General features: G+C 47.4%; 57 protein-coding genes (2 of these 57 cut by a window edge). 13 read left to right on the top strand and 44 right to left on the bottom strand.

What is annotated here, in order from left to right; all coding sequences use genetic code 11:
* The 24 genes from HMPREF3179_RS10665 to bioD form a co-directional block, all read right to left on the bottom strand.
* Positions 1–23, bottom strand: the 5' portion of a protein-coding gene (locus HMPREF3179_RS10665; protein WP_070471155.1) for a tripartite tricarboxylate transporter TctB family protein. It extends 454 nt beyond the left edge of the window; only the first 23 of its 477 coding nucleotides appear in the window; the start codon lies at positions 21–23; its stop codon lies off the left edge, out of view.
* 108 nt (positions 24–131) lie between these two features.
* Positions 132–1,364 carry a Wadjet anti-phage system protein JetD domain-containing protein gene (locus tag HMPREF3179_RS10660; protein WP_070471154.1) on the bottom strand — a complete coding sequence of 411 codons (1,233 nt, stop codon included), beginning with the start codon at positions 1,362–1,364 and terminating at the stop codon, positions 132–134.
* Complete coding sequence (locus tag HMPREF3179_RS10655) at positions 1,354–4,746, bottom strand: ATP-binding protein (protein WP_070471152.1); 3,393 nt, start codon at positions 4,744–4,746, stop codon at positions 1,354–1,356. Before HMPREF3179_RS10655 ends, HMPREF3179_RS10660 begins: the two co-directional genes overlap by 11 nt.
* Entirely contained in the window at positions 4,739–5,386 is a 648-nt protein-coding gene (locus HMPREF3179_RS10650) for a DUF4194 domain-containing protein (protein WP_070471150.1), read from the bottom strand. Before HMPREF3179_RS10650 ends, HMPREF3179_RS10655 begins: the two co-directional genes overlap by 8 nt.
* 13 nt (positions 5,387–5,399) lie before the next feature.
* Positions 5,400–6,854 (bottom strand): DUF3375 domain-containing protein, encoded by a 1,455-nt coding sequence (locus HMPREF3179_RS10645; protein ID WP_070471148.1) that lies wholly within the window; start codon positions 6,852–6,854, stop codon positions 5,400–5,402.
* An 832-nt stretch (positions 6,855–7,686) separates the two neighbouring features.
* Positions 7,687–8,082 carry a 50S ribosomal protein L17 gene (gene rplQ, locus HMPREF3179_RS10640; protein ID WP_018025426.1) on the bottom strand — a complete coding sequence of 132 codons (396 nt, stop codon included), beginning with the start codon at positions 8,080–8,082 and terminating at the stop codon, positions 7,687–7,689.
* A 190-nt stretch (positions 8,083–8,272) separates the two neighbouring features.
* A complete protein-coding gene (rpoA, locus tag HMPREF3179_RS10635) occupies positions 8,273–9,256 on the bottom strand; it encodes a DNA-directed RNA polymerase subunit alpha (RefSeq protein WP_036557757.1) in 984 nt (327 codons plus the stop codon).
* Positions 9,257–9,434: 178 nt separating this feature from the next.
* Positions 9,435–10,058, bottom strand: coding sequence for a 30S ribosomal protein S4 (gene rpsD, locus HMPREF3179_RS10630; RefSeq protein WP_018025424.1), 624 nt, complete (start codon positions 10,056–10,058; stop codon positions 9,435–9,437).
* Positions 10,059–10,078: 20 nt separating this feature from the next.
* Positions 10,079–10,474 carry a 30S ribosomal protein S11 gene (rpsK, locus tag HMPREF3179_RS10625; RefSeq protein WP_018025423.1) on the bottom strand — a complete coding sequence of 132 codons (396 nt, stop codon included), beginning with the start codon at positions 10,472–10,474 and terminating at the stop codon, positions 10,079–10,081.
* 16 nt (positions 10,475–10,490) lie between these two features.
* On the bottom strand, positions 10,491–10,856 hold the full coding sequence (gene rpsM / locus HMPREF3179_RS10620; RefSeq protein WP_018025422.1) for a 30S ribosomal protein S13: 366 nt from the start codon (positions 10,854–10,856) through the stop codon (positions 10,491–10,493).
* 31 nt (positions 10,857–10,887) lie between these two features.
* On the bottom strand, positions 10,888–11,001 hold the full coding sequence (rpmJ, locus tag HMPREF3179_RS12035; protein ID WP_003805360.1) for a 50S ribosomal protein L36: 114 nt from the start codon (positions 10,999–11,001) through the stop codon (positions 10,888–10,890).
* Between the two features lie 23 nt (positions 11,002–11,024).
* On the bottom strand, positions 11,025–11,243 hold the full coding sequence (gene infA / locus HMPREF3179_RS10615; protein ID WP_018025421.1) for a translation initiation factor IF-1: 219 nt from the start codon (positions 11,241–11,243) through the stop codon (positions 11,025–11,027).
* A gap of 17 nt (positions 11,244–11,260) precedes the next feature.
* Positions 11,261–12,589, bottom strand: coding sequence for a preprotein translocase subunit SecY (gene secY, locus HMPREF3179_RS10610; protein WP_070471147.1), 1,329 nt, complete (start codon positions 12,587–12,589; stop codon positions 11,261–11,263).
* An 11-nt stretch (positions 12,590–12,600) separates the two neighbouring features.
* Entirely contained in the window at positions 12,601–13,044 is a 444-nt protein-coding gene (rplO, locus tag HMPREF3179_RS10605; protein ID WP_070471145.1) for a 50S ribosomal protein L15, read from the bottom strand.
* Between the two features lie 18 nt (positions 13,045–13,062).
* Positions 13,063–13,248 carry a 50S ribosomal protein L30 gene (gene rpmD / locus HMPREF3179_RS10600; protein ID WP_018025418.1) on the bottom strand — a complete coding sequence of 62 codons (186 nt, stop codon included), beginning with the start codon at positions 13,246–13,248 and terminating at the stop codon, positions 13,063–13,065.
* A 3-nt stretch (positions 13,249–13,251) separates the two neighbouring features.
* On the bottom strand, positions 13,252–13,770 hold the full coding sequence (gene rpsE / locus HMPREF3179_RS10595) for a 30S ribosomal protein S5 (protein ID WP_018025417.1): 519 nt from the start codon (positions 13,768–13,770) through the stop codon (positions 13,252–13,254).
* 12 nt (positions 13,771–13,782) lie between these two features.
* Positions 13,783–14,148: a 50S ribosomal protein L18 gene (rplR, locus tag HMPREF3179_RS10590; RefSeq protein ID WP_018025416.1), complete on the bottom strand. Its 366-nt coding sequence runs from the start codon at positions 14,146–14,148 to the stop codon at positions 13,783–13,785.
* Between the two features lie 21 nt (positions 14,149–14,169).
* Positions 14,170–14,703, bottom strand: coding sequence for a 50S ribosomal protein L6 (rplF, locus tag HMPREF3179_RS10585; protein ID WP_026156715.1), 534 nt, complete (start codon positions 14,701–14,703; stop codon positions 14,170–14,172).
* 17 nt (positions 14,704–14,720) lie between these two features.
* Entirely contained in the window at positions 14,721–15,116 is a 396-nt protein-coding gene (gene rpsH, locus HMPREF3179_RS10580) for a 30S ribosomal protein S8 (protein WP_018025414.1), read from the bottom strand.
* A gap of 11 nt (positions 15,117–15,127) precedes the next feature.
* Positions 15,128–15,433, bottom strand: a complete 306-nt coding sequence (rpsN, locus tag HMPREF3179_RS10575; protein ID WP_018025413.1) for a 30S ribosomal protein S14 — start codon at positions 15,431–15,433, stop codon at positions 15,128–15,130.
* A 14-nt stretch (positions 15,434–15,447) separates the two neighbouring features.
* The gene (gene rplE / locus HMPREF3179_RS10570; protein WP_018025412.1) at positions 15,448–15,987 is read right to left on the bottom strand and encodes a 50S ribosomal protein L5; all 540 of its coding nucleotides are present in this window, start codon (positions 15,985–15,987) and stop codon (positions 15,448–15,450) included.
* Positions 15,988–16,001: 14 nt separating this feature from the next.
* Positions 16,002–16,319 (bottom strand): 50S ribosomal protein L24, encoded by a 318-nt coding sequence (gene rplX / locus HMPREF3179_RS10565; RefSeq protein ID WP_018025411.1) that lies wholly within the window; start codon positions 16,317–16,319, stop codon positions 16,002–16,004.
* 10 nt (positions 16,320–16,329) lie between these two features.
* Positions 16,330–16,698: a 50S ribosomal protein L14 gene (rplN, locus tag HMPREF3179_RS10560; RefSeq protein ID WP_018025410.1), complete on the bottom strand. Its 369-nt coding sequence runs from the start codon at positions 16,696–16,698 to the stop codon at positions 16,330–16,332.
* Positions 16,699–17,000: 302 nt separating this feature from the next.
* Positions 17,001–17,663, bottom strand: coding sequence for a dethiobiotin synthase (gene bioD / locus HMPREF3179_RS10555; protein ID WP_018025409.1), 663 nt, complete (start codon positions 17,661–17,663; stop codon positions 17,001–17,003).
* A gap of 80 nt (positions 17,664–17,743) precedes the next feature.
* On the opposite strand from bioD, the gene dtd reads away from it, so the two are divergent.
* A complete protein-coding gene (gene dtd / locus HMPREF3179_RS10550) occupies positions 17,744–18,181 on the top strand; it encodes a D-aminoacyl-tRNA deacylase (protein ID WP_070471143.1) in 438 nt (145 codons plus the stop codon).
* 69 nt (positions 18,182–18,250) lie between these two features.
* Here dtd and HMPREF3179_RS10545 read toward each other — a convergent pair whose 3' ends face one another.
* The 6 genes from HMPREF3179_RS10545 to HMPREF3179_RS10520 form a co-directional block, all read right to left on the bottom strand.
* Positions 18,251–19,675: an aspartate ammonia-lyase gene (locus tag HMPREF3179_RS10545; protein WP_070471141.1), complete on the bottom strand. Its 1,425-nt coding sequence runs from the start codon at positions 19,673–19,675 to the stop codon at positions 18,251–18,253.
* A gap of 119 nt (positions 19,676–19,794) precedes the next feature.
* On the bottom strand, positions 19,795–20,961 hold the full coding sequence (locus HMPREF3179_RS10540) for an aminotransferase class I/II-fold pyridoxal phosphate-dependent enzyme (RefSeq protein WP_070471140.1): 1,167 nt from the start codon (positions 20,959–20,961) through the stop codon (positions 19,795–19,797).
* A gap of 3 nt (positions 20,962–20,964) precedes the next feature.
* Positions 20,965–22,245, bottom strand: coding sequence for an adenosylmethionine--8-amino-7-oxononanoate transaminase (bioA, locus tag HMPREF3179_RS10535; RefSeq protein ID WP_246824451.1), 1,281 nt, complete (start codon positions 22,243–22,245; stop codon positions 20,965–20,967).
* A gap of 126 nt (positions 22,246–22,371) precedes the next feature.
* Positions 22,372–22,875 carry a DUF1850 domain-containing protein gene (locus tag HMPREF3179_RS10530; protein ID WP_083290755.1) on the bottom strand — a complete coding sequence of 168 codons (504 nt, stop codon included), beginning with the start codon at positions 22,873–22,875 and terminating at the stop codon, positions 22,372–22,374.
* A 7-nt stretch (positions 22,876–22,882) separates the two neighbouring features.
* The gene (locus tag HMPREF3179_RS10525; RefSeq protein ID WP_070471136.1) at positions 22,883–24,988 is read right to left on the bottom strand and encodes a TRAP transporter permease; all 2,106 of its coding nucleotides are present in this window, start codon (positions 24,986–24,988) and stop codon (positions 22,883–22,885) included.
* 119 nt (positions 24,989–25,107) lie between these two features.
* Positions 25,108–26,067: a TAXI family TRAP transporter solute-binding subunit gene (locus HMPREF3179_RS10520; RefSeq protein WP_018025402.1), complete on the bottom strand. Its 960-nt coding sequence runs from the start codon at positions 26,065–26,067 to the stop codon at positions 25,108–25,110.
* A gap of 246 nt (positions 26,068–26,313) precedes the next feature.
* Here HMPREF3179_RS10520 and HMPREF3179_RS10515 point away from each other — a divergent pair, with 246 nt between their 5' ends.
* The 11 genes from HMPREF3179_RS10515 to HMPREF3179_RS10465 all read left to right on the top strand — a co-directional run bounded on the left by HMPREF3179_RS10515 (position 26,314) and on the right by HMPREF3179_RS10465 (position 38,821).
* The gene (locus HMPREF3179_RS10515) at positions 26,314–27,750 is read left to right on the top strand and encodes an NAD-dependent succinate-semialdehyde dehydrogenase (protein ID WP_070471134.1); all 1,437 of its coding nucleotides are present in this window, start codon (positions 26,314–26,316) and stop codon (positions 27,748–27,750) included.
* Positions 27,751–27,854: 104 nt separating this feature from the next.
* A complete protein-coding gene (locus HMPREF3179_RS10510) occupies positions 27,855–28,490 on the top strand; it encodes a DedA family protein (RefSeq protein ID WP_036557780.1) in 636 nt (211 codons plus the stop codon).
* 116 nt (positions 28,491–28,606) lie between these two features.
* Positions 28,607–29,884 carry an O-acetylhomoserine aminocarboxypropyltransferase/cysteine synthase family protein gene (locus HMPREF3179_RS10505; RefSeq protein ID WP_070471132.1) on the top strand — a complete coding sequence of 426 codons (1,278 nt, stop codon included), beginning with the start codon at positions 28,607–28,609 and terminating at the stop codon, positions 29,882–29,884.
* A 174-nt stretch (positions 29,885–30,058) separates the two neighbouring features.
* The gene (locus tag HMPREF3179_RS10500; protein ID WP_070471130.1) at positions 30,059–30,949 is read left to right on the top strand and encodes a DMT family transporter; all 891 of its coding nucleotides are present in this window, start codon (positions 30,059–30,061) and stop codon (positions 30,947–30,949) included.
* Positions 30,950–31,114: 165 nt separating this feature from the next.
* Positions 31,115–31,474 carry a hypothetical protein gene (locus HMPREF3179_RS10495; protein WP_070471128.1) on the top strand — a complete coding sequence of 120 codons (360 nt, stop codon included), beginning with the start codon at positions 31,115–31,117 and terminating at the stop codon, positions 31,472–31,474.
* A gap of 127 nt (positions 31,475–31,601) precedes the next feature.
* Positions 31,602–33,185, top strand: coding sequence for a cytochrome ubiquinol oxidase subunit I (locus HMPREF3179_RS10490; protein ID WP_018025396.1), 1,584 nt, complete (start codon positions 31,602–31,604; stop codon positions 33,183–33,185).
* A 14-nt stretch (positions 33,186–33,199) separates the two neighbouring features.
* Positions 33,200–34,354, top strand: a complete 1,155-nt coding sequence (gene cydB / locus HMPREF3179_RS10485; protein ID WP_070471127.1) for a cytochrome d ubiquinol oxidase subunit II — start codon at positions 33,200–33,202, stop codon at positions 34,352–34,354.
* A gap of 14 nt (positions 34,355–34,368) precedes the next feature.
* The gene (cydX, locus tag HMPREF3179_RS10480; protein WP_070471125.1) at positions 34,369–34,503 is read left to right on the top strand and encodes a cytochrome bd-I oxidase subunit CydX; all 135 of its coding nucleotides are present in this window, start codon (positions 34,369–34,371) and stop codon (positions 34,501–34,503) included.
* Positions 34,504–34,505: 2 nt separating this feature from the next.
* Positions 34,506–36,320 (top strand): thiol reductant ABC exporter subunit CydD, encoded by a 1,815-nt coding sequence (gene cydD / locus HMPREF3179_RS10475; protein ID WP_070471123.1) that lies wholly within the window; start codon positions 34,506–34,508, stop codon positions 36,318–36,320.
* Positions 36,317–37,999, top strand: a complete 1,683-nt coding sequence (gene cydC / locus HMPREF3179_RS10470; protein ID WP_070471122.1) for a thiol reductant ABC exporter subunit CydC — start codon at positions 36,317–36,319, stop codon at positions 37,997–37,999. Before cydD ends, cydC begins: the two co-directional genes overlap by 4 nt.
* Before the next feature lie 90 nt (positions 38,000–38,089).
* Entirely contained in the window at positions 38,090–38,821 is a 732-nt protein-coding gene (locus tag HMPREF3179_RS10465; protein ID WP_070471120.1) for a transporter substrate-binding domain-containing protein, read from the top strand.
* A 74-nt stretch (positions 38,822–38,895) separates the two neighbouring features.
* Here HMPREF3179_RS10465 and HMPREF3179_RS10460 read toward each other — a convergent pair whose 3' ends face one another.
* From HMPREF3179_RS10460 to tssJ, 14 genes are all read right to left on the bottom strand, one after another.
* Complete coding sequence (locus HMPREF3179_RS10460; RefSeq protein ID WP_083290754.1) at positions 38,896–39,531, bottom strand: T6SS amidase immunity protein Tai4 family protein; 636 nt, start codon at positions 39,529–39,531, stop codon at positions 38,896–38,898.
* A gap of 108 nt (positions 39,532–39,639) precedes the next feature.
* The gene (locus tag HMPREF3179_RS10455) at positions 39,640–40,623 is read right to left on the bottom strand and encodes a hypothetical protein (protein WP_070471117.1); all 984 of its coding nucleotides are present in this window, start codon (positions 40,621–40,623) and stop codon (positions 39,640–39,642) included.
* A gap of 43 nt (positions 40,624–40,666) precedes the next feature.
* Positions 40,667–41,221, bottom strand: a complete 555-nt coding sequence (locus HMPREF3179_RS10450; protein ID WP_246824450.1) for a thermonuclease family protein — start codon at positions 41,219–41,221, stop codon at positions 40,667–40,669.
* A 114-nt stretch (positions 41,222–41,335) separates the two neighbouring features.
* A complete protein-coding gene (tssF, locus tag HMPREF3179_RS10445) occupies positions 41,336–43,237 on the bottom strand; it encodes a type VI secretion system baseplate subunit TssF (protein WP_070471115.1) in 1,902 nt (633 codons plus the stop codon).
* A 13-nt stretch (positions 43,238–43,250) separates the two neighbouring features.
* Complete coding sequence (locus HMPREF3179_RS10440; protein WP_244912555.1) at positions 43,251–44,075, bottom strand: type VI secretion system accessory protein TagJ; 825 nt, start codon at positions 44,073–44,075, stop codon at positions 43,251–43,253.
* Positions 44,076–44,085: 10 nt separating this feature from the next.
* Positions 44,086–45,585: a type VI secretion system contractile sheath large subunit gene (gene tssC / locus HMPREF3179_RS10435; RefSeq protein WP_070471112.1), complete on the bottom strand. Its 1,500-nt coding sequence runs from the start codon at positions 45,583–45,585 to the stop codon at positions 44,086–44,088.
* Positions 45,586–45,596: 11 nt separating this feature from the next.
* The gene (gene tssB, locus HMPREF3179_RS10430; protein ID WP_070471110.1) at positions 45,597–46,133 is read right to left on the bottom strand and encodes a type VI secretion system contractile sheath small subunit; all 537 of its coding nucleotides are present in this window, start codon (positions 46,131–46,133) and stop codon (positions 45,597–45,599) included.
* Positions 46,134–46,217: 84 nt separating this feature from the next.
* On the bottom strand, positions 46,218–47,246 hold the full coding sequence (gene tssA / locus HMPREF3179_RS10425) for a type VI secretion system protein TssA (RefSeq protein ID WP_246824448.1): 1,029 nt from the start codon (positions 47,244–47,246) through the stop codon (positions 46,218–46,220).
* 68 nt (positions 47,247–47,314) lie between these two features.
* Entirely contained in the window at positions 47,315–49,555 is a 2,241-nt protein-coding gene (locus HMPREF3179_RS10420; RefSeq protein WP_070471108.1) for a hypothetical protein, read from the bottom strand.
* A 27-nt stretch (positions 49,556–49,582) separates the two neighbouring features.
* Positions 49,583–50,311, bottom strand: a complete 729-nt coding sequence (gene tagF, locus HMPREF3179_RS10415; protein WP_070471106.1) for a type VI secretion system-associated protein TagF — start codon at positions 50,309–50,311, stop codon at positions 49,583–49,585.
* A 2-nt stretch (positions 50,312–50,313) separates the two neighbouring features.
* Positions 50,314–53,943 carry a type VI secretion system membrane subunit TssM gene (gene tssM, locus HMPREF3179_RS10410; protein ID WP_070471104.1) on the bottom strand — a complete coding sequence of 1,210 codons (3,630 nt, stop codon included), beginning with the start codon at positions 53,941–53,943 and terminating at the stop codon, positions 50,314–50,316.
* The gene (locus tag HMPREF3179_RS10405; protein WP_070471102.1) at positions 53,940–55,235 is read right to left on the bottom strand and encodes a DotU family type VI secretion system protein; all 1,296 of its coding nucleotides are present in this window, start codon (positions 55,233–55,235) and stop codon (positions 53,940–53,942) included. The genes tssM and HMPREF3179_RS10405 overlap by 4 nt, the downstream gene beginning before the upstream one ends.
* Positions 55,236–55,240: 5 nt before the next feature.
* A complete protein-coding gene (tssK, locus tag HMPREF3179_RS10400) occupies positions 55,241–56,587 on the bottom strand; it encodes a type VI secretion system baseplate subunit TssK (RefSeq protein WP_070471100.1) in 1,347 nt (448 codons plus the stop codon).
* A gap of 33 nt (positions 56,588–56,620) precedes the next feature.
* Positions 56,621–57,145: a type VI secretion system lipoprotein TssJ gene (tssJ, locus tag HMPREF3179_RS10395; RefSeq protein WP_371441422.1), complete on the bottom strand. Its 525-nt coding sequence runs from the start codon at positions 57,143–57,145 to the stop codon at positions 56,621–56,623.
* A 169-nt stretch (positions 57,146–57,314) separates the two neighbouring features.
* Between tssJ and HMPREF3179_RS10390 the strand changes: the two genes are divergently transcribed.
* On the top strand, positions 57,315–57,671 hold the 5' portion of the coding sequence (locus HMPREF3179_RS10390; RefSeq protein WP_141742747.1) for a TssQ family T6SS-associated lipoprotein. 156 nt of this gene lie beyond the right edge of the window; 357 of the gene's 513 nt are visible here — the first part of the coding sequence; the start codon lies at positions 57,315–57,317; its stop codon lies beyond the right edge, outside the window.

Genomic DNA, 57,671 nt, shown 5'->3' with positions numbered 1-57,671 from the left:
TTACGATTCACCTTAAAGCGCATACAGTACATCCCTAAAATTAAATCAACGATACGACAATGACTTTTTTAACGTCATGCGATATTGTAAATGCTTAGATAGCTTTCAGTCTGCCAATACAGCTGAGAATACTATTCCTCCGCTACAGCCCATGCTAATACCTGCTGCTGTATATAATCTCTATCTAAGCGCTCTTGCTCTAGACGCCCTTGCTGATAAACACCACGACGTAGATTTTGAAATAAATGTTGCTCCGCCTCAAGCAAGCATTCCGGTGCTTTAAAGACCGAGTGAGGCTCCTCCACCATCCGCTCCGCAAAGCGCTCAACGGTAGCGGCATCCATCATCAACGCCTTCAGCTGGGGCACCTTAGTGCGCGCCTGACTGAGCATGGCAAAGCCTTCGGAGTCAATGTCACCCCAATAAGCCACTCGTTTATCGGCCAACCACTCCGCCCCTAACCAACTTAGGTTTTTACCGCCACCAGCAACAGCGATGGTCTCCGGAATATGGCTCAAAGCCAAACAGGACTGCTCATTTTCAATAATTAAAATATTGTGTGCTGGCAAAGGCATGTGCCATAGCGTCTCCGTTGAGAGGCGTAAAATCGACATCCCCGCCAACGCCGCCAAGGGCTTAGGGCATAGAGGTCGCACCAATAGCCAATCACGCGGCTTTTCCAGGCAAGCTAACCAAGATGATAAGCCACCGGCAGCGCTGATCGCCCCCTCATGCAACACATCTAAAATAGCTTCGAGCAAATAACCATGCTGCTCAATAAATTTGGTATCAACACCCACGACCGGCAGGGCTCTTAAGTATTCACCTCGCCCCATCTGCGCTTGTAACTGTGGCAAGACTCCTAACAATAAGCGCAGCTTGTCCTCGCTCATGGCTTCTAAGGTGGCTAAATGCTTAATCAAGGTCGTGCGTAGACTCACTGAGTCTGTCGCGCCAATCCCCGTTACCAAAGTATGCAATAAGCGCTCTGAGCTCTGCCATTGCTGATAAGCCGAGGCGCCAATAAAACGCATTAATCCGGCCGCATCGTGCACCACCCAACGCACCGGCAACCTCTGTTCGGCCACCGACTGAAAGCGCTTAAGCTCCCACACCACCTCACAGGCAGTATTCGCCAAGCTGCGCTCCAAGGCTTGCCATTGTTGATAAAAAGCTTGAAAGTGCGCCGTATGCGCAAGAATGTCCTTAGCGCTTTTGGGTGGTTTTAATGGTAGTGTCAGCGGAAACTCAACCTCGCCGGCTAATACACTGCGGTAGTTTTTAGCATTATCCAAAAAGCGACTACGCCAACGCTCGCGCGCTGTCGTCACTAACACACCCCAGTCCGGTGCCTTACTGCTCATACACTTGAACCCCTTGGCTCTGTGCATATTGCTTTAAGTCCCGCTGACGCTTAGCCTGCTGCTCGTCAATCAGCTCCCAACTAATTTCTCGTAATCGACTTTCATGAGTTTCAGCCTTACGCTCCGTCAAAATCAAACTGCGTGCCGCTTCACGCGCCACATTCAGATTTTTATAAGGCGTAATTAAGTTCACATGTAACTTTAATGCCTTAAACACCTTAATCACTCGTGCCGCCACACCCTCTGCTGCATTCGAAAAAGCCTCATCTAAAAACACCGTCGCATACACCGGATACTCCTCATCCTTAGGCGTCAATACATAGGCTAAGCTAGCTGCTACAATCGTACCGGCAAAGGCCTCCTTTTCACCACCTGATTTACCGCTAGAGGAATCCAATACATCCAACACTTGCTCTGTGCCCAACTGAATTTCTTCAGCATAAAAGGACATTTGTTTACGCGGATCCAATAAGCGCTCATCATCCACACGACTGGACTCCAAGGCATTCTTTAAAATACTGACCACATCATTTACCAAGCTAAAGCGCTTATCCTGATCGGCATCATTCATACTACTTAAGGCCAAATTCATTTTTTGCGTAAAATCTTGAATCGCAGGATAGCGCTCACGGCGTGGATTCAGTTTTAAATAACTATTGGGTCTGAATTCTGTTTTACTCAGCACCCGATTAATCCGGCTGATACGATCGCGAATATCAGCGAACTCCGCTTCAATATTGGTATACAGTAAAGCAATCGATTGCGTCATATTTTTATTTAAACGCTCCTGATATTGCTCAACTAAGACAGGCAAGCCTTCTTTTTCCAAATACTCAAGATAGGTTAAGGCGTCATACAGTGCTTCAAAACCACTCACCCAATCCACGGTATAAGGCTGCCATTTTTCTCGTCCTCTAAAGCCACCTAATAAACTCGCTACCGCTTCCTTATCCTTGATTTGGCGATTCTGTGCTTGAGCATACTCTCGCTCCAGGGCTTTACTAAGCGCATAATAAGCTGATTTATCACTCTCATCATATGCGTCTAATCGCAGTGCCAGACGAGCTTGCACCACCTCATCCAAGGTCTCTTGAGCCAAGGGTAATTTCTCTGCATGTTGAGTTTCGGCTGATTTTAATGCGTTTTCCAGAGCGCCGATTTTTTTGTTTTGCGCCTCTTTTTGCTTTTGAATCGTGACAACTGCTTTTTTGGCCTCCTCCCAACGGATTTTGGCCTGTTGTAAATCGCCTTGATCATCTTCCAAAGCTGCTAAGCGTTTACTTAACTCCTCACGCTCTTTTTCATAACGTGGCACATCAATACTATCCCAGTCAAAGGTCAACAATTGCTGACACCATTGACTTTGCTCACGATAGTCATCCCGCTGCTGTTGGCTTTTCTCTGCCTGCGCTTTGGCCGTGACTAACGAGGCTTGCGATGCTTGCTGCTGCGCCAATAACAAATTCAGTTTGGCTTTAGCGTCAAAACCCAATTGCCATTGACGTCGATCATCGACTTTGTGACGATCTTTTTTCTCAAAAGAACCCTGTTTCAGGTGGATTAAACCCTCTACCGTCATGGAGTAAGGCGTACGATTCAATTCCTCCACCGTGTCTACACACCACAGATCAAAGCGGCTTAAATGATTTTTAAGCCACTTTTGATATGCGTGCTCACGCCAAATCAATTTTTCTAAAAAGCCGCCCGCCTCAAAAAAGCTCACCGTTTGCGTCACTGCACCCACTAGCTCCACGCTTAGGTTTAAACCTAAATGACGTTGATTCAACCAGCGCGTAACACGCTTAGCATCCGCTTCCGGTACCAATAAATTCAATTTACGCTGACCCAAGGCACGCTCAATTGCCCCTTTCCAGGGCAACTCAAGTTCTGCCACATCGATCAATTCGCCAATAAAGACCAACTTTTCTTCGGCAATCCCCAGTTCTTCCACCATACGATCGCGCAGCTGTTGATATTTAATATCAATATTGGAGTTAGGACGCTGTTGCATCTCATGAATCAGCGAACTTAATTCCCGGTACTCAGCATCAAGCTCAATTAGCTTTTGTTTGTTGGCAAAAAAGGCTTCTTCAAGGCGCGGCAATTCAAACTCCGCTTGCCGCAGCTGCTCATTGGCCACACGCTGATTATCGCGATACACGCTGCCTACTAAGTCATGCCCTAACTGTAAATCACGACATAGCTTCTGATAGCGCTGACTGTCACGCACCATACGTCCCAGACGCTCCTGCAATGCACTCAGCTGTTGACGCAAAGGCTCAATTTGACTGCCGCCCAACTGCAGATAAGCGGCGTAGCATTGATCCGTATAAGCGTCTGCCCTTTGCTCTTCTGCACTTAATCGCTCCATCGCCTCTTTAAGCACCGCCATTTCTTCCTCTAAGCGATGAATGCGCTCAGCTAAAGCGATAACTTGTTGCTTTGCTTCAAAAATGGGTAGACCAGCCTTATCTTGCTCCAACTGCCCTAGCAGCTTTTCAACTTCCTGCAATGCTTGATGAAGGGGCAGTAATCGCTGCAAATGCTTAACTCGCTCGCGCGTATCCACCAAGCGCTCATGCGTGGCTAAAAGATCGGCAAACTCGTGCACAATATCACGTGCTAATTCCCGGATATTACCGGGCTCCAACACCAATTCCCGAATCAGTTTGGTTAAGTCATCAATCTTTTTTAAACCCAAGGCACGAGCCAATAAGGCAGGGGCGTTTTCATTCCCCATGGTGAGTTTTTGTCGATAAACCGTCTGATATTCGCTGAAACGATCGTCAAAACAACGTAAATTGACCTGTTGCTCAACCCAACGCTTAAACTCGCGCATGCTTGACTTAGAAAAAGCGTCCAACAGCGTTTTAAGACTAATATCCTCATCGGCAATAAAATACAGTTTATTAACATCACTGTAGCTGTTACTGGCATCTTTGATAAAAAATATCGCCATCAAGCTCACGACACTGCCACCGTCGAACTGATACTGCGCCCGCAAACCAGTCACCACCGCCTTAGGACGTTTATTTAAGACACGGGTACCGGCGCCGTCATGCGAGGTGCCGTAGCTACCCCGCATATAAGACACTAGATTTCTATCACGCTTATCGCCCTGGGCCGCAGCAATATTAAAACTGGCACGACCAGGTGCTTGTAATAAGGCCATTAAACCGTCGATTAAGGTGGATTTACCCGAGCCATTGTCCCCGGTGATGAGCGTGCCCTCTCTATCGATGGGTGCCGTATGTATGCGCTCAGAAAAAGAACCCCAATTGTAGACCGAGATTTCCGATAAACGTACCTGCCCTTTTCTGCCGCCGGTTTCGATACCAGCCGCGGCATAGTCACCGTACAAATCCAATTGTGAATTACTCATCTGCTACTCCAGCATCAACTTGTGCCAATTGACGGTACTCCGCTAACATCGTCTCCAAAAACTGTGCATTCACAACGTAGCGAATAATCGGGGTAATTTCATAACGTTCACCACTACTTACGCTCAATAAGAGTTTACGCTCCACAAAGTTTTTAAGACTACTGACAAGGCGCCGTCGATCCTTACTCGCATGCTGAACCAATGCAGTAAAGGGCGTCAATTGCGCCTCAATACGCTCAATATCAATCATCACTTTCTGCTCACCCGCCGTCTGTCGCTCCTGATAATGCTTACGTAGAATCAACAACAATAAGGTATCCAGCACGCTTAATGAACGTGGGGCAATCAGCGAAGACACATCATTTTCTTCCTCACTGACTAGATCCTGCTCCGTCGGCTCTCTAGCGATAAACGCCACACCCTCAATCTCATCCAGCACCAAATAAATATAGATTTGTCGCAAGTAATCACGAATCTGCTGCTGATAATGACATAAGCTACTAAACAACTGCGGATTATCGGCATGCAACACAATGCTGTTTTTTAACAAATAAACTAATGCACGACGCAACTCAGCCGGCAGATTTTGCACGGGCTCAGTGCTTTGTGTTTGTTCTGTATCTTGAATCTCTTCGCTCATGTTCTACCCTGTGCTAAATCACTAGACTATCCAAAGACGGCGGAAAACTCTCTGCACTTAGTAAAAGCTTAGGCACCGACACTCGAAGCGGCTGCTTTCTATCGTAAATCACAAAGCTTTCACGCCCCGTCAATTCCACGGCATCTATGGCCTTAGCCAAGCGCACATAGACCATTAACTCCTCCAAACCCAAATGAATCACTCGGCGCTCTGCTAATTCCTGGATGGTTCTCACCCCATCTTGTTGCAGAATTTGATGGAGCTCACTGACCACCGCCATCGTATTCACAGTTTCCAATTCGGCCAACACATGGGCATCCAAATGCTGCAAATTCTCCTCTTCATCGGTATTAATTTCTAGGCGTTCTGCCGGTGCTCGCAGGCGCCATGCATCCAAGGAGAAAAAAGAAATGGGTTCAATGGCTAGACTAAGTGCGGTTTTTTGACGCAACATGGCGGGGTCGATATCCAACGCAATCGCTGCCTTTTCCAACTCAATCATCAGGCGGTTGACCTGATGATTTTCCGTGGCCTGACCACTCTCAATATATTGACGTAGCTCCTGCTCTGTACGGCGACGCATACGAATCACTTGATCGCTTTCTTTAGAAAGCACCGTCAACAACTCTGCCAAATAATATTGCTGTGATGCAGTCAAATACCCTGCCGCATCACTTTCTGCCAAGAACCGCAATTGCTCACGAAACTCCTGCTGCCGATGCGGATCACATAACAATTGAAAAAAACCATCAAAGGCACTACCCGCCTCGGTTCTAAGCAATTCCGCTTCCTGATCCATCAGCTTTTGTAGAATTTCGCCACGGGTGGCATCATCTGTGATCATTTGCGTGCGAATATCCTTGTCAAGTAGGCGAATCTCCTCCTCTAAATGACGAAAATCTCCGCTTAACTGAAAGGCAAGATGATATACCTCACGCATACGCTCACGTTTGGTGGCTTCATCCAACTCAATAATCACCCCTGCCTCAATGGCATCAATTTCAGCCTGAATCTCGGTTTTTTTCTGCTGCAGATGGGCTAACTTATCCTCTGGCTCCGTACTAAACGCCACCACACAATCCCGCACCGCCTCCTGCACAATCCTCAAGTGTGAGGCTGTGGTACCGGCAGAACGCTCATCCAAGGCCTTAACAAAACGCAATGCGCTCTGAAAAGCATCGGTGGTACTAAGTTGATCATTTAATTCACGCAAATAGCCTTGCTTAATCCATTGATTTAAATAGGTAGTGGCAGGCGTATTACTCTCCCAGACACCCAGATCACGGCTCTGCACCAATTCCGCATCTAATAACTGACGTGCCTGTCCATAGGTGACCTCAGCATTATCACTAAAAAGTGTCTCAATAAAAGCAAAAATATAAGGCGCATTATCGGCACGCAGCAACACCCAAGCCTGATGCTCCTCAAAATAGCGACGATATTGCGCTTGCGCAAGTTGAAAGTTCATTTTTACTCTAGGACCTAGGAATAATTTATCAGTATATTGGATTTATAGTAATCCCCCCTTTTTAATAGCCGTTGGCAGTAGAATTATTTAATGTTTGTTGTTGTAATTTTTGCCTCGGTCTGATGCCACCTAATGCTATGTTGGCGTTTATTATTATGAGTCCAGCGCCAAGCAGTCGCTTAGTGCTGAACTTTGAATTTAATTTACATGATTTATTATCCCTTACCCTTGTTGAATAACTGCCTTAACTACGTTTTCCAAACTTGCTCAACTGATAGGTTTGCTTGGGGCTAGTTGCTTTGTCTGGCAGGGTCATTTCTAGCTTGATACTGCAGCAAGACGCTTCAACGATCTACGGCATTGAGTTCAACTACTGGGTCGCTAACTGGGTCGCTAACTGGGTCGGTTACTGGGTCGCTTACTGAGTCGCTTAAGTTGAATTTTAAATTTGTGGAGACTGTTTTTCATTTTAGGCTCCTCAAATATATTTGATGCGCACAGAGGCTCCTCAAAGGAACTACACCACTTTTCGTCCTTCAGCTATACTTAACAGCTCAGGGAAACATAGTACAGCAGGTCTGTTGCCACTGGCTGCTCGAAGCTCTTTTAATACACCGCCCTCACGCAAGCTACGTAACAACCCAAGTATGAACACTGTAAACTATATTTTACCTAGAATCACTAGTGAGCTTAACCTAAAACCCTCTCACTTAGTTTTTTCAAGTGCACTGATGAATTTATTGGACACAAAAAATTAACATAAAAATAGCCCCGACGTATCAACTACCTCGGGGCCACATAGGCTCTCACGACCCTAACGTAGAGTAAAGAATTACTCCTCGTCTGCTGCTACCTCAGCTTCCTGCTGCTCAGCGTAATCAACTAGCTCCATATAAGCCATCGGCGCATTATCACCTTGACGGAAGCCCATCTTAAGAATACGGGTGTAACCGCCTGGACGGTCTTGGAAACGAGGACCTAAGTCATTGAATAACTTGGTAACGGCATCACGATCGCGTAAGCGCGCAAAAGCCAAACGACGGTTAGCAACTGTAGGGTTTTTGGCAAGTGTGATTAAGGGCTCAATCACACGACGCAATTCCTTAGCCTTAGGCAGGGTGGTTTTAATCGCTTCATGCTCGATTAAAGAAACAGACATGTTACGGAACATGGCGGTACGGTGAGCTGAAGTACGGTTAAGTTTACGTAAACCTTTACGATGACGCATAATACATTCCTAAAAATTAAATCTTATTAATAGCTTTGAGTGCCTAAGCACTAAAACTCGCTAGACCGGTTCTTCTATCTGCAAGGCAGCGGACCGGGTTGGTATCAATATTCGCCATAAAAGCGAATCGATTATTTTACAATAAAGAGCAGGCCATAAGTGTATGGCGCCTGCTCTTTTTATAAAAATATTAAGGGCGCTCTAAACCAATGGGCGGCCAATTTTCAAGCTTCTGACCAAGGGTTAAGCCACGTGCGGCCAAGACCTCTTTGATCTCATTAAGCGACTTACGACCCAAGTTGGGCGTTTTAAGTAGCTCATTTTCAGTGCGCTGAATCAGATCACCAATGTAGTAAATGCTCTCTGCCTTCAAGCAGTTAGCAGAACGTACGGTAAGCTCTAACTCATCCACCGGACGTAATAATACCGGATCAATCTGAGGCGTACCACGAGCTGGTGCTTCAATCTCTTGAGGATCACTTTCAAGTGCGGCAAAGACAGAGATTTGATCCATCAAAATACGAGCCGCTTCGCGTACCGCTTCTTCAGCAGAAATAACGCCATTAGTCTCAATATCGAGAATCAAACGGTCTAAGTCAGTACGCTGCTCAACCCGCGCGTTTTCTACCGCATAACTAACGCGACGGATCGGGCTGTAAGATGCATCTAACACGATACGACCTAAGGTATGCTGACGATCTTCTTTTAAAGTGCGCACATTACCCGGTACATAACCGCGGCCCTTTTCTACCTTAATCTGCATTTTTAGCTCGGCCTTTTCAGTCAGCGTCGCAATTAAGTGATCAGGGTTAAGAATCTCTACATCGTGTGGTAACTCAATATCCGCTGCAGTCACTGGGCCTTCACCCGTCTTATTAAGCACTAAATTGACTTCCTCACGGTCGTGCAATTTAAATACCACGCCTTTAAGGTTAAGCAGGATATCAACCACATCCTCGCCCACTCCTAAAATAGTGGAGTACTCATGCACCACGCCATTAATCTGTACTTCAGTCACGGCAACGCCGGTCATGGAAGATAATAAGATGCGACGTAAGGCATTACCTAAGGTGTGACCGAAACCGCGCTCAAACGGCTCCATAATCACTTTGGCTTTAAAGTCTGATTCGGCTTTAACCTCGATAGAACGAGGCTTTAAAAATGGTTGTACCATGTGAAATATTCCTTTTCAATACCCTCGGCTCGTTACACCGATAAGGCTGATGGATAATAAACAAGTGTGCTGAAGGGAACCCTTCGAATCAAGAGAATGCGATGATATTGTAGACTAAGAAGCGGTCTACAAGCTTAATACAGCACGAATAAAAAATTCGTGCTGTATTGATTGTATATTAACGAGAGTACAACTCAACTACGAGTGACTCATCAATATCCTGTGCCACATCACTACGCTCAGGCGCTTGCTTAAAGACACCTGAGAACTTAGCAGCATCAACCTCAACCCACTGAGGTAGGCCGATACCAGAAGCTAAATCCATTGCTTCTTTGATGCGCAATTGCTTTTGTGACTTTTCACGGACAGAAATCACATCACCAGCTTTAATCAGCATGGATGGAATATCAGCTTTATGTCCGTTAAGCTCAATCGCGCCGTGAGCCACTAACTGACGTGCTTCTGCACGTGTTGAGCCAAAGCCCATGCGATATACAACGTTATCTAAACGTGACTCAAGTAATTGAATCAAAGTCTCACCGGTATTACCACGGCGGCGTTCAGCTTCTTTGAAGTACTTACGGAATTGCTTCTCTAGTACACCGTACATACGCTTAAGTTTTTGTTTTTCGCGTAACTGTACACCGTAGTCAGAGGTACGTTGACCTGAAGTACGACCGTGCTGACCAGGCTTAGAATCAAATTTACACTTAGAATCGATTGGGCGACGAGCGCTCTTTAAGTTTAAATCGATACCTTCACGACGTGAAAGTTTACATTTTGGACCAGTATAACGTGCCATTTTATTCCCTTAATCCTATATTAGATGCGACGGCGTTTTGGCGGACGGCAACCGTTGTGGGGAAGTGGTGTTACGTCAGTAATACTAGTAATCTTGATACCTAGTGCATTTAGTGAACGGATAGAAGATTCACGGCCAGGGCCAGGACCTTTTACACGTACTTCCAGGTTTTTAATACCATATTCTAAAGCTTCACGTCCCGCTGACTCGGCTGCAACCTGCGCTGCAAAAGGCGTCGATTTACGAGAGCCTTTAAAGCCCGCGCCACCCGACGTCGCCCATGACAAGGTATTACCTTGACGGTCAGTAATTGTGATGATTGTGTTATTAAAAGTAGCTTGAACGTGTGCGATACCGTCCGTTACTACCTTTCTGATTTTTTTACGCGCACGACCTGCGCTAGAAGCTTTCGCCATAATTTGCTACCCCAAATTATTTTTTCAAGGACATAGCTGCACGACGCGGACCCTTACGAGTACGAGCATTAGTGCGAGTACGCTGTCCACGAACCGGCAGACCTCTACGATGGCGCATGCCACGATAGGTGCCTAAGTCCATTAAACGTTTAATTGATAACTGAACTTCACGTCGCAAATCACCCTCGATAGTGAACTGAGCTAATTGCTCACGAATCGCTTCGAGCTCTGCATCTGTTAAGTCTTTTACCTTTTTGGAGTATTCGATACCAACTGCCTCGCAAATCTGACGAGAGCGGCTGCGACCGATACCGTAAATAGCGGTAAGACCAATTTCTGCATGTTGATGCGGCGGAATGTTAATGCCTGCAATACGGGCCATGACTGTTCCTCTTACTTATGTCTACGCAGGATTAACCCTGACGTTGCTTATGACGTGGATCTGTACAAATTACACGCACAACTCCATGACGTTTAATAATCTTGCAGTTGCGGCAGATCCGTTTTACCGATGCCATTACCTTCATGGTTGACTCCTTAATTGTGCCGTTTATTTAGAACGGAAAACGATTCTTCCACGAGACAAATCGTAGGGCGTGAGCTCCACAGTGACTTTATCACCGGGCAGAATCCTAATATAGTGCATACGCATTTTACCGGAGATGTGACCTAATACCACATGGTCATTTTCCAGCTTGATGCGGAATGTTGCATTGGGGAGGTTTTCAATTACCTCACCTTGCATTTGAATGACGTCATCTTTTGCCATGCTTTTACCTAAACTTCCTATCTAATCATGGTCGAGCCGCGAAAGCTGGACTTTTTAAGTAGTGAATCGTATTGTTGTGACATTAAGTAGGTTTGTACCTGAGCCATGAAATCCATGCTCACCACAACAATAATCAATAACGAGGTACCCCCAAAGTAGAAGGGGATGTTTTGCCATTGCATCCGTAAGAATTCCGGTACTAAACACACTAAGGTGATGTAGATTGCGCCAACTAAGGTTAAACGCATCAGAATCTTATCGATATACTGGCTCGTTTGACGTCCCGGACGGATACCCGGAATAAACGCACCACTTCTCTTTAGATTGTCTGCAGTTTCTCGGCTATTAAACACTAAAGCGGTATCGAAAAAGCAGAAGAAAATGATCAACGCTGTAAACACGGTAATGTATAAAGGTTGACCAGGTTGCAAAGCCGCAGATAAGTCACTCAACCAACGAATTTCATTTGCCTGCGAAAAAAAGCTGGCAATCGTCGCCGGGAATAAAATAATGGAGGAGGCGAAAATCGCCGGAATCACACCTGCCATATTTAATTTTAACGGTAAGTGTGAACTCTGACCACCGTAGATTTTATTACCAACTTGGCGTTTTGCATAGTTCACTGTGATACGACGCTGAGCTCTTTCAACGAAGACCACAAAGGCTGTGATCACCACCACAATCGCAAAAATTGCTAAGGCTGCGATGGTACTGATCTGATTATTACTAACCAAATCAAACATATTAGACACTGCCGTCGGCATTTCAGCCACAATACCAGCGAAAATCAGGATGGAAATACCATTACCCAAACCACGCTCAGTAATTTGCTCACCCAACCACATTAAAAACACGGTACCAGTAACCAAGGAAACAACGGTCGTAAATACAAACATTGCACCCGGTGTAAAGACCAAGCCTTCAAAGTTTTGAATGAAGGAAGCAATACCAAATGACTGGAATAATGCTAACAGCACAGTGCCGTAGCGGGTGTATTGAGTAATCTTACGACGACCCGATTCACCCTCTTTTTTAAGGGCCTCAAGGGAGGGGACTACGGCCGTCATCAATTGCATAATAATTGATGATGAAATGTACGGCATAATCCCTAGTGCAAACACGGAGAAACGTGATAATGCACCACCCGAGAACATGTTGAAAAAGCCTAAGATACCATCAGCTTGGGTAGCGAACAAATCCTTCATCACATTCGGATTAATTCCGGGGACAGGAATATGTGTTCCTAAACGGAAAACTACCAAAGCGGTAACCAAGAACAGGATGCGCTTCATTAAGTCGCCATATTTAGCGCCGCTTTCTTGATTCCTTCTCTGTGCTTTAGCCAACTTTAACCCCTTTACTCAGCTAATGAACCGCCGGCAGCCTCAATCGCTGCTTTAGCGCCTGCAGTGGCTTTGATGCCTTTTAAGTTAACCTTGCGGGATAACTCGCCGGAGCTGATAACTTTAACAAAACGCACGCCCTGGCCGATGACACCCTCTTGCTTAAGCGTTGCTAAATCGATTTCATCTGCTTGCATTAATTGCAATTCTGATAAACAAACTTCAGCATTTAAATGCTTAGACATTGAGGTAAAGCCACGCTTAGGTAAGCGACGGTGAATTGGCATTTGACCGCCTTCAAAACCGACCTTATGGAAACCGCCGGAACGTGATTTTTGACCCTTGTGACCGCGGCCACATGTTTTACCTAAACCAGAACCAACACCACGACCTACGCGGCGACGTGCTGCTTTACTACCCTCAGCAGGCGATAATGTATTCAGTTGTGTTACTGACATCTCTATTCCTTTTTACGATTAAGCCTCAGACACGGATACTAAATAATCCACTTTACGGATCATACCGCGTACTTCAGGCGTATCGACTAATACACGACTGCTGTTAACCTTGCCCAGACCTAAGCCGCGCACGGTGGCACGATGGTCTTGTTTAGTGCCGATAACAGAGCGTACTAGAGTAACTTTAATTTTTTTCTCTGACATGGCTTACTCCAAAATCTCTTCTACCGTCTTGCCGCGCTTAGCTGCCACATCGCTTGGCGTCATGCACGATTCAAGACCGTTAAGAGTGGCGCGTACTAAGTTGTAAGGGTTACGTGAGCCATAGCTCTTAGCAACCACGTTACGTACGCCCATTACTTCAAAAATTGCACGCATTGGACCGCCTGCGATCACACCAGTACCCTCAGCGGCTGGTGAAATCAATACGGTTGAAGCGCCATGCTTACCGATCACGGTGTGGTGTAAGGTACCATTATTTAAAGGGATTTTAACCATACCACGACGACCTGCTTCCATCGCCTTTTGTACAGAAACCGGTACTTCACGTGCTTTACCCTTACCCATACCGACACCACCGTCACCATCACCAACGACGGTTAAGGCAGCAAAACTCATGGTGCGACCACCCTTTACTGTTTTGCTAACACGGTTAACGGCGATCATTTTTTCGCGTAAGCCGTCATCGCGTTCGTCAGTAGCTTGTCTACCTTGTGCTTTTGCCATTTGACTACTCCCTTAGAACTTAAGACCGGCTTCGCGAGCAGCTTCTGCCAATGCTTTTACGCGGCCGTGATAACGGAAACCCGAACGGTCGAATGCAACCGATTCGATCTGAGCGGCTTTCGCCTTTTCGGCAATGCGCTTACCAACGATGGCAGCAGCAGAAACATTGCCACTTTTAGCATTGTTGTTGCTTAACTCTTGGCGCACTTCTGGCTCAAGCGTAGAAGCAGAAACCAATACTTTGTCGCCTTCAGGCGAAATAATGTTTGCGTAGATGTGCGAGTTACTGCGGTAAACAGACAAACGAGCTGTCTGTAACTGAGCAATTTTGCGACGAGTCGCTGCTGCACGACGCAAACGAGATACTTTCTTATCCATGATTAATCCTTGTTTGCGCTATTATTTCTTCTTAACTTCTTTAAGCTGAACGTATTCATCAGCGTAACGAACACCCTTACCTTTATATGGCTCAGGTGGACGATAGCCGCGAATCTTGGCAGCTTGCTGACCAACGACCTGCTTATCGTAACCCTTAAGAACGATCTCGGTTGGTGAAGGCGTCTCAGCCGTCACACCCGCAGGCAACTCATGCAATACATCATGCGAGAAGCCTAGATCCATCTTGATCACATTACCTTGAACTTGAGCACGGTAACCCACACCCAATAAGGTCAAACGACGCTCAAAACCCTTACTCACGCCAGTCACCATGTTATTCAATAAGGCACGTAAGGTACCTGACATGGCTTTAGCAAAGCGGGTCTCGTTAGCCACTTCGAACGTTAATTCGTTATTTTCAAGTTTAACAATAACGTCACCGCTTAAGGCCTGGTTTAACTCACCTAAAGGACCCTTAACGAAGATATTATCATCGCTGATTTTTACCTCAACGCCGCTAGGTACAGCGACGGGATTCTTAGCAATACGTGACATAGACATAGTAATACTCCTTATGCTACGTAGCAAAGAACTTCGCCACCAACGCCTTCTGAACGTGCTTTACGATCAGTCATCACGCCGCGCGATGTTGAAACAATGGTCACACCTAAACCGTTCATCACTTGAGGAATATCACCGCTGGCTTTGTATACACGAAGACCAGGACGGGACACACGCTCAATGCGTTCGATTACAGGACGACCTGCGTAATATCTCAAGGCAATCTCAAGCTCAGGTTTAGCTTTTTCGCCTTTTACTTCAAAACTTTCGATATAACCCTCATCTCTAAGCACGGTAGCAATCGCTACTTTAAGCTTTGAGGAAGGCATAGAAACCGATACTTTCTCGACCATCTGCGCATTGCGGATGCGAGTTAACATGTCGGCGATTGGATCGCTCATGCTCATAATTCTTCTCCCTACCAGCTAGACTTGGTTAAACCAGGGATCTCACCCTTATTACCAAGCTCACGTACTTTGTGACGACTTAAACCGAACTTACTGAGCACACCACGTGGGCGACCAGTAATTGCACAACGGTTACGCAAACGAGTTGGATTAGCGTTGCGAGGTAACTGTTGTAATTCCAGACGAGCTAAATAGCGCTCTTCGTCTGTTTTTGAGGTGTCATTAATGACCGCTTTTAATGCTGCACGTTTAGCTGAGTATTTTTCAACTAACTTAGCACGCTTAAGATCGCGGTTGATAAGTGATAATTTAGCCACAACGTTGCCCCTAATTAATTACGGAATGGGAAACTGAAAGCTTTTAATAAAGCCTTTGCTTCCTCGTCGGTTTTAGCAGTGGTCGTGATGCTGATATTCAAGCCACGTAATGCGTCGATTTTGTCGTACTCAATTTCGGGGAAAATAATTTGTTCTTTTACACCGATATTGTAGTTACCGCGACCGTCAAATGAACGACCGGACACACCACGGAAGTCACGCACGCGTGGTAGAGCAACGTGAATCAAACGATCCAAGAACTCATACATACGACGACCACGCAAAGTAACCATACAACCGATTGGGTAATCTTCGCGGATTTTAAAGCCCGCAATCGCTTTACGGCTCTTAGTAATGACTGGCTTTTGACCAGCAATCTTACCTAAATCAGATACCGCATGCTCAATGACCTTACGATCTGCTACCGCCTCAGAAACACCCATGTTAAGAGTGATCTTGCTAATGCGAGGCACTTCCATCAAGCTGTTGTATTTGAATTCTTCCTTCAAATCAGCAGCGATTTTGCTGTTATATAAATCTTGTAAACGAGACATTCATCTACCCCTTATTACTTCTCGCCAACGACTTTGTCGTTAGAGCGGAAAACACGAACCTTGCGACCGTCCACTTCCTTGATGCGAACCTTGTCAGCTTTACCGGTTTCCGGGTTAATGATAGCCACATTCGAAATATGAATAGGCATTGTCTTATTAACGATACCACCAGGGTTGTTAAGCATTGGATTAGGCTTAGTGTGCTTTTTAGCCACATTAACACCCTCGACAATGACCTTGTCCTCACCAACACGCGCTAACACAACACCGCGACGCTTTTTGTCACGACCTGCCAGTACGATAACTTCATCACCTTTACGAATACGTTGCATCGTGGCCTCCCTAGATAACTTCCGGAGCCAATGAAACGATCTTCATAAAACGATCGCCACGTAACTCACGAGTTACTGGACCAAAGATACGAGTTCCGATTGGTTCTAACTTTGTATTTAACAATACGGCTGCATTACCACCGAAGCGGATTAATGAGCCATCTCTACGACGAACACCCTTTGCGGTGCGAACAACGACTGCGTTGTAAATTTCGCCTTTTTTAACGCGACCGCGTGGTGCTGCTTCCTTTACAGTGACTTTAATAATGTCACCGATTTCAGCGTAACGGCGCTTAGAGCCGCCCAACACCTTGATGCACTGTACTTTACGCGCACCAGTATTGTCAGCCACGTCTAACGTGGTTTGCATTTGGATCATGATAGTTCCTGTTCCAACTTAGTTACATATACGGTGTGCGTCTTATTTTTATAAATACACAGCACCGATCCCATTTAAGAGACTTACGGCAAGTAGCGCAAAAGACACGCCATGATGATGAGTAAGCCATCTTGAATATAACCAGTATTGGCCCCGTCAGATAATGCGCTAAGTTGCTACATCACCCTGGGTTGAAATCTCTGGATAAACTTCCACTTTATTAAGTGAATCTATGAGTATACGCCCTTTAAATTGATAGATCAAGGACTTGTAGCCTTTATCGCCAAAAAGTGTTGTTTTATTTAAGCTTTTTGAATTGGTACCACATAAAACTGCGCTGCTGGAAAATGCTTTTGCAGATAATCTTGCAAATAGCGTTGCGTATCCATGGCAATTAATGAATCTTCTGAATCATGATGCGCATTATAGATCAGCCCATGTAAGGTTATTTGATACTGTCTTAAGGCATGCAGGCTCAACAAGGTGTGATTAATACTTCCTAAGCGACCGCTAGTCACTAAAATACAGGGATAGCCTTTAGTGGCGATATAGTCGATACAGAGCAATTCCTCAGTCAGTGGCACCATCAAACCGCCCGCCCCCTCCAATAGCACCACCTCATAACGCTCAGCTAACACCTGAGTTGCTTGCTCAATCAAGGCCAAATCCAGGCTTTTATTTTCCAATTTCGTCGCTAAATGTGGTGATGCGGGATAAGCAAAGATTTGCGGCGCCGTCAGCCCCTCTTTATCCTCCAAAAAGCGCTCATCTTCGGCCAAACCCATCCATCGGCGATGCTCTTCAATATCTTCGGATAAAAACTCACAACCCGTTTGTACCATTTTTTGCGTGATCACGGCTCGACCTTGAGCCATCAGCTCACGCGCCAAAATACCAGTACCAACGGTCTTACCAATATCCGTATCAATACCGCTAATAAAATAAATGCCTTTTTCTAGTTTCATGATGTGATGCTCTGCGCCTTTTGCAATTAAAATTTCTTTGTGCGTTATGATGCTGATAACTTCATCCTAAAGAGATTGAAATGAAATGCTTAATCCAACGGGTCAAAGAAGCCCAGGTACTCATTGATAATAAAGTTCACGCTCAAATCGATCAAGGGCTGTTGGTGTTTGTCTGTGCTGAGCCTCAGGACACCGAAGCAACTGTTAAAAAGGCCGTTGACAAGCTACTCAATTTACGTATTTTCAGCGATACTGAGGCGAAGATGAATTTATCGCTACAGCAAATCAATGGCGGTATGCTGGTAGTGAGTCAATTTACCTTGGCAGCCGATACTCGTCGCGGCAATCGACCAAGTTTTATCAATGCCGCCGAGCCCGCATTAGCTAAAGCACTCTATGATGCCTTCCTCGCTTATGCCAACAGCCTACACCCAACGGTAGCAAGCGGCGCTTTTGGCGCGGATATGCAAGTGCAGCTTATCAATGACGGCCCAGTGACTATCCCCATGAGCTTTTGATCCGCAAAAAATAATGAGCAAGGAATGCGTCACTCCTTGCTCACTAGACCGCTATCGTAGTAACTTAGATTAACGCTCTACCGTCAGCATACGTGGGGTAATCATATTTTCAGGACGGAGGATTTCCTGTAACACATCCTCCTCCAGCAGACCCTCTTCACGCACTAGCTCCAACACAGCGCGTCCACTCGCAAAGGCCTTTTTAGCGATACGACTTGAGTTTTGATAACCGATATAGGGGTTAAGCGCCGTCACCAGTCCGATAGAGTTTTCTACTAAGTGCTTACAATGCGCTTCGTTGGCCGTAATACCCTCAATACATAGGCTACACAGCATATCTAAGGCGCGCTGCAATAAACGAGTAGAATCAAAGAGCTTATAGGCAATTAAAGGCTCCATCACATTTAACTGTAATTGACCAGCTTCAGCCGCTAGGGTAACGGCTAAATCATTACCAATAATCTCAAACACTACCTGATTCACCGCTTCAGGAATCACAGGATTCACCTTGCCCGGCATAATCGAACTACCCGGTTGGCGCGGTGGTAAGTTAATTTCCTGAATACCCGTACGCGGACCGCTAGACAATAAACGCAAGTCATTACAAATCTTGGATAGCTTGGTGGCGGTGCGCTTTAACATGCCAGAAAATAATACAAAGTCACCCATATCCGAGGTGGCTTCAATCAAATCCTTGGCAGCACGCACCGGATGACCGCTGATTTCAGCCAAGCGACGCACCGCAATGCCTTGATACTTAGGATCCGCATTAATGCCGGTACCAATTGCCGTACCACCTAAGTTCACATCTAACAACAGCTCAGGGGCCCAGCTTTCGAAACGCTCCAAATCCTCTTCTAAATTAGTCGCAAAAGCAAAAAACTCCTGCCCTAAAGTCATCGGCACAGCATCTTGCAACTGCGTACGACCCATCTTCAGGATATGATCAAACTCCTTACTCTTGGCTTTAAATGCCTCAATCGTGCAAGCAAGGCTCTCTAACAGGCGTTTATGACCTAATAATAAGCCTAAACGAATTGCGGTAGGATAGGCGTCATTGGTCGATTGAGCCATATTGACGTCGTTATTTGGGTGCAAGTGTTGGTACTCGCCCTTTTGATAACCCATATGCTCTAAGGCAACGTTAGCAATCACCTCGTTAGCATTCATATTGGTGGAGGTACCAGCACCCCCTTGAATCATATCAACCACAAACTGCTCATGATATTCACCAGCGAGAATGCGCTGACAAGCGTGAGTAATCGCCTCGTGCTTTTCCTTAGTCAGGCCACCTAATTCATAATTAGCATCCGCCGCAGCCTGCTTAACCACGACTAAGGCATTAACAAAATTTGGAAAATGCGACAAGGTGATCCCGGAGAGATCAAAGTTATTCACTGCGCGTAAGGTTTGTACGCCATAATAAACATCAGCCGGCACTTCTAGCTGACCGAGGAGATCTTCTTCAATACGATATTCTTGTGAGTGTGACACGATAGTTTCTTTTTTAAAAAATGGAATTTAAAATTATAGAACTTTTTTTGCGATGAAAAAATGACACAGCGCAACATAACAAATAAAATTTCATTTAGATGACAATTCATAATGCTACGCTAGCAGTACGCTAACAAGGGCTCCAGCTGTTGCCAATCCAATGCCGCATGTAATGACAAACGCACCCGCGCTTGCCCTTGTGGCACGGTCGGATAGCGTATGGGTAACGCATAAAACCCGGCTGCTTGCATAGTCGCTGCCTTTTCAATCGCTAATTGATTAGCCCCATAGATTATAGGCACAATATGTGACTGACTGCGACAATCCAGCCCTTTGGCTAAAATCGCTTGCCTTAAATCACGACTAAGACCTTGTAAATGCGCTCGCTCTTGCTGCATGCCAAGCATCTTTTTAAAGGCGAAGTAAGTCCAAGCCGCATTCACCGGTGGCAAATTCGTAGAAAATATCAAGGGTCGCATTTTATTAATTAAATACTCTCGAATCACCGGCGCACAGATTAAATAGCCACCCACCGAGGCAATCGCCTTACCAAAGGCGCCAACCAGAAAGTCAATCTGCGGCAGGACACCCTGCGCCTCAGCCACCCCCAGACCTCGCTCACCGTAGACACCAATCCCATGCGCCTCATCCACATACAGCATTACCTTGGGATACTTTTGCTTTAGTGCAACCACAGCCTGCAAATCCGCCACATCCCCATCCATGCTATACACACTCTCTAGCACCACAAAGACTTTATTAAGCTTAGGATCGGCTTCTGCCTCAAGCAGTAGCTGCTCCAGCTGCGCCAAATCCTGATGCTTAAAGCGTCGACGCTGCGCTTTGCTGAGACGAATGCCATCAATAATACTGGCATGGATTAATTCATCTGAAATGATCAGCGATTGCTCATCAGTCAAGGCCGGCAAGATGCCGATATTGGCATGATAGCCGCTATTAAATACCAGTGCCGCTCGAGCAAAGGACTCAGCCAACAAGCCTTCCAGTTGGGCATGCTCTTCAAACTGACCGGTTAACAGACGCGAGGAGGCGCTACCTAAGGCATGCATCGGCAAACCATAGGTGGCTTTAAACTCTTCTAATAGCGCTTTATCAAAGGAGAGTCCTAAATAATCATTTGAACTCAGATCCAGCATGGCCCCTGGCGCTTGTGGCGACAGCTTGATATAGCCACTATCCTCACGCTCAATGGCTTTAAAGCGACGGTAGTTATTTTGCGCCTGAAGCTCTGCTAATTGCTCTGCATAATGCTGATAAGCGTCCATCGATTACTGCTCCCCTTTAACAATGGCTTGTATTCCTTGAATTAATTGCTGTAGTTGCTGCTCATTAATCACGTAAGGCGGCATGGTATAAATTAATTTACCGAAAGGTCGTAACCAAATACCATGGGCTAAGCATTGCGCCTGTATCTCTCGCATCCGCACCGGCTGCTTCATCTCAACCACCCCAATGGCACCAAGCACGCGCACATCTGCTACCTGCGGCAAGGCTTTTAACTCACTCAGCCCCGCTCGCAGTTGCACCTCAATACGCGACACCTGATGTTGCCAATCGGATTTAAGTAGCAATTCGATGGACTTAGTCGCTACCGCACAGGCTAAAGGATTCGCCATAAAGGTAGGACCGTGCATAAAGGCCTTAGGCTCTGCGTTACTAATCGTCTCGGCAATGTGTGCTGTGGTCACGGTGGTCGCTAAGCTCATATAACCGCCCGTTAAGGCCTTACCCAAACACATGATATCAGCAGCCACATCCGCATATTCACACGCAAAAAGCTTCGCCGTGCGACCAAAGCCGGTTGCTATTTCATCTAATATCAATAACACATCGTAGGCTTTACAAAGCGCCGCCGCTTCACGCAAATACTGGGGGTGGTAGATACGCATACCGCCCGCCCCCTGCACAATCGGCTCAATGATCATGGCAGCGAGGCTGTGATGATGCTGCTCCAAGGCTTGGCGCAAAGGCTCAATCTCACTAGGATCCCAAGGCTGATCAAAGGCAGTTTGTGGCGCTGGCACAAATAGGCGCTGCGGTAAGGCTGAGCCAAAGAGACTATGCATGCCAGTAACCGGATCGCACACCGACATCGCATTCCACGTATCACCGTGGTAGCCCGAACGGGTGGTAATGATATTTTGCTTGTGACTTTGTCCTCGTGCCGCCCAATATTGCACCGCCATTTTCAACGCCACTTCAACCGCAACCGAACCTGAATCGGCATAAAAAATTTTGTCTAAGTGTGCCGGTAATATATCTAGCAGTGCACGGCCTAAATCAATGGCTGGCGCATGGGTTAAACCACCGAACATCACGTGCGACATGTTATGAATTTGCTCAATGGCCGCCTGATTGAGCTCTGGATGACTATAACCGTGGATCACACACCACCACGAAGACATGCCGTCAATTAACTGCCGACCGTCGGCCATCTGTAAATAAACCCCCTTTGCCGCATCTACTTTAAAGCTCGGCAAAGGCTCAGTCATGGAGGCATAGGGGTGCCAAAGATGTTGGCGATCGAAATCATCCGTTAAGTGCATCATTTATATCTTATTTAAAGGCTGGAAACTAGCTATAAACTAGCACTTGGCACAAGGGATAACAAGTAAATTTAAGCAAGCGATGAAAGAAGTTGAGGTCTTTTAAGCGGGATTAGCGGATGTTGACAATTACTCGGGCTGAGTACAAGCGCGCATCAGCGTAACCCCACCATCACTTGGCAATATGGCCGCCAATGAACGACAGCCATGAGGATCACACCACTCATAATCCGGCACAAACTCGGAACGGGTTAAGCGAATTTCTTGATGCTCAGTGATCATGGGCGTGTAATGATACCAACCATCTTTAAAAATGGCGCCCTCAGGCGGTTCCATACCAGCAGCAGAACCTCGGATCCGTGCCGCCTTGGCCACTAGCACGGGCTGAGGCAAGGCAGGATGAGGCTGCGCAGCCCCACCAAAATCCGCTCTTAACGCATCTTCTGAGTGAGCACTGAGCATCACCTCATAATCCTCTTCCCAGCGTACCTTTTCAATACTATGCACCCAAGCGAGGGTAAATTCTTGCGCCGGCACAAACTCGACCCTCGCATAAGCAGGCACCTCAGCGCTTGCCGCTAATTGCAAGCACACCCCCAAGGACAACTGAGCCAAGACAGTCGATATGGACATCAGCTAATTAGCCCTGATTCTGATTTGGTGAAGCCCCTAACTCTGTGGCGAGCACTGCAGCGCTTGAGCTCGATCCCTTAACTGTCAGCAGACCGGCTGCTTTATCACGTCGGTACTTGAGCAAATGCCATACGGCAAAGACAGCAACTAGGCCAAAGCCTGCGATATCAGAGTAAGAATTGGCCCAAACCAGTAAAGCGGCAGTAAGGATGACATAGACTCGTTCAAAAGGATTTAAACGCGTAAAAATAAAGCCTGTCGCCCCGCCAGCCCAACACACAATGGCAATGGCCGCCTTCAGCACCACGATCACGACTTCATAAAAATGGCTGTATTCTTGGAGCATTAAGGCCGGTGTATAAACTGCCATATAAGGCACCACAAAACCTGCAATGGCCACCCGCACTGCTTGCAGACTAATAGTAAAACCCGAGGCCCTAGCAATAGGGGCAGCAGCAAAACACGCCAATGCCACCGGTGGGGTTAAGTCAGCCATAATCCCAAAGTAAAACACAAACATATGAGACACAATCAGCGGCACACCCAATTCCAATAAGATTGGCGCTGCCAAGGAGCTGGTAATAATGTAGTTTGGTATGGTTGGAATCCCCATGCCCAAAACCAAACACGTGATCATGGTTAAAAATAAGGCAACAAATAAATTATCGCGCCCCACCGCAATCACCTGCCCACCAAACTCAGCAGCCACACCGGTTAAATTAATGATACCGATAATCACGCCAACTAAGGCACACGCTACCGCCACCGGTAAAGCATGACGTGCGCCCTCTGCCATTGACTGCAACGCCTCACTAACCGCACTACCGCTACCATCGCGTTTAAGCTTTAACACCACGACTAAAAAAGCAATAATTGCGAAAAAGGCGCTAACACCAAACTCTCTAAAACCTAAACACGCAATGCCCAATAGGATCCAGAAAATATATCGTAGGGCAGTATTCGAGACACCTTGGATAGCGGCTGCACCAAAAATCAGGATCGTCGTTAAACCCAAACCAACCGTGCCAGAGAAGAGCGGTGTATAACCTGAGAACAGCAAATACACTAAGCCAATAAGAGGAATTAATAAATACCACTTTTTAGCTAAGGCAGTCCAAGGGTTAGGGCATTCCTCCTTAGGCAAACCATGCAAGCCCTTTCTGCCCGCCTCAAAATGCACTGACATAAACACGGTGAAGAAATACAGCATGGCCGGGATAATGGCCGCCTTCACAATTTCCACATAGGGCACGTTAATCGTTTCGGCCATAATAAAGGCTACCGCCCCCATCACCGGCGGCATAATCTGCCCACCCATACTGGAGGTTGCTTCGACACCACCTGCAAAGGGCGCTGAATAACCAAAACGCTTCATCAATGGAATAGTAAACTGACCGGTGGTCACCACATTGGCCACGCCGGAACCATTAATCGTGCCCATGAGCCCTGAACTGACTACGGAGACCTTTGCCGGACCGCCACGATGGTGACCAACGGTACCCATCGCAAAATCACTAAACAAATCAATCATGCCGGCACGCTCTAAAAACGCACCAAATAAAATAAATAAGAAAATATAGCTTGATGAAACATAGGTAGGGGTACCGTATATCCCCTCCGTGCCAAAGGCTAAGGTCCCCACGATTTGGTCAAAACCATAGCCTCGGTGCATCAGGGCACCCGGTAAATACTCACCGAATAAGCCATAAGCTAAAAATACAGCGCACACAATCGGCAAGGCCCAGCCCATCATACGACGGGTCACATCAAAGACCAATATAATGGTCAAAATGCCGACCACCATATCAGCCTGCGTCATTTCACCCGCCCGTGCGGTCAAATCCGCTTCAAACACCCAGTGATAAAGACTTAAGACAAAACCGAGTAAGCCTAGCACCCAGCCTAATACCGGCACACGCTGCCCAAAAAAACGAGGCGCAATGGTATAGACCATTAAAATCACAAAACCCACGTGGATAGCGCGGGTTACTTGACTGGAAATAGGGCTAAAAGCCGCTGTATAAATTTGGAAACTTGAAAAAAGTACTGCCACCCAAAAAATTGCTCGTCCAAATTGAACCATGGGTTGCTTATCAGTTTCATTTAAACTCATGATTGATTCCGCTGATGCCATCAATGTTAATACGATGAATACGAGGTGTTAAAAAAAACTACCCCACAGCCTAGAATCGTCAGGCTTTGTGGGGTAAGTCTTAAGACAACAAAGGATCGTTACTCAATAATGCCTTTTTCTTTGTAGAACTTTTCAGCGCCTGGGTGTAGTGGCACTGGCATACCGGTCACGGCCTGCTTAATGTCCATGGCATTAATGGCATTGTGTGCATTTTTAAGATTATCCAACTTCTCATAGAGTACCTTAGTCATCTCATAGGCTAAGTCATCGGAGACACCCGAATGCGTCACTAAGTAATTAGGAATGGCTGCGGTTGGCACATCCTCGCTTTGACCATCATAGGTATTCGCAGGAATCACATCTGCTACATAGGCCTGTGAATCAATCTTGGCCAACACCTCTTTACTGATAGGAATCACTTTAATCTTGACCGCACTGGCTAAGTCACGAATGGAGGCCACGCCCAAACCGGCAGATTGTAGGGTGGCATCAATTTGACGGTTTTTCATTAATTCCACCGATTCCCCAAAGGATAAATACTCAACCTTGGAGAAATCGCCGTATTCAAGACCGGCAGCCTTAAAAATAGCACGTGCATTTAACTCCGTACCCGAACGCGCTGCACCAACGGAGATACGCTTACCCTTGAGATCGTCTAATGAATCAATACCACTTTCTGCATTCACAATAATATGTACATAGTTATTGTACAAACGACTCACGCCACGCAGCTTGTCTAACTTAGCTTTAAAGCCGGCTTCCTCACGACCATTCCAGGCATCCTCCACCGTATCCGCCAAAGAAAAACCTATTTCTCCGCGACCTGCTTGTAATAAGTTCATATTTTCTGCAGAAGCCTTTGTTACTTGTGCAGTAGCGCGCACATTGGGAATATTTTCAGCATAATGCTGCGCTAAGGCCACACCTACCGGATAATAAACGCCACTTTGACCACCAGTTAACACAGTAACAAATTGAGCTTTTTGAGCCAAAGCACTACCTGAGACTACCAACATTGCTGAAGTCGCAACACCAATAAGCCACTTTTTTAAAGCCATAATCAGTCTCCAAAAGACAAAGTAAGAAATCTGTGTGTGAATTTTAAAGCTTTTATCAAAATCTAAAACCTAGGATTACCCTAATAAACTATTATTTAGCTGCAGCTAATTTTATTTTATGCTTGCATTAGCAATCAGCTGCAGTGCGATCAATTTTCCTTATCCGTACCACCCTCCTCCTTGAATAAGACCCGCAGCAGCGGTAATATTTAATGCTTAGCGCATTGCATTTTCTTAAGGACAGTCATGATCGAGTCATACCCGTCGTTGGGTTTTTTTATTAACGGGGAATTTATCAATGCGGGCAATCGCCCAACACAAGCGGTGATTAATCCAGCCACCGAGGAGGTGTTAGGGCAATTGCCCTTGGCAACGCAAGCGGACTTGGATGATGCACTCGCCGCGGCGGCAGCAGCCTTTAAAACATGGAAACACAGCTCACCTATGGAACGCTCAGCGATTTTGCGTAAAGCGGCTGAGTTGGCGCGTGCACGAGCACCGCAAATCGGCCGCAATCTCACGCTCGATCAGGGTAAGCCATTGTCTCAAGCCATAGCTGAGATCGTCAGTTGTGCCGATCACTGTGATTGGCACGCGGAGGAATGTCGGCGCATTTATGGGCGTATTATTCCGCCCCGCCGAGCCAATTTTCGCCAATACGTGATACAAGAGCCTATCGGCGTATGCGCAGCCTTTACCCCGTGGAACTTTCCATTTAATCAAGCCATTCGCAAAATCAGCGCCGCCATCGGTGCCGGCTGTACCATCATTTTAAAAGGGCCGGAGGATTCACCCAGTGCCATTATGGCCATTGCCGAGCTATTTAGGGATGCCGGACTACCCAAGGGGGTCTTAAATATTGTCTGGGGCGATCCGCCCTTTGTGTCTGACTACTTAATTCGCTCACCCATTGTGCGAAAAATTTCCTTTACCGGTTCCGTTCCGGTGGGTAAGCAATTGGCCGCCTTAGCCGGAGCGCATATGAAGCCGGTGACCATGGAGCTGGGTGGGCATTCACCGGTGCTGATTCTGGATGATGCAGATATTGCCAAAACCGCTCGCTCCCTGGCTCGCAGTAAAATTCGCAATGCGGGTCAAACCTGTGTCTCGCCGACTCGTATTTACGTGCAACAAAAGGCTTACGATCAATTTTTATCCGAGTTTACTAGCCAGCTTAGCAATATTCATATTGGCAATGGCTTAGATGAGGCGGTGGATATGGGACCACTTGCACATGAGCGGCGACTTGCGGCCATGGGTGATTTAATAGCGGATGCGCGTCAACAGGGCGCCACCGTTGAAATAGGCGGTGAGCGTCTGCAGCGTGAGGGCTTTTTCTATGCGCCGACCGTACTCACTAACACCCATCATGCTTGTAAAATAATGAACGAGGAGCCCTTTGGCCCCGTGGCTACGGTGACGGCTTTTAGCGAGTTGGATGAAGCCATTGCCGAAGCGAATCGTCTCCCCTATGGCTTAGCGGCCTATGCCTTTACTAACAACTTACAGGCATCGGTTAAGCTATCAAATGACATCGAAGCGGGGATGGTACATCTTAATCACTTAGGTTCTGCCTTGCCGGAAGCGCCTTTTGGCGGCATTAAGGATAGCGGCATAGGCAGTGAGGGTGGTCAGGAAACTTTTAACGCTTACTTAGTGACTAAGCTTATCACGCAAGCTTGATAACTTGCTATGCTGCGGCGACGGCTATGCGCTGTGGCATACTTTATCTGTTCACTGATACCTGTTGTAGCAGTGATGTTAACTAGCCATGTTAGGTATTTTTTATGCTCGCTGCGATTATTGACTTTATTCTCCATATTGATCAGCATTTACAGGTCTTGGCAAATGACTATGGTCTCTGGATTTATGCCATTTTATTTTTAATTATTTTCTGTGAAACGGGCTTAGTGGTGACGCCGCTCTTACCGGGCGACTCGCTGCTCTTTGCGGCCGGTGGTTTAGCGGCCATTGGTGAGATGAATGTCCATCTGATGGTGCTGTTATTGGTAATCGCTGCGATCCTAGGCGATGCGGTAAATTTTCATATCGGCAAGTACTTCGGCCATCGGCTGTTTGCCAATCCAAATTCCAAGATTTTCCGCCGAGTGTATTTAGAGAAAACCCATGCCTTTTATCAGAAGCATGGTGGTAAGACCATTATTTTGGCGCGCTTTGTGCCGATTGTACGTACTTTCGCGCCTTTTGTCGCTGGCATGAGCAAAATGCACTACGGCCATTTTTATCGCTTTAATGTCATTGGCGCCTTGCTATGGGTACCGATTTTCTCCTACCTAGGCTATTTCTTTGCCAATATCCCAGTTGTCAAAAATAATTTAAGCCTGGTGTTGGTGGCAATTATTATCTTATCCTTACTGCCCGGTCTAATAGAAATCATCCGCCACCGTTGCGCCAGCAAATAATAGAACATATCACGGACGCTTATTAATATATTTCTAATATTTCATGGAAACTAGCGCAACGATGCCGTTATACTATGGCTATTTGCGATTCGCAGCATGACAAAGAGAGGAAGACAATGACTTATAGAGACGAGACCATTGCCGTTCATACCGGTTATGAGCCAGAAGCCACGACCAAAGCGGTGGCAGTACCAATTTATCAAACCACCTCCTATGCCTTTGATAATACACAGCACGGGGCAGATCTATTTGATCTAAAAGTAGCGGGTAATATCTACACCCGCATTACCAACCCGACCAATGCCATTATCGAAGCGCGGGTAGCAGCGCTTGAAGGTGGCGTGGGTGCCCTAGCCTTAGCCTCCGGTATGGCAGCCATTACTTATGCCATTCAAACCATTGCCGAAGCGGGTGACAATATCATCTCCGTCTCCGCCTTATATGGTGGCACCTATAATCTTTTTGCCCATACCATGCCACGCCAAGGGATTGAGGTCAGATTCTTTGATCATAAAAACCCTGAAGCGATACGTGACTTAGTCGATGAACGCACCAAGCTGGTTTTTGTGGAGTCCATCGGTAACCCCTTGGGTAATATTGTCGATTTAGAAGCAGTCTCCAAGATCGCGCATGAGTACGGTGTCCCAGTGGTGGTAGACAATACCGTCGCCACGCCGGTATTACAAAAGTCCTTTGAATTTGGCGCTGATATTGTGGTGCATTCTTTAACCAAGTACATTGGCGGTCACGGCAATAGCTTGGGCGGTATCATTGTCGACAGCGGTAATTTCCCCTGGGGCGACTATCCTGAGCGCTTCCCACTACTAAACAACCCGGACCCTAGCTATCACGGCGTGAATTATGTGCAGGATGTGGGTAAAGCGGCCTATATCACGCGTGCTCGGGTGGTGCCTTTACGGAATATGGGTGCTGCCATCAGTCCGCTCAGTACTTTCTTGCTATTACAGGGTTTGGAGACGCTCAGCTTGCGTATGGAACGTCATACAGACAATGCGCTAAAAATTGCCGAGTATCTACAGCAGCATGATAAAGTCGCTTGGGTCAATTATGCTGGTCTGCCCGATCACCCGGAGCATGAATTAGCTAAAAAATATGTGAAAGGCAAGCCCTCTGGCATCTTATCCTTTGGCGTCAAAGGCGGTCGTGAAGCAGGTGCGCGCTTTATTGATGCCTTACAGCTCTTTATTCGCCTAGTAAATATCGGTGATACCCGCAGTTTGGCTTGCCATCCGGCCACCACCACACATCGTCAATTAAGCGATGAGGAATTAGCCGCCGCTGGTGTGAGTAAGGATATGGTGCGTCTATCGGTGGGAATTGAGCATATTGATGATCTGATCGCTGATTTAGCGCAAGCGCTGGACGCGGTGTAACTGCCTTTGAACAGGTTGATCCTGACTCAAAAGCCACCCCATAAAATTGGCGGTGGCTTTTATTTTGTCGTAATTCAGTATCTTGTCAGTATTGTAATTAAGCATGCGCCGACCATTCTTCTGTTGCATAATGCTTTAAAGTAAAACTTTAGGCCCTTTTTACCAGTCCTTGACGTGTTTAAAAAACTCAATCTCACCACCCTCTTATTATTAATTGCGCCCCCGCTGTTTTGGGCAGGTAACTTTGTCATCGGGCGTATCGTCCGCGATGATATCGGCCCCATGAGCCTATCCTTTTGGCGTTGGTTGATTGCGTTTTGCTTTCTTTTACCCTTTACCTATAAGCATATTAAAAACGACTGGCCGCTCTATAAGCAACATAAATTCTTTGTGCTTAAAACCGCCATTGTCGGGGTCACTGCTTTTAATACCTTGGTCTATTTGGGCTTACACGGGACCACAGCAACCAATGCCCTGCTGCTTAACTCAACCGTGCCGGTGCTGATTATTTTATTCGGCTTACTATTTTATAAGCAGCGTCTTTATACCTTACCCACGATTGGTTTAGTTTTGTCTCTCATTGGGGTGGCGACAATTATTAGTAATGGCAATCTGCAAACCCTGATTAACTTCAGCTTTAACCCAGGCGATATCATTGTTTTTGTGGCGATGATCTGTTGGGCCATTTACACGCTATGGATGAAAAGCACACCTCAAGGTATGAACCGCACCGCACTGACCTCGGTCCAAATTGCCATTGCCGTGATTGCGCTCTTCCCCTTATGGCTATGGGAATCGGGCGCTCAATTACCGATTTATCTCAATAGCAATGCAAAATTAGCCTTACTCTATGTGGGCATCTTCCCCTCGGTGATTGCCTATGTTTGCTACAGTTTAGCCATCAGTCGGGTCGGCCCCATGCTGACAGGGCTATTTATTCACTTGATGCCAGTGTTTGGGGTGATTTTGGCTGCCGTTTTTGCCAAAGAAAGTATTCATGCATACCATCTAATCGGGATTGCCTTGATTGCCTTCGGCTTAATTTTATCCAGTCGCCACTCATAGCTAATCAGAGGATCTAGGGTTTTTACTATTATTTTGATGCGCGCTCATTAACAATGGGTTAGAATTAAACATATTAGCGTAACAAAATATTTCCCCATGCCCTGTATTAAGCGTCGTCTTCTTATATGGTGGAGCGCACTAGCTATTCTAGTAGCAGCGCTATCTATGCCATTAGCCACTACGATGGTGACTGATGGCAGTGACGACGCTGCGCCCAGTGTGATTACCATGGCGCTGTGCGGCGCTCAGGGGCAGCTTATCAGCTACACCATCACCCTAACCAGCGATGATGAAGCCCCTATATCGCCTAGCCCTAGTGCATATTGCCTCTCCTGTTTGCTGCCGAGCATGGCTGAAGCCATCCTCAACACACAGCCCTTGCTACAAGGAACTCAGCTGATCGCACGCAGCAAACCGCAAGCAATACCATCCTTTGTCGCCCTTCCCACACCCCATGATCAGTGGTTACCACACCGGCCGTTGGCGCCGCCCATCCTATCTGAGCATCGCAACATCGGTGCATAACAAAGCATTATCGTTATTGAATACTTAATCCATTTTTTTACAACACAGTAACAACTTAAGATCAGGGTGAGTTTTATCTAATCCCGCAGCCCTTTCTCTTAGCGAACCGTATTTTTGGAGAGCTCTAATGTTTGAACTTGATGTCGTCGGCTTGTCGCGTTTGCAGTTTGCGGCGACCGCCATGTTCCACTTTATTTTCGTGCCGCTGACCTTGGGTCTATCCTTTTTGCTAGCGGTTATGGAAACAATTTATGTGATTAGCGGACGTGATATTTGGCGCCGCATGACCCTATTCTGGGGTACCCTTTTTGGCATTAACTTTGCCATCGGGGTAGGCTCCGGTATCGTGATGGAGTTCCAGTTTGGTATGAACTGGTCCTATTACAGTCACTATGTGGGCGATATTTTCGGTGCCCCTTTAGCCATTGAAGGATTAATGGCTTTCTTCCTCGAAGCAACCTTTATTGGTCTCTTCTTCTTCGGCTGGAATCGCATGTCTAAAAAGGCACATTTAACCGTCACCTGGTTAGTCGCCTTAGGCACTAACTTCTCCGCCTTATGGATTCTTATTGCCAATGGCTGGATGCAATACCCCGTCGGTGCGGTCTTTAATCCGGACACGATGCGCATGGAGATGACGAGCTTTTTTGACGTTATTTTAAATCCAGTGGCCCAAGCGAAATTCCTGCACACTGTAATTGCTGGCTATATTACTGGTGCCGTGTTTATTATTGCGGTAAGTGCTTGGTATTTACTACGTGGACGCAATATCGGCTTAGCTAAGCGCTCGATTGCGATTGCTTCTGCCTTTGGTTTTATGGTTTCTATCGGTGCCATTACCCTTGGCGACGAGAGCGGTTACTTAGCTGGTGAGAACCAGAAAATGAAAATTGCCGCCCTTGAGGCAATGTGGGAAACGCAAGCCGCACCGGCCTCCTTTAACGTGGTGGCCATTCCTAACCAAGAGGCCATGGCAAATGACTTTGCCATCGACATCCCTTGGGTCATGGGTTTAATTGGTACACGCTCTTTTGACCAAGTGATGCCAGGTATTAAGGAACTGGTGGAGCGTAATGAAGAGCGCATCATCAAAGGCATTGATGTATACGAGGCCCTACAACGCAGCAAGGCTGATGGCAATGATGCAGAGTCCAAGCAGTTTTTTGCGGATAACTGGCAGGATTTAGGCTATGGCTTATTGCTTAAAAAGTATCGTGACGATATTGCTAATGCCACGCCTGAAGAAATTCGCATGGCCGCCATTGATACCGTACCGGATGTCACCTCCTTATTCTATACCTTCCGCATTATGGTGGCACTTAGCTTTTACTTTGTGTTCTTCTTTGCTTTAGTGTTCTGGTTAACGGTGAAAGGTCGTATTGCTCAAAGCAGCAAAACCTTAAAACTAGCCATGTGGACAATTGTAACGCCATGGATAGCGATTGAATGCGGTTGGTTTGTGGCTGAATACGGTCGTCAGCCTTGGGTTATTGACGGTATTTTACCGACCCACTATGCGGTCTCGCATCTATCCGTAACCTCACTCCTCATTAGCTTAGCCATTTACTTCACCTTGTACTTAACGATTTTTATTGTCGGTACCAAAGTGATGTTAAGCGCAATTAAAAAGGGGCCTGAGTATTACACCCCTAGCGACAACGCTTCAATGCTTAGCGCTAAGGTAGCGACCGAGGCAGTGCAAAGCCACTAAGAAAGGAAAAAATTATGACGAACTCATTGATTTTATTAGATTACGAAACCCTACGTATTATCTGGTGGCTGTTGATGGGCGTGCTGCTTATCGGCTTTGCCATCATGGATGGTTTTGATTTGGGCGTTGCTGCCTTATTGCCAGTCATCGGTCGTAGCGACACTGAGCGCCGCCTGATGATTAACTTAGTTGGTCCAGTTTGGGAGGGTAATCAGGTCTGGTTAATTACCGCTGGTGGGGCGATTTTTGCGGCTTGGCCCGCCTTATACGCCACCTCATTTTCCAGTTTTTATCTGGCCATGATGCTCTTGTTAGTGACTTTAATTTTGCGTCCCGTGGGCTTTAAGTACCGCAGCAAATACGAGGGTACAACCTGGCGTAATGTCTTTGACGGTATCCTCACCTTTGCCGGGGTGGTGGCACCTGTGGTGTTTGGCGTAGCCTTTGGTAATGTGATCCTAGGCATCCCCTTTGAGGTAGAAACGCCGAGCATGCGCCCCCTCTTCCATGGCACTTTCTTCGGCCTATTTACACCATTTACCCTCTTTTGCGGTGTCTTAAGCTTACTCATGCTGGTAACGCACGGTGCTACCCTGATCGCTTGGCGTGTGGTTGAGCCCGTCAATCATCGGGCGCGTAAACTCGGCATCATCACCGCACTCTTAGTCGCTGTATTATTTGCAGCAGGCGGTTTTTGGCTCAGTGCCTTAGACGGTCAGCTCATTACCTCGGCCACCGATCCTAGCGCCCCATCTAATCCGCTCAATAAAAGCGTGGATGTGGTTAATGGCGCTTGGTTAGCTAATTTCGCTAAGTACCCTTGGATGTGGGCTGCGCCTGCCCTGGGTGTCGTAGCTGCTTTACTGACCGGTGTCTGCTTAGCGATGCAGCGCCCGATTGCGGCCTTTATCAGCTCAGCACTCAGCATTACGGGTGTGATTCTAAGCGTTGGTTTTGCTTTATTCCCCTTTATCCTACCTTCCTCAGCTAATCCAAACCAAGGTCTGACGGTGTGGGATGCTTCCTCTAGTCATCTAACCCTGTGGGTGATGCTGATTGTGACCATTATCTTCTTACCGATCATCTTATCCTACACCTCGTATGTTTATCGCGTGATGCGCGGTCCGATCACGGAAGAGTCACTGAACGAAACGCATAACAGCTATTAATTTAGGAGTTAATTATGTGGTATTTAACCTGGATGCTTGGTACCTCACTGGCTTGTGGCATTGCTGTGGCAGTGGGTCTATGGTATGAGCTGCATGAGGACAAAATGGATGATCCCATGCTGGCTTCCTCACTAGATAAGCGCAACTAAGTATGGCAAAAGCCGAGCACGATCCGGCCGCGACCCTATTAAAATTACCACGTGAGCAATCACGTTACTTAGGGGGACTGGCAAAACAGGCCAAGGGCTATTTAAGCCTTGCCATTATGGCGCCAGTCCTTTCAGGTCTCTTGCTGCTAATTCAAGCCTGGCTGTTAGCTGGTGTGTTAGATAAAGCCATCGTGCAAGGCTTGGCTAAAGAAGCGCTGCTATTGGATATTGCGCTGATTCTGCTATTGCTAGTCACGCGCACCTTCATCACTTGGCAAGGTGAGCGTGCTGGCATCAAAGCCTCAGAAAAAATCAAAGCCCTGGTCCGTCAATCACTCTTTGCCGATATCCTAAGTCGCAGTCCCGCATGGAGTCGCCAACAAGCCTCTGGTGCTATCGCCGGTGTGTTGGTGGAGCAGGTCGAGGCCTTTGACGGCTATTTTGCACACTACCTGCCAGCACTGATTGCTGGCACTTTTTTGCCCATCGTTTTTGCCCTCTTTGTCTTGCCTGTGGACTGGGTTGCAGGCTTGTTATTATTACTTACCGCCCCTTTAATTCCTTTGTTTATGGCCTTAGTGGGCTGGGGTGCAGAGGCGGCAAGTCGACGACATTTAGAGGCTTTTACGCGCCTGTCCGGTTTTTTTGCGGATCGGCTACGTGGTCTTTCCACCTTCAAACTATATGGTCAGGCCGAGGCCGAAGCAAATCGTGTCGTTGAAGCAAGCGAGCTGTTACGCAATAAAACCATGGCTGTACTACGCTTGGCCTTTTTATCTTCTGCCACCTTAGAGTTTTTTGCTGCCCTCGGGGTTGCAGGTACCGCTTTATATATCGGTCTAACGTATTTAGAATTTATTAACTTGCGTGGCGCAAGTGTCTTAACGCTACAGGCTGGGATGTTTTGCCTATTAATGGCACCCGAAGTCTATAACCCCCTCCGGCAATTTGCCGCACATTATCACGATCGAGCCAATGCCCGTGCTGCCGTGGCTGAAATGCATCAGCTAATTGGTCGCTTAAGTGCAGATTTTACAGCCCCCACGGCAGCGCACAGGGAGAGCACTGAGCGTGCAACGATTGAGGCTGATGCGCTAAGCACAACACCTGACTCAGCCGACCATGATAGTGCCTTAAGCGCAACGGCCTTGAATATTCCCATACCAGGACGTGAGCAGTTACTGATTAAGGATTTATCCTTTACCCTAAAAAAGGGCCAATCCATTGCCATCATGGGCGCAAGTGGCATCGGCAAAAGCTCGCTTCTCGAAACGCTGGCTGCCCTCCGTCCGGCTGACGGCAGCATTAATTTAGCTGGGCTACCGCTATCCTCCTGGTCGAAGGCACAACTACGGCAGCATTTAATGCTAATCGGCCAACACCCCTATGTTTTTGCTGGCAGCATTGCCGACAATCTACGCTTAGCCTCAGCACAAGCTGATGATAAGGCCTTAGCACAGGCAGTGCAGCTAGCAGCAATGGAGGATGTCATCGCTGAATTACCCGCCGGGCTCAATTCAACTATCGCTACCCGCGGCTATGGTCTCTCTGGCGGTCAATTACAACGCTTGGCCTTAGCACGCTTATTTCTCGCGAATCCCTCAGTGATTTTATTAGATGAACCGACCTCCAATTTGGATGCGAGCACGCGTGATATGGTCTTGGATAATTTAATGCATTTTGCCAAGGGCCGCAGTCTCTTAATGGTAACGCATGACCCGGTGGTAGCGCTGAGGGCTGATAGCGTCTTCTGTCTACAAGATCAAACACTGGTGCCGCTAGATAAACGCAGGCTCTTGCAGGAGATGCACCTATGAAAGCCATTTGGCGTGTACTAGCCCCCTTATATAAACAACGAGCTGGCGCACTCGTATTAGCGCTACTGCTAAGCCTGATGACGCTGGCTGCGGGCGTAGGCTTACTCGGTGTGGCCGGTTGGTTCTTAACCGGTGCTGCACTGGTGGCCGCTTGGCAGACCTTTAATTTATTTGCGCCTTCAGCCTTGGTACGCGGCCTCTCCTTTATACGTATTTTAAGTCGCTATGTGGAGCGTGTCATAGGCCATGATGCCACCCTACGCCTCCTGGCTGATTTGCGCGGTAGTGTATTTAGACGTTTATTAACCCTGGATGCGGCACAATTAGCCAAGTATAAAGACGGCGATCTCATTGCTCGTCTAACCGGTGATGTGGACGCGCTTGATACCGTGTATTTATTTGCCGTGGCACCGATTATTACGGGCTTAGTGATCGGCTTTATTTTATCCATCGTTGTCGCTGCCTATCTACCAGCAGCAGCCCTCTTACTGGCGCTTTGTTTATTGCTAGGCACTGTTATCGTGCCACTTTACTTGGCCAAAAAAGCCCAGCAACCTGGTGCAATCGTACAAGAAAATGTCGCTGCGCTACGTGATACCAGCGTACACACGGTCACGGCTCACGCCGACTTAATTGCGCTTGGTGCCCACCAACAAGCGCAACAAGCCTTTGCCAAGCAATGTCTCGCGGTGGCACTAGCACGTCAACAGCAATCGTTTTTAGCAGCCAATGGCAAAGCCGTAGTGCAATTACTCGCTGGTCTAAGCCTTGTAGGCATGCTGTACTTTGGGATTGACGGGCTACGTCAAGGGCAGCTGACAGGACCCGTATGGGCTGGCTTGGTTTTAGCCGTCTTGGGTGTGTTTGAGGTCTTTGCGCCCATTATGCGAGGGGCTTCACGCCTAGGTAGTGCGGCTGCCGCTGCCAAACGTATTGATGCCTTAAGCCACAGCCAAGCCAACATCGTCGATAGCGAGCAGACGCAGGACTTGCCGCTAGCCGGTAGCTTGCTTTTTAATGAAGTGCTCTATGCTTATCCCACGGCTGATGGTCTTGCCAAAGGACCAGAAGTTTTAAAAGGCATTTCCTTCACACTAGTCAAGGCTGAGCGTATTGCGATTATCGGTAAAAGCGGCGCTGGCAAATCAACCCTTTTAAATCTACTCTTGCGCTTTGATGACCCAGATGCCGGTAGCATCAGTTACGGTGGCCTTGATATTCGTCAAGCACCACTTGCACAACTACATCAACGCATTGCATTTTTAAGTCAAGATGCACCGGTATTTTTAGGTACCATCCGCAGTAATTTATTAATTGCCAAGCCAGATGCCGATGACGACAGCTTATGGCAGGCCTTGGATAACGCCCGCTTAGGCGATTTTGTGCGTCAGTTGCCTGAGGGTTTGGATAGCTGGACCGGTGAAGGCGGTCGTACCCTCTCAGCCGGTCAAGCGCGCCGTTTATGTTTGGCTAGAGCCCTGCTATCACCGGCTCAAATCCTAGCCTTAGATGAGCCGACACAAAGCTTAGACCGGGCAGCAGAGCAAGCCTTTTTGCATGATTTAATCCATGCCACACAAGGTCGTTCGGTGATTTTGTTGACCCATGCAACACTACCGCCAAACGCGGTGGATAAAATTTATCAACTAACAAACGGTCAGTTAATTCGTATACACTAAAGCCTATGTACCCCGCTAAGGCTTGGCTAAGACGCTAAGCAAACGTGCTGCTAAGCTATCGCTTAAATTTAATCTTTAGAGGAGAGGATAATGCAGGACCAACTCGATTTAAAAAAGATTTTCGCTCCCACCGGTGAACTTCGCGCTGTGATTAATCTGGGCAATGCCATTCTCGCAAAGCCAGGCACGGAGCATGAAGTGGTACGTGGTGTATCGGTTGATTTGGCAAAGAAATTTGCCTTGCAATTAGGTCTACCGTTGAAGTTAATTCCGGTTAAAAAGGCCGCGGAGGCGGTTAACTATATCGCCACCGGCAATGCCGATATCGGTTTTTTTGCCATTGATCCGGAGCGTGCCGAGTTAGTTAGCTTCACCCAACCCTATGTTGTGATTCAGGGTGGCTATATGGTGCCTCAACACTCATCGATTCAAAGCATTGAGGAGGTCGATCATAAAGGCAAGCGGGTGGTGGTCGGTCAAGGTAGTGCCTATGATTTACATCTAAGCCGAAGCTTAAAGCATGCTGAAATTATCCGTGCCGCCAGTTCTCAAGAGGTGGTTGATCATTTCTTGGCTCATGGCTACGAAGTCGCCGCCGGCGTAAAGCAACAGCTGGAATTAGATGCGGCACGTGTTGGTAGCGCAGTACGCATTTTACCCGGTCATTTTATGGAAATTCCTCAGGCGATGGGGGTCGCTAAACAACGCGGTGATTTAGCGGCGGACTATCTCAATCAATTCGTACAGCAAGTGAAAGCCAGTGGTGAAGTACAGCAAATTTTAGATGCCAATCAAGCACAGGGTGCCATTGTCGCTAAATAGCCAGCGCTCACCCGGTGAGGGCGAGCAAGCAAGCGGTGATGGATAGTGCGTTATCAGCACCTCGACCGCTTGAGCTACGGTATGACCGCATGATCTTCGGCATAGCTGCGACTGGGATCAATCACATGGGCCTGCGCCAGCTCCTCCAACTCCGCACTATGATAGAGATCGAGGCACTTGAGTAGCTGTAATTTCGCTTGCTCGCTCGGCGCTTGAGGCATTAGCTGCTCGCTCTCAGCCCCCATCTCTGGCTCGTCTGAGGTACGACTAGCCGCGCGATACGGCCTTTCTAAATAGCGGCTAACTAGGGGTGGCACCTGGCTCAACATCGCTGCCAACTCATAGCGACTCCAACTATGCAATGCAGCGGCCGTATACAGCGCATCGGCTGCTACCTCTGCACTCTCATGATAAGCCGTACTGATGCAATAGGCTAAGACCTCATCTTTGAAAACCTGCTGATAACTCCTTGCCGAGGCAGGACTCACATCCACGATGTCCGGATCAAAATCTCGTAACTTCTGCAACACGGCGTAATCCGGTGCTTGCGCTTGCTCTTGCGCTTGAGTCTCGCTCTGAGTAGCCTCATCAGTCAGTGAGGGCGGCTCCTCTGCTGTAGCAGCAAACACCAAGGAGCTCAAAGCAGCTAGCACGATCATTGTGCTAAGCGCTAAGGCAGCGTGCATACGATAACAAGTCAATCCTCTCATCACGACGATTCCTATCAATAACAGCGATGCTAGTTAGACCGTACGCCATCTTAAAGTTCAACCGCCTACCTTGCGACCTGAGCACAAAGCTCAAGCAGCAGTGATGAATTACTCAATCACAATGCTTGGTTGATACTCATTAAAGAATTGCTCAGGACGCATCGCCCCCATCAAGGACAACATCATAAACTCTTCAACGCTGATTGGCTTCACCACGCTCGCCTTAAATTTGATATCAGAACGTTGATTGCTTAAAAAATCGAATAACTTAGTGCATGCACTTTCAAGATCATCGACCACCATCGCAAGGCCAGCTGTATTAATACACTCCTGCTTAGCCTGCGCCAGCTTCATTTGCACCATTTGCTCGCGCTCTGATGCTGTCAGCGTGGCTTGCTCATCAGCTAATTGCTGCTTTTCAACGAGCTGCATCAGCGACGGTACACCACCTTTATCCTTCAACTCTAAGCTCAGATCCTTAAGCGTGATTTTAGCTAATAAGCTCATCAATTCAGGGGTCATTTCCTCTACATCAGGATTAGCCGCTAAGTAATTTGATAGATCTAACACAGCGGCAGGATTAGCCAAATTTAACATGCCCCCCACTTCTAGAAAATCCGGAATCAGCACACTTGATTTAAGCGTCACCTCCCCAGCTGCGCCGTCCAATTTATAGTAAGAAGCCACATCAAGATGCTGTGGTGCGGGCTTATCAATTTCTGCGAACAGCGCATTTAACTCCTCCTGGAACAGCTCACCACTCACATCCACGATGTTTTTAATCGTAAAATCGACCTCCTGAAAATCTTGCTCCTCCTTGAAACGATTTAACTTGACTTCATCCGCACTGAGTAACAGCTCACCCTCATCGTCCAATAAAGTTACCTTGTGCAGCGTGACCGTGCCACTAGGACTGGCCTCTAATTTGGCGTAGCTCAGTCTATCTTGTAGCTCATGCTGCACTAAAAATTGCTGCACTTCCTCTTCGACTCGATTAGTGGCAGTTTTTTGTATAAAGAACCAAGCGCCCACGGCAATCAACGCCAGTATCACCAGGATGATGACGGGTTTTTTAATTGTTGACTTAGCCATTACTCACCTCTCTTAAAAAAAAAATTAAACTTAAAGGATCATGCTACTTACGCTGTTGCCGCCTGTACTCCCAAGGCGCCAAAGGATTAGCATCACGCCACAGCCCAAGTCTTTCGTGCTGCGCAGCTTGCTGTGCTTCAAGGTACTGATTATCCCTCACATACCGGGTATAGGCCCAAGCATAGCCCTGTCTGACCATATACAAATTGACATTAGTATCACCAATAAAAACCTCGGCTAATAAGCGTTGATAGCGATCCCTACCCTCAATCTGCAGCCGTACTTCCTTCGTCGCAATCAAATCAGCTAAGGCCTCCTTGGCCACACGGGAAAAGGGCTGTTTCTGCTCCGGCGCATCAATTTGTGATAAACGCACCCGATGCTGCTTATGATTCATGTCTAGCAAGGTGATGCTATCCCCATCTGAGACTTTGACCACACGTCCCGTTAATACGGACTGCGCTGCGGCCTCCCTCACCTCCACCGACTCAGCCGTCGCCTCGCTTGCTTGATACAGCAAGCGAATTGCGCTTTGGTTTTGACATGCCAATAAGAGATTAAGTACTAACAGCAGTAAGACGCTAAAACGCCATAGCATGACTAATTTGTGCTTTGCATTATCCATTTAGCTAGTATATAAACAAATGGCGCATCAACGCACAAAAATCCCTTAATTTGTCCTAGCGTATTTTAAGCATCGTGGCACCAGCACTTAGGCCACTGGTCTAGCACCCATACGCGGTTGCCAACGGGCGATTTCACCGCGCTGCAGGGTTTTTAAAACCAACTCCGTCATTAAATTAATTGAGACATGACGGGCAAAGAACTGCTCTAACACCGCGCCTAATAAATACGGGCTGATACCTGAAAAGGCCAGCTCATCTAACTCAAGCTCTATTTTTACACCGCGCCCATATAATATCGGCCCTGGCATTGGTATACGGTGGTGCATTGGGGTAATCGAGACCTTACGAATACCGTTAATCTGCTTGCTAATACCGCTATCAGCCACATTGGCATAAATACGCAATAACTCACGCAAGGCTGCCGCACCTTGCTCCTCATCTAAATCCATCAAGCTGGAATAATTTAAATTTAAATGACTAAGCAAGCGCCAAGCATAGGCGCCACGCGCCAAGGCCGGTCGCGGTTTAGAAGGATCACGTAATAAACTCAGGCCCTGTGTAGGCATAAACTCGCTAAAGCGAAAATCAATCTTATCACCCGCTCTTAATAACAAGGGCAAATCGCGATTGGTACAACTTAAGTTCAGCGACAAGGCCTCAATCTCTTGGTCAAAGGGTGGCTGTTTGGGGTCAGATAGGCTGATAAAAACCTCGCTGCCGATATACGAAGTACGGGTACCGGAGCGCTGCGCCGTATCCGATAGTTGGCGCTCTTCTCGTCGCACCGAGAAATAGCCATGCTGCTCATCACTATCAGCACCTAAAGCTCTAAACATCTCTTTAAATGGCTGACTACCACCTTGACCCGCACGCATAGCCTCCACCCGATCCACACTATAGACCTCATAATCCATGGGCTTGGCGCGCTCTGGCACCACATGATATTCATGTAAATTAGGCGTCACGGCGATGCGATTTGCTTTATAAGGAAATAAATTGATAATAGGTGCACAATTCAGCAAAAAGTTTTCAGCTGAAACATTAGCCTCTAAATCATAAAAACTCTGATCAAACAAAAATGTGATTTCAAAGTGCTTATTATCCTTGTCTTGAATCAACTCCTCTGGTAGCTTTAGGCCTTTTAGTAAGTTATTGATACTGAAAAACATAAAGCGTTGAGGAAAGGCAAAGTACTCATGCAAAATACGATAACCGTGAAACACGCGCGGATCTAATGGCAGCATCGACTGCTCTGAGTCAAAGCCTTCATGCTTCACTGCGCTTTTATCCAAACGATTCATCCATCGCATTGGTCGTGCATCATCATGACACACTACCGCAAGGGTATGCGCCATGATCAATTCCAGCAATTGATGGGTAATCATATCATTGCCATTTAGAAAAAAGCTCAGCTTATCAAAGTCCTGCAAGCCACTCAGGGTGGCGCCACCCTCCACCTTAAAGCGCATACGCAAGGAGCTCATCACCACCGGCTGATTGCGCCCGTTAAAACCCATGCGCTTAAGCGGTAAATCAACCGGCACACCACTGATTTCTGCTTCTTCCAAAGTGAGCGGACGCAATTCTTGCGCTTGCCCCACCGTAAAACGAAGCTCCTTATCATCGTTCAGGCGTGCGCGTAACACCGTACCCCGTTTGACCTTAAAGCCTTGATTTAGATTACCCCGCTTAGTGTCTGGATGAAATTGCACTACCGACATAGAGGGCGTAGGTGCCACGTAATGTGGGTGTAGCACCTCTAATAGATTTTGCGTAAACTGCGGAAACTCGGCATCCATTTTCATATGAATGCGTGCAGTTAAAAAGCTAAAACCCTCCAATAGCCGTTCAACATAGGGGTCAGAAACCTCAATGCCCTGCATCCCTAGCCGACCAGCGATTTTGGGATATTGCGCGGCAAACTCCCTGCCAGCCTCGCGAATATAATTCAATTCGCGATTATAGTATTCTAAAAACTCACTATCCATGGGCGCTTAACACTTAATTGCCTGCATCAAAACGAATCTCAGCAATTTCCAATAGACCGTACTCGTTGCTATCACTCATCAGCATTTTTTGGCCCAGACCCTGATAAATAGTTTCAGATAAGGCAATCCACTCAGTACGCGCTACTAAGTTTAAGGCATCGGTCTGACTAGCATAATCGAGCTGAGCAGGATAGCGTGCAGGCACCAGACCCACATGTGAGCGGCCATCCAGCATCAATACCTCAGTTTGCACCCACAGCAAATCGCTAAGCCCTTGTGCTTGAATCAAACGCAGACTGGCAATCGCCTCAAACGGAATCCAACCATAACGGCCATTACTCATAAATTCAAGTAAGGGACCTAAGCGTCCATCCCCATCGCACAACCACTCAAACGCCTGCGTCTGCTCGCTATTATCATGCCTTGTTAGCACACCGCCAATCATGGGCGCCATGTCTAAGGCTTGTTGCCTAAAGGCAGCCGCTTGGTCCGGATTGTCTTCTTGTAATGCTTGGGTCAATAAGGCAAACCACTCAGGCGGCGTGCCAAAAACCGCTGGCATCGCCTCGCCTGCAAACACCTTTGCTCTTTCGCTCTCCGCATTCATGGCATTGATATAAATCATCGCTACCGGTTGCGCTTGCGGATTCATTTCGGCACTGAGTTTGAGCTGATCAACGGCCCGTTGCCAGTCGCCTTTGAGGGCTAATACTTGAAACAACTGGGCACGTAGATCCGCATTATCCGGCTTTTTACGCACCGCATTTTTGATCTCTGCAAGCACCTCATCAATCGAATGTGTCTTAAAAAGCTGAGTGCTTAAGGCTGCTTTCATCATGATTTCCTAATTACTTCTCACTGTCTTTTAACGAAGGTAACTTAGACACTAAGCGCAAGGACACCGTTAAACCCTCTAGTTGATAGTGTGGGCGCAAGAAGAACTTAGCTGCATAGTAACCGGGATTATCGGGTAGCTCAGTCACTTGCACCTCAGCCGCCGCTAATGGCTTACGCGCCTTGGTCTCTTGTGAGGAGTTAACCGGGTCACCATCCACATAGTTCATAATCCAGTTATTTAACCAACGCTCCATATCGTCACGGTCGGTAAATGAACCCACCTTATCGCGCACAATACACTTCAAATAGTGAGCAAAACGGCAACAAGCAAATAAATACGGTAAACGAGCCGCTAAACGGGCATTGGCTGTTGCATCCTGATCATCGTACTCGGCTGGCTTTTGTAACGATTGGGCACCGATAAAGGCAGCAAAATCCGAGTTTTTGCGATGTACTAATGGCATAAAACCGTTTTTAGCCAATTCTGCTTCACGACGGTCACTAATGGCAATTTCAGTAGGACATTTCATATCCACCCCACCATCATCGGTCGGGAAGGTGTGTGCCGGTAAACCATCTACCGCACCACCGGACTCAACCCCGCGGATAGAAGTACACCATCCGTACTCCTTAAATGAACGGTTGATATTGGCAGCCATCGCATAAGCGGAGTTAGCCCACGTGTAGTGGTCGTGATTGGCACCATCCACCGCTTCTTCAAAATCAAACTCATCCACGGGGTTCGTACGTGCACCATAAGGTAAGCGCGCCAAAAAGCGTGGCATGGTTAAACCAAGATAACGCGCATCGTCAGATTCTCTTAAACTACGCCAAGCGGCATACTCGGTATTACTGAAAATCTTGCTTAAGTCACGCGGATTAGAGAGCTCTTGCCATGAGTCCATTTGCATCACCGATGGTGCGGCCCCAGAAATAAAAGGACAATGCGCCGCTGCACCGATCTTAGCCATTTCACCCAATAGTTCAACATCTTGTGGGCTGTGATCAAAATGGTAATCACCGACAATACAACCAATAGGCTCACCACCAAATTGACCGTACTCCTCCTCATAAATACGCTTGAAGATAGGGCTTTGGTCCCAAGCAGCACCCTTAAAACGCTTTAAGGTACGGCCTAACTCCTTTTTAGAAATATCCATAAAGCGGATTTTCAAGAGCTCATCGGTCTCTGTGTTATTAACCAAATAATGTAAGCCACGCCAAGCGCCTTCGAGTGCCTGAAACTCTTGATGATGCAGGATTTTATTAATCTGCTCGCTCAGCTTTCTATCAATCTCAGCAATAATTTCTTGAATTGTCGAATAGGCGTCAGATGTTAGCGTGACCGTATTTTCCAAGGCCTGCTGAGCTAGGGTTTTAACCGCATTTTGTACAGCGTCACGCGCCTCATCGGTTTTAGGTTTAAACTCTTTTTGTAACAGCGATGCCAGACCATCCTCTGCACCAAGCTGTTGTTGCATTTCAACATCTTTTAAAGAACTTGTACTCATCCCACTATCTCCTAGTTCTCATCATCCGTGGTGGTTTTTTCTGCTGTTGTATTTGGTGCAGCGGCTAATGATTTTAATAAGGTCGGATTTTGTAAAACCTGGTTAATCAGCTCTTCAGCACCGATTTTACCGTCCATATAGGTCAGTAAATTAGCTAATTCCGTACGCGCTTCGAGTAGCTCTGCTAGGGGCTCAATCTTACGCGCCACATTGGCTGGATTAAAGTCCTCCATGCTTTCAAAGGTCATATCCACATTTAAAATACCATCACCAGTTAAGGTGTTTTCAACCTGCATCGCAACACGTGGTTTAATGGATTTCATGCGATCGTCAAAATTATCGATGCTAATCTCCATAAATTGACGCTCACTCACATCGGTCCTAGGTACTTCTGATTTACCTGCCAAGTCAGCCATTACCGCCATAACAAAAGGCAATTGGATAGTACGTTCAGCCCCGTAAATTTCAACGTCATACTCAATTTGTACTCGTGGGGCGCGGTTACGTGAGATAAACTTCTGACCGCTTGCGGTTTTTTTACGTTGCATGTAAATCCTCCAAAAAACTAATCTTTAAACCTAAACGATGTTGCTATGATGACGATAATTATTCGTCGTTATCCTCTGTTTTTGCTAACCAAATATCGAACTGCTCATGACTGCCCGCACCAAGTTTTTGATCATGTCGTAAAAGTTCAACGGTATGGTTTGTTGGACTCGACGGATTAAAAAAGGCGCTGGATGACTGGGCTCATGCACTTCAAAGTAACTACAGACCTTTTCCAAAGCTAAGATGGCATCGGCTCGCGTACTGATACTGAGCTCTTTCCAAGATACCTCCTTAATTGCTTCTACTTTGCTAAGTTGGCTAGCTTGATGGCTCGACTCGCCCGCATGTTGCGCACTGCTCGATTCCTCAGGCGCTGAGCTAGCTTCAGTGCTGGCGGGCTGTGGATTGCCAACGACGTTCATAATGACGTCGAACAACTGAAGGGCTTGATTAAATTCGGGACGCCATTCATGGTCTAGCTTTTCAAGCACCAGCTCCTCAATCTGCCGCAACCAGCTGTGCGCCTGATAAAGGGCATTGATCTCAGCCTCATCAGTAATTTTGGCTTGGCTCAGCATCTCTGCTAAACGACCGCGACCACCCGGAAAATCCGTTTTTGAGCCATCAATAACCTGCTCCGCCTCGCGCAAGCTGAGCTGACCATAGGTGCCACTTAAAATCGGTGCAGAGCGTAAAATACCTAACACACCATCAACGGTCACCAAGGCATTAAGCGCATTAATTCTGGGCAATGGATCCTCATAACCGTCATCCTCAACCAAAGGCGGGTGAATTCCATCCCAAAACGCACTAATGGCCTTAAACACGATTTCCAAGCCATTGGCATAGCCCGGCAAGCCATGTTGTGCCGCCCATGTGCGTACCAGCATCTCCAATACCCGTACATCACATGTTTTGGCGCACAGTGCTAAGGCTTGGCGCTCTGCTTGATTCCACTCGGGTGACTCCGCTTCAATAATGGTGTCACCGAACTGCTGCTCAGGCTTATACTCCAAGGAGCGCGTCAAGGCCAAAAACTCTTGGCTATACTCTAAGTTCTCACCGCAATTTTCATTACTAAAAGAACCGGCAATTTCTTCAAACGTTACCATAATCGACGATCTTAACTTTTGATTATTAACTTAATATGACGACCATATGACATTGACATGACAGCCCGCTATTCAAAATGATGGCTGATGGTAGTACGGCCACCCGATTGAATCGTGACGCTGGTACGATATGCCGGCAAATCACCATTGGTCACGACCACGCTATAAGTACCTGGCGCTAGGCGTATGCTATTACGCGGTGGACTAGCACCATAGCCGCGACCATTGATACTGACATTACCCCAAGGGCGAATATCTAAGTTTAAGGTGCCCATGGCCTGTTGACGCTCACGTCTTTCCTTATCCGCCTGCACTTGTGCCTGTAGGCGCTGACGTTCTTTTTCCTCCTGCTCTAAACGCAACCGCTCTTGTCGTTCTTCACGCTCTTTTTCAGCCGCCAGACGACGTTCCTCAGCCTCACGCTCCAAGGCTTGCTGCTGCTGACGCTCAGCATCCTGTGCAGCCATTGCATTATCGTTGCCCAGCGTACTTGTTGCAGGCGACTCCGTTGGCTGATTTTGTGCTTCTGTCACGCTTGATGTGGCGGTGGTGGCGCTTGCGGCGGCTTCGTCCCGCACCAGCGCCTCCTCGGATACAGCTGCAGATGGCGTCTGCTCTACACCTGCCACTGTAGCTTCTGATTCGCTCGCTGTAGCTTCTGTCGTCTCCTTTTCCTCCGCAGGCGCTGTCACCAAACTGCTTAACAAGGTGGCATCCGAAGACGCTGGCGACGGCTCTTCGCTATCACTAAGCGCTTCCTCCTGTACTGCGGTTTCTACGTTAGGAGCCGGCGCTTGATTTGCTTGCTCCAGCTGCGGCGTAGGTGCTGCCGTCGATAGCGATTCCATGGTGCCTTGCATGCTCTGTTCGGTTTGTGCTACTTGTGTGTTTACAGCGCCGCTAACTGCTTCAGCTTGGGCTAATGCCGCTTGTCTTGCTTGCTCTGCCTGAGCTTCAGCTGCTTCTTGCATTTGTGCAATTTGCGCTTCTATCGCCTCTTGTTGTTGCTCACTATCTTTACTAAACAATAAATAAAAGAGCGTACTTAGAATCACAACTAAGGCAATCGCCGCCGCCGGATAGATCAATAGTTTTGAGGATTTTTGAGGACGTTTTTGCAATGATTGCTTCTGCGCTTTTAAGGAGTCAAAAGGCTCATCCGGTGCTGTTGTTGATCCCTCAGCATCCGCACTGGTGCCCACTTCCTCTGCTGGGGTCGTGGCTGATGTAGGCGTTAACGGTGACACACTGCTCGTCGCCGTGGTGGCTGTGGCTGTATCACTCGTCATCGCACTGCTTTCTCTTGGCTCTGCTGAGCTAGACCCCTCAGCCGTCGTGGACTGTTGCGTTGCTGCTTCAGCGGGTGGCACAGCAGTTAGCGGAGCCCCTCCCATACCTAATTCCTCTAGACCGATGGAGGCATCCTCTGCCTCTGCTGCGCTTGTGACTAGATCGGCAGACTGAGTCTGCTCCATCAGCGGCGCCTCCTCAAGCGGCTGAGCCTGAGCAGTGTCCGCTTCCTGTCGAGCGCTTGGCTCAAGCACGGTTGCTTGCTCTGATGCGCTGTCTTGTGTTAGCGCTGCCGCCGGCACATCGCTTACGGTCTCATCTGACCTTAGATCACCCAGCGGGGCAACTGCAACCTCCTGCACTGGCGTTGGCGTCGCCACCACTGAGGCAGTAGTAGCGGACAGCGGCGCTTCTGTGATTACTTGTGTGCGTAGCCCCGGGGCATGTTGCAGCGGTGGCAAACCAAGTAACTCACTAAACTCATCAATGGTGCTGATACGATCCTTAATTTCAATCGCCGTCGCCATATCAATGGCACGTAAATATTGTCGATTAAAGCGATCTTCCAGGCCCAAGTTGGTCAAACGTTCTTGCTCATTAACTAAGCGATTAATCGCACTTAACGGTTGCGTTTTTAAAATTAAAAAACGCATTAAGGTCGCCAAACCATACACATCCGTATGTTCACCTAAAGGCCAAGCCGCATCCTCGGTAAATTGCTCAAACGCTGCACACACGGGTAATAAGGGTTGCTGATCAAGCTCTTTGCTTAGCTGCTGACTAACCCCCGGCAACAGATGAAAGCGCCCACTTCCATCTTGAAAGATCGTATCTAAAGACCATAGCCCATAATAGCGATTTTGCTGATGTAGTTGACTCAGTCCTAAGCGTAAATCTGCCAGTAAGTCTTGCAAGTCTCCAAGACTGACCTTATCAGTCCACAATGCGGTTTGCCGTAAGGGTTTCCAAGTCGCAGGCACCTGACTAAGGGCTTGGGACACTTGTACATTAATCAACATAATCTCAATCTTTTAAAATTAAACTAGTTAAGCAAGAAAAAGCGTTTTAAATAAGGCGGCATTCGGTGAACCACCATGCACTTGTGCACGCAAAGCCGCACCCGTTGCCTGATTGGTCCACCAATAACTGTTGCTACCTTGGGGCTCGAAAAAATTCGCTAAATTGGGCCAGGAAGAACCCTCTTCCTCTAGCTGCTCAGTCGGCGCTGTGCTATGCCCCTCATTTAAAATGGACAAAATATCATCACCACAGGATGGGGTAGCTACTGCGCTATGACGCTTCAGCATGGCCGTCATGGTTAAACTGATATCCGCCAGACTACGATCGAATTGCTCCACCGAACAGCCCAAGGACACAGCTTGTAATAAGGACTTACCAATTTGCTGATAAAATCGTGCAGAACCTGCAATAAGCTGTGGCTCAAAATAGCTCGGTGGCACATATAAGCTAACTAATAAAGGATAGAGTCTGCCGACCCGATCGCGACTAGGCGCAACACAACCAAGCTGCACCACATCACAACCATGACTGGCAGGCAGCGCAAAATTCCAAATCGGTGCATGAAAAAACAGGCTTTGCTTAGCAGCACCCTCTTTAACACTAGGCAAACCCAACTCCAACCACCGATGCCACCAATTCACTAATTCTGAACTAAGACGTCGCCGCACAAAATCACCGGCAGCAGGCAGTTTGCCGTACCAGCCTAAGGCACGACTCAGATCATCAATACTCGGCGTATAAGCTGAAGATGACATCCCTAGTTTCTCCCCGGACAGACAAAGCTACGCATTTCATTTAAACGAAAAGGACTTTTAGCCGAATAGGCCGTAAATTCCAAGGTGACACTTCTACCCCCTAAGGAAAAAGTAGCAATGGTTACCTCGGAAGAGCGCCCTTGACGGAGGGACGCACGATCGAGTAGACGATTTAAGGCCCACGGGCCAGAGGTTGATAAACCGGAGCTACCCTGCTGCGTACTGGCACTCATCGACACCTGATTACTACCGCGTTGGCCTGGCCAATCCATAGTCACCCCAACTTGTGGACCATGCTCATAAGTCAACACCTGACCGTCCACATCCAAAATAAATTGCATAATGCCGGGATCCATATCTAGCGGACGAATAGACACTTTGTAGGAGGGCGCAGGATTACCCGCTGAAAAATACACATCCCGAATCACACTGGCTTTTTCGAAGGAGGATAAGAAACGGGCAATATCACCTTTGCTACCATCAACACCTGGTTTAAAGCGCCATGGACGTGTACTCATATCGACTAAATGACTGATATTTTTCTGAAAAAACTCATCCATCATCTGCCCATGGCCAAAGAAACGGGCAAAGTCATTAGGTGCAATATCACGTGTCGACTGACTAAAGGGATAGCGTCCTGCAATCGCCTGCCGACAAAAATTGCCCAAAATCGCATCCACATCTTCGCCTACATTTTTTTGCTGCACCGAATTCACTGAGGCTGCCGCCTGCACGGATAAATCATTGAGCATCGAACCAACCGCAGGCGGCAAACGACCTGACTCGGCCTGTAATTTAGAAATCACGTCCGCTGTGGGTAAAGGTGTTTTGGTTCTAAGCGCCGTATCCGCAGCCGTTAAGTAGGTATATAGCTCACTTAATAAGCTCACGGTTGAATCAATTGGCGGGGCGCTATTTTGACCCACGCTGGTCGCCAATTCGCGGTATTGTACAAAGTGACGATCCACCAACTCTTCTAAACGCTCTGGCCCCGCATCAGTGCGCACTAAATTACCGGCACCGACCGGACCAATAATGCTGGTCAATGATGAGGTGGTGCTCGTAGCTCGTTCACGGGCACGATCGACGATGGAGCGCTCATTCTTATCATCGCTTCGTAATAAGGTAGTTTCATTTGCCACTGACTGCACAAAACGGGTTAAGGGCGAATTGGAAGAAGATAAGGTACGTGCCAATTCAATCGCGCCGACCAAGCTATCAGGCACTACCACGGCCACATCTGCTAAAAAAGCATCCCAATGCTTAACATACTCATTAAAGTAGATCACGCGCACATCTTCGACTAATTTCTTATCACTACCATCAGCGAGCTTCTTAGCTTCAGCATCTAAGACCCATACATCATCCTCTCGCAAACGAATGGTTTCACGCTCAACCCGCTTATCAAAGACATTCCAGTAACCATTAAAAGAGAAAAAGGCCGGCACCCCCTGATTTAAGGGTTTACCACTTTCTCTTTTAAAGACAGAGGCCGCCTGCGAACCGCCCAAACTAATCACACTCATCGGCGTACTGGCTTCGGCAGTGAGAATACGCTCAATCCGACTATAGGCACGGCGTGCCATCGACACCCGGTTTAAGTTATCACGCACCTCCGCAATCAACGCCTCATCTTTAGGGAAAGGCGAAACCAAAACACCGCCACCCACCAGATTATCAATATGCTTTTCTAGCAAACGATACTGCTCGGTCGTGAAATTGCTGGGTAATACCGCATTCAAATCCGCCAAAATCCACGTCTTCATATAAGAGGCATCGTAGTGCTCAGGCTCATACATCATCAAATACGCCCGCAATGCCTCATACGATAATTCCAAATCCGCAGGACTGGCTTGACGCAAAGAAGCCTCAACCCGTTTTGCCACTTGTGGCAATAAGACATTTTTCAACGCATCCTGATAAACACTATTGGCAGCTGCCTGGATTTTATTACCTTGATAAAGGCCAAAATGGTAGCCCCAGGGACTGTCATCAACTTTAAAATCAGCGCCATCCGGCAATAACAAGGTACTATTTAAAAAAGGTAAAACCGTCAGCACATCCCCAGTTTGAGTGATCTTAATATCCTCCGACAGCTTTTGTAGTGGTGGTAGTTTGTCTTCAACCTGTGCCAGATAGCTTTTATTTTTAAAATAACTATTACCCCACACCAATAGCGCTACCGCAAAGACAGAGGCCATCACAGCGTAGGCTGTCCACTGAATCTTGCGCTTACGGCGCTCCCACTTAAGATTCAAGCCGGCTAAACCAGCCTCTTGGAACACCACCTCTTGTAGCAGCTTTCTTAGGAAGAAACTTTTACCGCCCTCAGTCGTTGACAGGCCCTGCTGTTGCTGCATACCGTCAAGCCGCATATAGCGTTTTAACTGCGCCGTGACCTTATCAAAACCTAAGCCACCTTGGGTACCACTGGTGAAATACACCCCGCGCGGAATGACTCGTTGCTCGAATTTGGAATTTGAAAAGACATCATTTAAAAAGCTGCCTAAGATCATTCGCAAATTAGCAAACTGTTGTGGTAGGGCATACGCTAGCGCTCTATGCTTTTCATCGCCCGTACGCATCATCACATCGGGCAATGAGTCAAACAGGCGCTCCTGCAGCAGCAAATACTCTTTATCAAAGGCGGGTAGCAGCTCAAAGCCTTTAGCTTGCGACTGCTCATAGGGAATGGTAAAGCCCCATACCTGCTGCATTTCCTCCATACTCAAGTCATTGAAATAAGACTCGAAGCCGTTGAGCAAGTCCACTTTGGTGACCAGCACATAGACTGGAAACTCAATCCCTAATTCATTCCGTAATTCTTGTAAGCGCTGCTTTAACACTAAGGCATGCTGTGCTCTATCCGTCGCATTAGCACTGAGCAGATCGGCAACACTCACGGTTAACATCACGCCGTTAATCGGTTGACGGCCACGGTACTTGGTCAGTAGATTAAGAAAGCCCTTCCACTCTTTTTCATCGCCTGTCGGATCACTTTCATGCGTGTTATACCGTCCTGCCGTATCCAATAACACCGCTTCATCGGTAAACCACCAGTCACAGTTACGCGTACCGCCAACCCCTTTGAGCGCCACCTTACCGAACTTTTCGGCCAAGGGAAAGTTTAATCCTGAATTAATTAAGGCTGTGGTTTTACCCGAACCGGGTGCACCGATAAACACATACCAAGGCAATTGATACAGATATTGCTTAGAAAAACGCGCCAAGGGCGAGCGCTCAGTACCCTGTTCAAAGCGTGCATGCTTTAATAAGGTGACGGCCTCATTAAATCGCTCGGCAAGAATCTTAATCTCTTCCTGCTCTGCTGCCGGTAAATCTTTGATCGCAGCGTCATTTCTAGGTTGACGAATTTTGCCTAACAGCTGTGCATTTAAGCGCCCTTCACGCCATTTACGCCAGATCAGTCTGAGTAACCAAATCCCGAAAATTGCCGCAATCAAATAAATGCGTACTTGCCTATCCTCTAAGGGATACCATTGCCCCACCGCAATCGATGGACCAATATACCAGATCAGCCACGCCAAGATAAATAAACCCACAAAAGTCCATAAGCCGCGGCTAAAAATAAAACTTAATATTCGACTGGGTAAATCAAGTAACCAACTCATCGCTGCGGCTCTCTTAACTGACTTTGTTCACTCACGGGTGAGACTAATAAGGTAATTTCAACTCGACGATTTTTAGCACGGTTTTCAGGCGAGTCATTCGGCGCCACCGGCTCTGCCTCACCCCGACCCTCGGCGCGCACTCGATTCGGCTCACGCAAACGGGATTCTAATAAAGCCTTGACCGAATCCGCACGCGCTTGCGATAGCTCCCAGTTCGATGGAAACTGCAGCGTTCTAATCGGCACATTATCGCTATAACCCGTAACCAAAATCGCACCGACCGTGCCATTTAAGGCATCCGCCACGCGGCTTAACACCGGTAAGAACTGTTGTCTTACCTGCACTGAGCCGGACTCAAACAAGCCATCACCTCGGAGCACCACCACACTTCGATCCGCTTCATCACGCACGGTCAATAAATTCTCACGAATTTCAGGAGCTAAAAAGGTAGCTAAACGATCGGGTACCGGTACCGTACGTCGCTCTACTGGCGCCTGTATTTGCATACGTGGTGGCTGCACACGGACAATCTGAGAAAATAACTTATCGGATGAGCTACCCAATAACCAAGAAAAGCCGAGATACGCCAAGATGCCAAAAAACACCCCCGCCAGGGCCACCACCCAAAGCGGGATGGGTAAGCGTTTGACCTGATTTAAGATAGCCTCAGCTTGCCAATGGGGTGATAAGGCATGTGGATACTGCCCGCGTACATTTTTGAGGGTTAAGAGCAGGCGTTGCTTTAAGGTTTCTAGCTGCGTGCGGCCGTTATCCATCACCCGATAACGCCCTTCAAAACCCAGCATTAAGCAGAAATACAGTAACTCTAATAAATCAATGTGGGTACTAGGATTTTGTGACAGCTTAGCCAATAACTGGAAAAACTTCTCTCCGCCCCAGGTCTCATTATGAAAGGTGACCAATAAGCTCTTGCCTGACCATTGCCCGTGACCGCCCCATGGGGTCAAGGCACATGCCTCATCCAGCGCTGTACAAAGACAATAACGCGCCCCCAGAATGGTTTCATTTGGCACCCCGGCATGCTGCGCTCTTAGCTCAAACTGTCGAATCTCATCGACCAGTCGCTCACGCAACAAGTCCAAATTCTCATGCGATTTGGAGTTTCTAAGCTGAGGAATCAACACCAATAAGGGATTGGCGGCAGCCACTAAAGGGTTAGAACCACTGATAACATAATCGTCCGGGCGTAGCTCATTCGCCTGTGCGGACTGAAAAACACCGGCCGCTCCCCACGGCCCCATTTTAGAATCGCTATAGTCTGAAGAAGACATTTTGCCTACCTATTTTTATTACGTACGGCCCAGAACTCCATTTCTAACCCTGGAAACTCGCCCGCCAAATGCAAAGCTAACACACCTGATCTGGCAAACTGCTGCCATAAATCACCGCTTTGTTGGAATGCAAAATAAACATAACCGGAGTGATACGGTAATTGCGGTGGAATTTGCTCCACACTTTGTACATTCACACCCGGCAATTGCAAATGCACCAGATCACGAATCCGCTCAACCGGACCGAATTTTGCTTGTGCTGGGAAGTGCTTGCGTAAACTATCCATGGGCATATCGGCTTTGACCCCGAGAATAAATTCCGCTTGCTTAATTAGGTTCAGATCCGTTAATTGAGCCACCCGTAAACCATGCCCTTTATCCACAAACTCAATGACCTCATAAGGATCATCCAAGACAATATTCAAGGCCGCATTTAACTGCCCCATCAACGGCGCAAAAGAGGCCTGCAAATCATCATGATCATAGTGTGCGAACTGCTCCATGGCGCGCTGCTCACTTAAAAACACCGCCATTTCATTTAATAGCATTTGTAAGTTGCAAAAAAAGCCTTCGGGGTGATGATAATTCGAGCTAAGTAAATGATGAAAATAGGCGTGATAACGATTAATCACACTTAACATCATCATTTGGGTCAATGAACTACTGCCATTTTGTATGGCTGAAGCGGATAAGCGACGGGATAAACGCTTAACCTGCTCGTTTAATAAATCCACCGCCGTGATCAGAAAACTCAACAGATTATTTTTAACTTCAATAAAATTTAAAGTCGGTGGAATATAAGCTGTATCAATGACTAAGGCATTTTTACTATCGCGCCCTTTGATTCGCGCAATCGGCAAAAACTCATAATTGGCGTCCACTTGACTGGCTAATAGCAAACGAATTTGTAAACGCCCCAACTGCAAATTAACCGCACCCAAGGTAGTATCGCTCGTATCCACAATCTCCTGCTCCGTCACTGCATATCGTGCCAGCAAATCCTCACCTTCTTCAAAGGCAACCTGCTGTCTAGAGGCTTGACGTGTAGGAATGGCCACACCGACCAATTCATTACTAACCGCCTGTGGCACAGCTAAGGACACGGACGGTGTGGACTCATCGACCACAAAGCTGGTGCCATCTTTAAAAAAGCCTTTAGCCCGTGTCAGCCCCACACGACCTTGAGCAAAACCCTCCGTATCTAACTGCAACTCACTAAAGCCCCAAAAATAATGATCTGCCTGCTGTGAGCGAGCCACCAATTGACGCTCTAAATATCGCTCTTGTTGTTGGAAATGCTGAGGCCGCAAAAACATGCCTTCAGACCAAATCACTTTATCAAAACTATTCATATTTAATTTAAATTTAAACTACTATCTTTGTCTTTATTTTTGCTCTGCTGGTCTGATTTGCAAGGCATTACGCTCGACATCGACTTTAATCACAGCGGCACTTGGTGAAAACTGCCAAAACTTATAGATATTGGTGCTTTTAGCCGCAGGCAGTTCAACCGTCATACGCCATTGACTGTTGTCCAGATCACGATAGGCCGCCACAATGCCCAACACCTTAGCGTCGACATTGCCATGAGCCGTAATGCGCTCCGTTTTACCCGGGGTCAAAATCACGGAATTCACATTGAGCAGCTGATCACCGAGGGCGGCACGCGCATCTTTCTGTAAGGAAAAAAAGTCACTTAACTCAAAGGCATTTGTTGTTTTTAGCTCATACACCGTGACTTTAATGGGTGAAGGCTGATGACGACCACCGGAATTCACATTCTTTGCTGCGCTTAACTCAACCACATACGGCACCGCCAACTTAGACTCTGTGGCTGCACAACCCGCCAACAACACCGTACTGGTCAAGGCCGCCACAGCCAAACTTTTTCTACACATCATCTGCATCATTGCACCTTCTTCACAAGCACTCTGTCTTGTAAAACATTCATGACTATTAAATAAAACCGTAACAATCGGACTTTAGAATGGTTAAGCGATTAAGCTATCCCACTTGTTGGTTTTCTATTATCAACAAGAATTATTACAAGAACATTTCTAGTACAAGATCATGATGTTTATGCAAAAAAGACTTACACTGATGATTAGCGGCGCTGCCCTCAGCGTCTTATTAAGCGCTTGTGCAGGCACTTCAAAGGCACCTGAAGCCCCTAAAATGACGCCAGCGGAAACCATTTTGTTAGAACAAATTGAAACGCAATTCCACGAGGGCGATTACAAAAAAGTCATTGCAACCATCAAGCAAGCGCCTGAAACCAGCCTAGGCGGTCAGGCTTTTCGTACGGAGGCTTTAAAATACAAAGCCTTTAGTGAATGCGTCAGTCGTCAGCCACGCAACTGCCGCAACAGCTTTAGACAGTTGTTAGAATTGGATCCTAGCTTTGAGCTAAGTCCAGCTGAGGTCAATCATCCGCAA

Source organism: Oligella sp. HMSC09E12 (assembly GCF_001808505.1).
Lineage (GTDB): Bacteria > Pseudomonadota > Gammaproteobacteria > Burkholderiales > Burkholderiaceae_B > Oligella > Oligella urethralis.
Note: the sequence above shows the minus strand (reverse complement) of the source record. Positions and strands in the feature narration are given on the sequence as shown.

What these genes read in the sequence shown, in the direction of transcription:
- HMPREF3179_RS10660 (WP_070471154.1), bottom strand. Translation starts at nt 1,364, where the DNA reads ATGAGCAGTAAGGCACCGGACTGGGGTGTGTTAGTGACGACAGCGCGC.
- HMPREF3179_RS10655 (WP_070471152.1), bottom strand. Translation starts at nt 4,746, where the DNA reads ATGAGTAATTCACAATTGGATTTGTACGGTGACTATGCCGCGGCTGGT.
- HMPREF3179_RS10650 (WP_070471150.1), bottom strand. Translation starts at nt 5,386, where the DNA reads ATGAGCGAAGAGATTCAAGATACAGAACAAACACAAAGCACTGAGCCC.
- HMPREF3179_RS10645 (WP_070471148.1), bottom strand. Translation starts at nt 6,854, where the DNA reads ATGAACTTTCAACTTGCGCAAGCGCAATATCGTCGCTATTTTGAGGAG.
- rplQ (WP_018025426.1), bottom strand. Translation starts at nt 8,082, where the DNA reads ATGCGTCATCGTAAAGGTTTACGTAAACTTAACCGTACTTCAGCTCAC.
- rpoA (WP_036557757.1), bottom strand. Translation starts at nt 9,256, where the DNA reads ATGGTACAACCATTTTTAAAGCCTCGTTCTATCGAGGTTAAAGCCGAA.
- rpsD (WP_018025424.1), bottom strand. Translation starts at nt 10,058, where the DNA reads ATGGCACGTTATACTGGTCCAAAATGTAAACTTTCACGTCGTGAAGGT.
- rpsK (WP_018025423.1), bottom strand. Translation starts at nt 10,474, where the DNA reads ATGGCGAAAGCTTCTAGCGCAGGTCGTGCGCGTAAAAAAATCAGAAAG.
- rpsM (WP_018025422.1), bottom strand. Translation starts at nt 10,856, where the DNA reads ATGGCCCGTATTGCAGGCATTAACATTCCGCCGCATCAACATGCAGAA.
- rpmJ (WP_003805360.1), bottom strand. Translation starts at nt 11,001, where the DNA reads ATGAAGGTAATGGCATCGGTAAAACGGATCTGCCGCAACTGCAAGATT.
- infA (WP_018025421.1), bottom strand. Translation starts at nt 11,243, where the DNA reads ATGGCAAAAGATGACGTCATTCAAATGCAAGGTGAGGTAATTGAAAAC.
- rplO (WP_070471145.1), bottom strand. Translation starts at nt 13,044, where the DNA reads ATGTCAGTAACACAACTGAATACATTATCGCCTGCTGAGGGTAGTAAA.
- rpmD (WP_018025418.1), bottom strand. Translation starts at nt 13,248, where the DNA reads ATGTCAGAGAAAAAAATTAAAGTTACTCTAGTACGCTCTGTTATCGGC.
- rpsE (WP_018025417.1), bottom strand. Translation starts at nt 13,770, where the DNA reads ATGGCAAAAGCACAAGGTAGACAAGCTACTGACGAACGCGATGACGGC.
- rplR (WP_018025416.1), bottom strand. Translation starts at nt 14,148, where the DNA reads ATGGATAAGAAAGTATCTCGTTTGCGTCGTGCAGCAGCGACTCGTCGC.
- rplF (WP_026156715.1), bottom strand. Translation starts at nt 14,703, where the DNA reads ATGTCACGTATTGCTAAGAATCCCGTCGCTGTACCTAGCGGCGTTGAG.
- rpsH (WP_018025414.1), bottom strand. Translation starts at nt 15,116, where the DNA reads ATGAGCATGAGCGATCCAATCGCCGACATGTTAACTCGCATCCGCAAT.
- rplE (WP_018025412.1), bottom strand. Translation starts at nt 15,987, where the DNA reads ATGTCTCGTTTACAAGATTTATATAACAGCAAAATCGCTGCTGATTTG.
- rplX (WP_018025411.1), bottom strand. Translation starts at nt 16,319, where the DNA reads ATGCAACGTATTCGTAAAGGTGATGAAGTTATCGTACTGGCAGGTCGT.
- rplN (WP_018025410.1), bottom strand. Translation starts at nt 16,698, where the DNA reads ATGATCCAAATGCAAACCACGTTAGACGTGGCTGACAATACTGGTGCG.
- bioD (WP_018025409.1), bottom strand. Translation starts at nt 17,663, where the DNA reads ATGAAACTAGAAAAAGGCATTTATTTTATTAGCGGTATTGATACGGAT.
- dtd (WP_070471143.1), top strand. Translation starts at nt 17,744, where the DNA reads ATGAAATGCTTAATCCAACGGGTCAAAGAAGCCCAGGTACTCATTGAT.
- HMPREF3179_RS10540 (WP_070471140.1), bottom strand. Translation starts at nt 20,961, where the DNA reads ATGGACGCTTATCAGCATTATGCAGAGCAATTAGCAGAGCTTCAGGCG.
- bioA (WP_246824451.1), bottom strand. Translation starts at nt 22,245, where the DNA reads ATGATGCACTTAACGGATGATTTCGATCGCCAACATCTTTGGCACCCC.
- HMPREF3179_RS10530 (WP_083290755.1), bottom strand. Translation starts at nt 22,875, where the DNA reads ATGTCCATATCGACTGTCTTGGCTCAGTTGTCCTTGGGGGTGTGCTTG.
- HMPREF3179_RS10525 (WP_070471136.1), bottom strand. Translation starts at nt 24,988, where the DNA reads ATGAGTTTAAATGAAACTGATAAGCAACCCATGGTTCAATTTGGACGA.
- HMPREF3179_RS10520 (WP_018025402.1), bottom strand. Translation starts at nt 26,067, where the DNA reads ATGGCTTTAAAAAAGTGGCTTATTGGTGTTGCGACTTCAGCAATGTTG.
- HMPREF3179_RS10515 (WP_070471134.1), top strand. Translation starts at nt 26,314, where the DNA reads ATGATCGAGTCATACCCGTCGTTGGGTTTTTTTATTAACGGGGAATTT.
- HMPREF3179_RS10510 (WP_036557780.1), top strand. Translation starts at nt 27,855, where the DNA reads ATGCTCGCTGCGATTATTGACTTTATTCTCCATATTGATCAGCATTTA.
- HMPREF3179_RS10505 (WP_070471132.1), top strand. Translation starts at nt 28,607, where the DNA reads ATGACTTATAGAGACGAGACCATTGCCGTTCATACCGGTTATGAGCCA.
- HMPREF3179_RS10495 (WP_070471128.1), top strand. Translation starts at nt 31,115, where the DNA reads ATGCCATTAGCCACTACGATGGTGACTGATGGCAGTGACGACGCTGCG.
- HMPREF3179_RS10490 (WP_018025396.1), top strand. Translation starts at nt 31,602, where the DNA reads ATGTTTGAACTTGATGTCGTCGGCTTGTCGCGTTTGCAGTTTGCGGCG.
- cydB (WP_070471127.1), top strand. Translation starts at nt 33,200, where the DNA reads ATGACGAACTCATTGATTTTATTAGATTACGAAACCCTACGTATTATC.
- cydX (WP_070471125.1), top strand. Translation starts at nt 34,369, where the DNA reads ATGTGGTATTTAACCTGGATGCTTGGTACCTCACTGGCTTGTGGCATT.
- cydD (WP_070471123.1), top strand. Translation starts at nt 34,506, where the DNA reads ATGGCAAAAGCCGAGCACGATCCGGCCGCGACCCTATTAAAATTACCA.
- cydC (WP_070471122.1), top strand. Translation starts at nt 36,317, where the DNA reads ATGAAAGCCATTTGGCGTGTACTAGCCCCCTTATATAAACAACGAGCT.
- HMPREF3179_RS10465 (WP_070471120.1), top strand. Translation starts at nt 38,090, where the DNA reads ATGCAGGACCAACTCGATTTAAAAAAGATTTTCGCTCCCACCGGTGAA.
- HMPREF3179_RS10460 (WP_083290754.1), bottom strand. Translation starts at nt 39,531, where the DNA reads ATGAGAGGATTGACTTGTTATCGTATGCACGCTGCCTTAGCGCTTAGC.
- HMPREF3179_RS10455 (WP_070471117.1), bottom strand. Translation starts at nt 40,623, where the DNA reads ATGGCTAAGTCAACAATTAAAAAACCCGTCATCATCCTGGTGATACTG.
- HMPREF3179_RS10450 (WP_246824450.1), bottom strand. Translation starts at nt 41,221, where the DNA reads ATGCTATGGCGTTTTAGCGTCTTACTGCTGTTAGTACTTAATCTCTTA.
- tssF (WP_070471115.1), bottom strand. Translation starts at nt 43,237, where the DNA reads ATGGATAGTGAGTTTTTAGAATACTATAATCGCGAATTGAATTATATT.
- HMPREF3179_RS10440 (WP_244912555.1), bottom strand. Translation starts at nt 44,075, where the DNA reads ATGATGAAAGCAGCCTTAAGCACTCAGCTTTTTAAGACACATTCGATT.
- tssC (WP_070471112.1), bottom strand. Translation starts at nt 45,585, where the DNA reads ATGAGTACAAGTTCTTTAAAAGATGTTGAAATGCAACAACAGCTTGGT.
- tssB (WP_070471110.1), bottom strand. Translation starts at nt 46,133, where the DNA reads ATGCAACGTAAAAAAACCGCAAGCGGTCAGAAGTTTATCTCACGTAAC.
- tssA (WP_246824448.1), bottom strand. Translation starts at nt 47,246, where the DNA reads ATGGTAACGTTTGAAGAAATTGCCGGTTCTTTTAGTAATGAAAATTGC.
- HMPREF3179_RS10420 (WP_070471108.1), bottom strand. Translation starts at nt 49,555, where the DNA reads ATGTTGATTAATGTACAAGTGTCCCAAGCCCTTAGTCAGGTGCCTGCG.
- tagF (WP_070471106.1), bottom strand. Translation starts at nt 50,311, where the DNA reads ATGTCATCTTCAGCTTATACGCCGAGTATTGATGATCTGAGTCGTGCC.
- tssM (WP_070471104.1), bottom strand. Translation starts at nt 53,943, where the DNA reads ATGAGTTGGTTACTTGATTTACCCAGTCGAATATTAAGTTTTATTTTT.
- HMPREF3179_RS10405 (WP_070471102.1), bottom strand. Translation starts at nt 55,235, where the DNA reads ATGTCTTCTTCAGACTATAGCGATTCTAAAATGGGGCCGTGGGGAGCG.
- tssK (WP_070471100.1), bottom strand. Translation starts at nt 56,587, where the DNA reads ATGAATAGTTTTGATAAAGTGATTTGGTCTGAAGGCATGTTTTTGCGG.
- tssJ (WP_371441422.1), bottom strand. Translation starts at nt 57,145, where the DNA reads ATGATGCAGATGATGTGTAGAAAAAGTTTGGCTGTGGCGGCCTTGACC.